Consider the following 57,671-nt stretch of genomic DNA (forward strand, 5'->3'; position numbering starts at 1 on the left):
GCGCACGGTCATCGTGGCAACGGCCGGCTTGAGCAATTGGCCTCATAGAACTTCAACGCCGTCGGCATCAACGCCTGCAAGGTCTGAATGCGATTGGCCGGGTCCGGATGGGTCGAAGCGAATTCCGGCGGACGCTGGCCGCCGCCGAGCTGCGACATCCGCTCCCACAGCGGCACCGCCTGGCGCGGGTCGTAGCAGGCCGCCGCGGCCAGCATCAAGCCGACCTTGTCGGCCTGGGTCTCGTGGTTGCGGCCGTAAGGCAGCACCAAACCGTACTGAGCACCGGCGCCGAGCGCGCCCATGATCATCTGCTGTTGCTGCGGGTCCATCCCGCCCACCGCCACGCCGGCGGCCATCTGCCCCATCTGCACCAGCTTCTGCTGGGCCATGCGCTGGGAACCGTGGCGCAACAAGGCGTGGGCGATTTCGTGCCCCATCACCACCGCCAGCGCGTCGTCGTTCTGAGTCACCGGCAACAGCCCGGTGTAGACCGCCATCTTGCCGCCGGGCAGGCAGAACGCGTTGGCCTCCTGCGAGTTGATGACCGCCACGCTCCACTTGAAGCTCTTGTAGTCCTCCGGCGCGGCCTGGTTGTTCTGCTGCGCCAGCGCCTGGGTCACCTGCGGCACTTTGTTGATCAGGCGCTGGGCGATTTCGCTGACGTCCTGGCTTTGCGGCGAGTTCGACGGCAGCAGCGCGCGTTGTGCGTTGGCGTCGTTGAGCACCTGCACGAACGCTTGTTCGCCCAGTTGCACTTCTTCGTCGGCGCTGGCGCCGTAATGGGCCTTTTCGCCGGTGTAGGGATCGACCTTGGCGCCGCCGAACCACGACACCGCGGCGTAGATGCCGAACCCGAGCAGGATCAGCCAGCGCAGCCCGCCCAAACTGAAACCGCGCCGTCCGCCCTGCGCCTGGTTGCCGAGGGGATCGATCCTCATCTGCACACTCCCAAATCCTGCCCGCGAGCGTCGACCGCCCTGTTTCGCGCCGTAGCCGCCCGCGCTTGCGCGCATGCCGCCACGATCGCCCTGCTGCTTCTACCCAGCCTGCAACGCCCCATCATGGGCCGCCTCGGGCCGAACTCAAATATCCCGCACCACCCGGAAGCCCAGCCGCCCGTTGGTGGTGTCGGCGCTGGTGCCCTGCCGCCACGCCGCGCGCGTCTGCGCCGGCGAGCTCGACCACGAACCGCCGCGGAACACCCGCGTGCGGCAGCCAGGATTGAACCAGGCCGCGCCATCGCGCGGCGCGCGGCGGTAGTTGTCGTGCCAGCAATCGGCCACCCACTCGCTGACATTGCCGCCCATGTCGTGAAGACCGAATGCATTGGCCGCGTAACTGCCGACCGGCGCCGGTCCCCAGGCGCCGTCGCCGTAGCCTTCGAAGGCGTTGCGCCAACGCCGGCCGCTGGGCGACTGGTCCAGGCTGCCGGTCAGATTGCCGACCTTCGCAGGCGGCGCGCCGTCGCCCCAGGGATAGCGGCCCTGGCTGCCGGCGCGCGATGCGTATTCGTACTCGGCCTCGCTGGGCAGGCGGTAGCGCTGGCCGGTGATCGTCGACAGCCATTCCGCGTACGCCGAGGCGTCCTTGGCGCTGACGTGCACCACCGGCAGATTGTCGGCGGCCGGGCGGCCGGCGTAATCGGAGCGCCAATCGACCCCGCCGCGCCGCACCAGATTGCCGCTGCGCTCGTCGTAGGCGATGGAATAACCGCGCCGACTGGCGCGCGCGCGGTGCTTGGTGGCGCTCATGAAACGGGCGAACTCGCCGACGGTGATCTCGTAGCGCGACACCGCCAGCCCGCGCTCGAAACGGATGCTGCGCAGCGGCCGTTCGGCGTCGCTGGAACCGGCCTCGGCGACGTCGGCGCCCATCCGGAACGCGCCGTGCGGAATCACCACCATCTGCGGCCCGCGCCCGCCCAGGTTCATCGCGTCGGTGAACACCTGGCCGGGACGGAACAGGCCGTAATGGGTGGCCAGTTCGATCCGCTCGCGCAGTTCGATCGCGGCCGGGTCGCCGGCCGGGGCGATCCGCAACAACGTCGCCAGATGCCCGCGCGCCTCATCGATGCCGCGGAACTTGGGCAAGGCGGCGATACCCTGATCGCGCAGGCCGCCGATCCGCGCCTGACGCTGCGCCGCGATCCGCCCCTGCGCATCGGCGGCAGTCTCCATCTTCGGCCGCACCAGCGCGGCCTTCGCCAGCCAGCGCTCGGCGCCGGCGTAGTCGTCGCGGTCGGCGGCGACTTCCGCGCGTCGGATCAGCGCGCTCTCGGCCGCGGCGATGCCCTGGCGCGCGCGCACATCGCCCGGCCGCAGTTCCAGCGCCTCGGCGAACCGCGCCAGCGCGCCGTCGCGCCCGTCCTCGCCGATGCGGCCGGCGTTGAGGTCTTCTTCGCCCAGGCGGTCGGCTTCCTGGGCCTGGTCGGCGCGGTCCACCCGCTCCAGATACGCCTCGACCTTGCGATGCTCCGGCGCCACCGCGCGCGCCACCGCCGCGGCCTCGTGCGCGGCGCGCAGCGACAGCGGATCGGCGTCGATGCCCTTGAGCGCCGCGTCGCCCTCGGCCAACAGCAGCGCGACGGCGCGGTCCAGGCCGGAGGCGACGGCGCGGTCGTTGGGCGCGAAATCGCGCAGGGCCAGATAGATCGGAATCGCCGAATCGGCGTTCGCGTACAGATCGCCGGCCTTGAGCGCCTCGGCGGCGCGCTTGCGCAGGGCCGCCGCGTTGTCCTCGCTCACCGCCACCGCCGGCGCGCGCCACGGCGGCACCGGCGAGACCGCCTGATCGGCGCTGACGGTCACGATCGGCTTGCGCGCGGCCGCGTCCTGCTGAGCGCCTTTGCCGGCGCGGTCGCCGCAACCGGCCAACAGCCCCAGGGCCACGATGCTGGTCCACATCAGTGCGCGCAAACGGCGACCTCTCCCGGATGGTGTGAGCGACGGGGCAGCATATCGCTTTGGGCGTTAACGCCGGGAATCGGCAAAAGCCCAAGGCGCGTAGCGACAGCCGAACGCCCCAGTTCCCTATTCCCCAATCCCTATCCCCCGCTCCTTTAAGCTATTGTCGCCCGCCCGGCCCTCAATCGGCCCGCAACCCGAATACACCGAAACATGCCCGCCTGGATCGATACCCCCGCCGCGCTGCTGGCGCACTTCGAGGTCAAACCCGCACGCATCGGGCTGGACACCGAGTTCATCCGCGAACGCACCTACTGGCCGCAACTGGCCCTGGTGCAGATCGCCATCGAGCGCGCAGGCGAGGATGAGCCGACGATTCTGCTGGTCGACCCGCTGCGCCCCGGCATCGCCGCCGCGCTCGCGCCGATCCTGGCCGACACCGCGATCCTCAAAGTGGTGCACAGCCCGAGCGAGGATCTGGTCGCGTTCAAGCACGCCTGCGGCCTGGTGCCCAAGCCGCTGTTCGATACCCAGCAGGCCGCGGCCCTGGCCGGCATCGGCAGCGGCCTGGGTTATCAGAAACTGGTCGAGCAACTGACCGGCGTGACCCTGGCCAAGGGCGAAACCCGCTCGGACTGGATGCGCCGCCCGCTGTCGCCGTCGCAACTGGAATACGCCGCCGACGACGTCCGCCACCTGTTCGCGATGCACGACGCGCTGACCGGCCTGCTCGAGCAACTCGGCCGCCGCCAATGGCTCGACGAAGACGCCGCGCGCACCGTGATCAACGCCGAAAACGAAGGCCCGGAGCGCTGGCCGCATTTGTCCATGCGCAGCGCCCAATTCCTCGACCTGCCCGCGCAGCGCCGGCTGGTGCGCCTGCTGCGCTGGCGCGACGCGTATGCGCGCGACAGCGACAAACCGCGCAGCTGGATCCTGGATAACGAGCTGGCCGTGGCCCTGGCCCGGCAAGCGCCGGCCGACCGCGAGGCACTGCAACGCCAGCTCGACGCCCACCCCAAAGCGCCGCGCAAACTCTCCGAACCGCTGTGGAACGCGCTGAGCACGCCGCTGGCCGACGAAGACCAGACCCCCGACGCCGGCATCGCCGAGACCCGCGACAAACAGCGCCTGCGCCAACTGCAGGACGCCGTCGCCGGCCGCAGCGCCGCACTCGGCCTGCCCGACGGCGTACTCGCCTCGCGCCGTTGGCTGGAAGCCCTGCTCGACCACGGCGAATGGCCCGACGCCCTGTCCGGCTGGCGCCGCGAAGCGCTGGAACCGGCCCTGGGGCCGTTGCTGGCCGCCCCGGGGCGCTGAGCGGCCCGCCCGAAAACAGCGATTTCGCGAGGCTTTGCGCAGATTTGGCGGCAGGACTAGCGCCGGCGATTGCGGCCCGCTAAACTTGCCGCGTCCAGATGTGGGGCCATAGCTCAGCTGGGAGAGCGCGTCGTTCGCAATGACGAGGTCGGGAGTTCGATCCTCCCTGGCTCCACCACTCTTAAAGAAACCAACGGGATTTTCTCGTTGGTTTTTTTATGTCCGATGCTTTTTCGGCATGACGCCGATCGCGCCTGCGAGTCAGGCCGCCGCCAAACTCGCAAACGCCCGCGCCACCGCCTCCGCCCCCGGATCGATCGCTCCACTGAGCGCATGCTCAGGCACATAAGACGCCCGCCCCGCCCCCGCGCGGGTCATGCTCGCGGTGCGATCGGCCCCGAGCCGTGCAGCGCGCGCCGACGCGGCGAGGCCTTCGCCAAGCACATCGACGGCCGGAATCAACGCATCGAGCATGGTTCGGTCGCCGCTGCGGGCGCCGCCGTAGTGCTGCATGCGCACGATGCCTTCGTTCAAGGCTTGCTGCCAATCGCGTCCGGCGGTGAGTGCGGTGCCGGTGGCGGTGAACAGGATCGACAGCAGCACGCCGCTGGAGCCGCCCATCGCGTGGGCGAGCAATGCGCCGAGTTCGTCGCACAGCCGCGCCGGTTCGCCGGTGCTCAGCGATTGGCGCTGCAGTTTCTCCAGCACCGCGCGGGCACCGGCGGCGAAGGTGCTGCCGGCGTCGCCGTCGCCGATGCGTGCGTCGAGTTCGTCTAGGGTTTTTTCGGAGTCGAGCAACACGTGCATCAGGCGTTCGATCGCCGCGGCATTGGCGGCGTCTTGCGCGCCGACCGGGCGGTCGACGGCGCTGGCGTTCATCGCCAGGATGCCGGGCGCGCGCGGTACGTACACGCCGGGCCAGGCCAGCGGTTCGACCGGCATCGACAATGCGCGCACGTAACCCGATTCGGCCGGCACCAGGGTCAGCGAGAAGCCGTGCATGTCCAGCGAGGTCATCAGCGCTGCGGGACGCACCATCAGTGCGATGCGTTCGCGGCCGATCCGGCACAGCACTTCGTCGGTCAACACTGCCAACTCTTGCGTCGAGCAGCCACCCAGGTCGTTGAGCATCACGATCCAGCGTTGGCTGCTGCCGTAGCGCTGCATGCCGCGTTCGAGCAGCGGGGTGAGCACTTGTTGCACGGCGTCGGCGGCGTTGATGGGTTCGATCCGGCGCGCGCCGGGTTCGTTGTGGATGCCCAGGCCGAGCTCGGCGCCGCGCGGTTCGGGAACGTGGCCGGGCAGCGTGCAGCTGGACAGCGACAAGCCGAGCGAGGACACGCGTTCGGCGAACACTTGGCAGCGGTCGGCCAGTTCGTCCAGGCCGACGCCCTGCCCGGCCAGGTAACCGGCGTACTTGTGCACCAGCACGGTTCCGGCGATGCCGCGCGGACGCGCGCTGTCGCCCAGGGCGATGTCGTCGGCGACGATGCACATGCGCACTTGCAGGCCTTCGCGCCGCGCTTGTTCGGCGGCCAGGCCGAAGTTGAGGCGGTCGCCGGTGTAGTTCTTGACGATCAGCAACGCGCCGCCGCTGCCGGTGCAGTGGCGGATGCCGGCGAGCACCGCGGCGACGCTGGGCGAGGCGAAAATTTCGCCGGAGATCGCTGCGCTGAGCATGCCGCGACCGACGAAGCCGGCATGCGCGGGTTCGTGCCCGGCGCCGCCGCCGGACAGCACGGCGACGCGGCTGCGGTCGAGTTCGGTGCGCACCAGGATGCGCAGCCCCGAGCGCGGATCGGCCATGTCCACCGCGGCGCTGGCGGCGGTGCTGTTGAGTATCTGGGTGACCACGTCGGCCGGGCGATTGAAGAAACGATCCATCGGATGGGGGACTCGCTTTAGATCGGGTGATGGCATGGTAGAGCAGCCGCGCGCGCGCTCCGCGGCGCCGGGCTGTCCGTTTTTGGCGGGAAAGTCGCGGGTTTCGGGTTCTGCGATCGAAAACAAAAAGCGGGCGCGACGACGCCAACCGCTCGTCGCCGCGCCCGCCCACCTCGACCGGTGTGAGCCGCTTGAATCGTTCCGATCAGCAGTCCGGAGCCACCCGCCCGTCGGACCCGGTGAAGGTGTAGACGTCGGGGATGAAACGGCCGGTGCCGATGCGGTTCCACAAGGTGCTGGTGCCGTAGGTTCCGGTCACCGACGTGCCGTTGGTCTGGCATTGGATGGTGACGCTGGCGCCGTCGGCGAGCGTTCCGACCACGTTATGGTTGGTGCCCGGGCCGGAACGCACGTTCAACGGCGTGCCGCTGGTGGCGACCGTGCCGGTCACGCCGCCGTTGCCGCCGCCCGGATTGAGCAGCTTGTAGTAACGCGACCAATCCCAGTTGATGCCCGGGTCGGTGTGGTCGTTGCCGCTGTAGTGCTGATGGCCTTTGACCTTGACGCTGGCCGGCAACACCTTGACCGTGCGCGTCGCCGGGCCCTGGAAGGCGGTGTTGCACTTGATCGCCGAGTACTTGGCGCAGAAGTGGCGGACGATGCCGGCCGAGGCGTTGTACATCGCGGTGGTGTACCACGAGGCGTTGTCGACGTAGCCCTCGTGTTCGATGCCGAGCGTGGTCTTGTTGTGCGAGAGCACGTGATGCGCCGCGCGGTTCTCGCGCACCATCTGGGTGATCTGGCCGTCGCTGCTGCGGACCAGATAATGGATGCTGACGTGATCGGGGTTGTTCTGGAACCACGAAATGCTGCCGGCGTAGGAGCCTTGCACGGTGTGGATGGTCGCCGAATCGTAGGAGGTGCGATCGGAGTGGTACGGCGAAGCGACCCAGCGCGCCGGTGCGTAATCCACCGCGGCCGCGGCGGCCGCCGCCTTCGAGGCGTCTTTGCTTTGCAGCGTCTGGGTTTCGGGATCGACGAAGTAATGATCGGTTTCGATGCGATCTTCATCGGCGTTCAAGCGCAGCAGCGGCGCACGCAGGCGGACCAGATCGGGCGCGTCGAACGCGCGTTCCCACGCGACCGCGCGCTCGGGCACGGCGATCCCGCTTTCGTTCACGCCGCGGTCCAGCGTCAGCAGCACGTCGAAGGCGAAGCTCAGACGGGCGTAGTCCTGCACCGCGCTCTTGGCCTGGGTTTGCGCATAACCGGCGTAGCGCTGCAGCGCCGGACGCAAGGCTTCGGCGTCGCCGGCCTTGCCGCCCGCGCGGCCGATCTCGCGATCGAGCAACGCCGCCGCGGCCAGAATATTGCTGGACGCGTCGTTCAAGATCCGCGACTCGGGCACGCCGAGCAGACGCGCGGCTTCGCCGACTTGATCGGCGAAACCTTCGCCGTGGTAGAGGCCCATCACGCCGTAGGCGCGCGGCATCTCGCGGTTGCCGGCGGCATCGGACGCGGCCGGACGCAGGTGCTGCCAACGGCTGGCCACGTAGGCCATCGATTCCAGGGTGCCGGCCGGGATGGACGGATAACGCGCATACGCCTGACGGAAATAGCTCGGGTAGTGAGCGCGTTCGACCCGCAGAGCGTTCTGCGCGGATTTCAGGCTCTGGGTGAGCGCCGGATCGGCGAGCACGTCGACGGCATTGGCGGGCTTGCCGGCCATCGCGGCCGGCGCGAGCGCCGCGGCCAGCGCGGCGGCGAGCAAGGTGGTGAGGTGTCGGTTCACGGGTGTCCTTGTGATGAAGGTTGATCGGGAGTTGACGCAGGCGGCGGCCGGTCGCGCCGGCCGTCGCATGCGCTGTGGAGCGTTGGCGGTACGACTCAGGTGCGTGTGTGCGCGCTCAGCAAGCCGGTGCGACCGCGGTATCGGAACCGGTCAAGGTGTAGGCGTCGGGGATGAAGCGCCCGCTGCCGATGCGGTTCCAGATCTTGCTGGTGCCGTAGGTGCCGCTGACCGAGCTGCCGGTGGTCTGGCATTGGATAGTCACGCTGGTGTTGTCGGCCAGGGTGTCGACCACCGAGTAGCTGGTGCCCGGACCGGAGCGCACGTTGAGCGGAGTGCCGTTGGTGTTGACCGTGCCGGTGATGCTGCCCGGGTTGGGCGTGCCGCTGGAATCGGAGCGATAAGCGTTGCGCATGCCGCCGGGGTTGTTGTTGCCGTTGAAGTAGTGATCGGTGATCCACTTCCAGTCGCGGCCTTCATTGGCGGCCCAGCGCTGGGTGCCCCACTGGCTCATGCCGCGGCCGTGGCCGAAGCAGGCCTTGCCCTTGCCGACCGAATCGCTGAGGCAGGGCCAGTTGTTGCGCGGCGAGCCGTTCTTGCCGTTGCCGCAGCTCAGGTCGTTGTTGCTGCACGACAGGTTGTCGCTGGTGTTGTCCCAGGCGTTGTTTTCCGAGGAGTACTCGCTGAAGGCGGCGGTGCGGCCGTCGCGGCTGAGGATCACGCCCTTGGTGGCCTTGGCCGCGGCGACGGTGGCGGAGAACGAATCGGTCTTGAACACCTGGCACGAGGTGGTGTTGCAGATGTCGTAGCGGCTGCTGATCGGATGGGCGACGAAGTAGGCGCCGTAAGTGCGGTAGGCGATCGCGCCGGCGGCCAGCGAATTGGCGTGCCAGCTCGAAATCCACTCATTGTCCAACCCCTTGCCGACATAGTCTTCCAGGCTGTACACCGACACGCCCGAGCAGGAACGGCCCGAGCAACTGGTGCCGACGCGGATGCTCGACGGCACCGCGACCGCGGCGGCCGACACGTTCGCGGCCATCGCCGTGCGGCCGGCCTTCATCGCCTGCCCTGCGTTGGCGGCATCCAACTGTTCCATCGCCGCTTCGCGGTCCAGCAGCGGGCGCTCTTTGGCCAGCGTTTGCACGTGGGTCAGGTTTTCTTCGACGCGGCCGCTGCCGGCTTGCAGATCGACGATGAAGTGGGCGCTGTCGTTGCTCATCGACACCCCGGACAGGCGGTGCGCGCGATAGCCCTTGCCTTCGATTTCGATGCTGGTGGTCGGCGCCGGCGCGTCGTCCTTCAAGGTGCTGGCGACGAACTTGCCGCGCACTTCGAAGTAACCGGCGCCGTCGGTGACCGCGCGTTCGCCCTGCGCGGTGCGCACCGAAATCCCCGCCAACGGCTTGCCGCTGCGCTGGTCGTAGACGTTGCCGCTGAACACCGTGCAGTCGCTGCATTCGGCGGCCTTGAGCGCGAGCAGATCGAGCTTCTCCGACTCGGTGCGCGGCGACAGCCACACCGTGGTCGGCAGGCCGATGGCGCCGTCGGAATCGACCCGGGTAATCAGCGATTCGTACCCCGGAACGCTGACCGACACCTGATACTGGCCCTTGGCCAGACCGGCGACGCGGCCGCCTTGCGAGGCCAGCGACAGCTTCTGGCGTTCGTCCGAGCGTCCCACCGGCGCCACGCTCAACTCGGCCTGCAGGTACTGGCCGGTGACGATGTCGCGGACGCGGATGTCGATCGCGGCTTGGGTCGCGGCGCTGCGCACGGCGATCTTGGCCGCGCCGCCCTTGTCGGCCGCCGCCAGCGTCTGGCCGGCGAAAGCGCTGCTCATCGCCAGCGCGCAGGCCAGCACGGACACGCCTGCCGCCGCGACGCGGTTGCGGCTGAAACCGTTGTTCGTGTTATCGGTACTGCTGTTCATTCCACTACCCCAGGTTGGCGGATTGATGTGCATTGATCCGGTGGCGTCGAACGCGGCGGTCATCGATGAATCGACGATCGCTGCGTTCGCGACGGGCATCGCCCGTGAGGCCTGTTTTAAGGCGCGGGCCTGTCGCGCACCTGTCGATGCGCGATCCCGGCCGGACGCGTGTGCGGTATCGCGACCGCGATCACTGCGCGGATGTGCGGTGCGCTGGGGACTGGCGATGCAGTGCGAAACGCGACGCGCGCGGCGTTGCTTAACTTCGCGGCGCGCGAACGCGCGCAGGCCGGGACATCGCCCGGCCTGCGCGTTACGGCTTGGTTGGCTTGCGCGAGGATCAGCGCAGCGGCAGAGCCACCGGCCGCAGCGGCGCGGCATCGCCGCCGCGGATCTTCAGCGGACCGCCGATGAAGGCGAACTCGTAGACCTTGTCGCGGGACAGCTCATCCAACGCGATCAGCTCGATGATCGGCACCCCGTGCTGGGCCAGCAGATACGTGTGCAACGGCACGTACTCGCCCTGGACTTCGGAAGGAAACGTCTCCAGGCTCAGGTTGTCGGCGCCGAGGATCATCGCGCCGCTGTCTTCGACCAGAAACCGCGCCGCGTCGATGCCCAGGCCCGGCGGCTTGGCGATGTAAGCCTCGGCCTGTTCGAACAACTTCATCCGGCCGGTGCGGATCAGCACGATGTCGCCGCGCTGCAGTTTCAGGTTCTGCCGTTTCAGGCTGTCCTGCAGGTCCTGGCGGCTGATGCGGTATTCGTCGGGCAGCATGTCCACGCCCTTCAGCGCGGCGACGTCGAGCATCACCCCGCGCGCGATCAGCGGCGGGAACTTCTCGATCCCGGTCTTGTTCCAGCCGCGGTCGCCCAGGTGCTTGTCGGCCTCGTATCCGTTCCAGATCTTGCCGCCGATACCGAAATGATTCAGCGCATCGATATGGGTGCCGGTGTGGCTGTACATCGAGAACGCGGTGCCGGTGTAGCTGGTGTGGGCGTTCATCGCCGCGCCGACGCCCATCGGGTCGTCGACCTGGGTGCCGCGCGGGGTGTGGGTCATCCAGAACTGATAGTGCGGATCGCCCGCGGCCTGCCAGCTCGGCATGCCGACGAAGTATTCGGTGGCCAGGTCGTAAACCCGGCCGCCGCTGACCCGGCTCAGCACCGCGGCGCGCGATTGCTCGGTGATCAGGTTCAGGCGGCCGATTTCGTCGCTCGCGCCCCACTGGCTGCGGCCGACCTCGGCCGAGACCGCGGGCAATGCGGCGGCCAAGGCCGAGGCCACCGCGACGGCGGCGAAAGTCTTGCGGATGTTCATGCGTATCTCCATTGCGGACGCGCGGCAGAACCGGCGTCGGGTGTGCGCTGCCGATGCGGCATCGATGCAGACAAGCATGCGAGTCGCGCCGCCGGGGAAACAGCGGGTCGCGGTGCAGGGACTATTCGCCCGGCGTCAGCAATCGCCGACCAGGGCCGGCGGCAAGGCCTCGGCGAGGAAATCTACGAACGCCCGCACCTTGGCCGGCAGATGCCGGCCGGTCGCGTACACCGCGTGGATGTGGCGCGGCGATTGGCGGTGATCGGGCAGCAGCTCGCGCAGTTCGCCGCTGGCGATGCGCGGCAGCGCCAGGAACGCCGGCAGGCTGCCCACGCCCAGGCCCTGGATCAGCATGTCGCGCAACAGCAGGCTGTTGTTGACCGTGGCCCGCGGCACCGGCAGCACGAACGCGCTGTCGCCGTCCTTGCCGCGCAAGGTCCATTGCCGCGGCGTATCGGCCAGGCTGTAGCCGAGCAGATCGTGCCCGCACAACTCCTGCGGCGTGGTCGGCTCGCCGCGACGGCGCAGATACTCCGGCGAGGCGCACAGCAACTGGCCCAGGCTGCCGAGCCTTCGCGCGATCAGGCTGGAATCCTCCAGCTCGGCGCGCAAGCGGATGGCGACGTCGAACCCCTCGGCGACCACGTCGATCACCCGGTCGTCGAGCGACAGATCCAGACGCAGTTGCGGATGGGCCAACAGAAACCGGCTCAGCAACGGCGACAGCACGGTCAGGCCGAACGACAGCGGCGCACTGACTCGCAACAGCCCGTCGACCCGCTCGGACTGGTCGCGCAGCCGCGATTCGAGCGCGTCGATCTCATCGATCAGCCGGCAGCATTCGGCGTAGTACCAGCGGCCGCTGTCGGTCAGGCTCATGCTGCGGGTGGTGCGCTGGAGCAAGACCGTACCCAGCCGCGCTTCGAGCTGGCGCATCTGCTTGCTCAGGCCGGCCGCCGACATGCGCAACTCCTCGGCGGCCTTGGCGAAGCTGCCCGATTCGACGATGCGGCGAAAGCTGCGCATCAGCGCGAGGGAATCCATGGGCGAAGCTGGCTGCGGAGGGGGCGTCATGATGAGGCAGTAGCAGCCGGCGAACCAGCCCGCCCACACCGCCACGCCTTCTCCGGCTGGACCGGTACTGCCGGCCGCTCTGCCAGCGCGGCGTCGAAGGCTCAGCGGTGGCGGTGCCTATCAGCCACCAACGGTAATCCCACATACACCTAGACCACGGTGGCTGGCCGAGTTCAATCAGGACGCACCGGTAACCACTACTAGCGATCAGAACGTGGCCGCCGGATCCCTGGACTTCTTGTTACCTGCGCTAGGACCAATCGGCATGGGAATCCCTCCAGCCATGCACACTCGTTTGAACGTTGAGATGTACCGTTTATTGACCGGGAGCTTGGCGACGACAGGCGCCCAAACGCCCAACTTCGGCGCCACCGACACCCAGTTATGTAGCGGATAACCGATTCTGCAGAATCTGTCGGGATTGTTGCTGTAAGGAACTTCCTCGTAGACGCCGCGTTGGCCAACTGCGGATGTCGGTGCGACCGCCAACAGAGCGAGCAAGCCGGATAGGGCAATAAATCGTTTCATAAACCACTCCTTGTTGGATGGCACCAGAGCCGGTCGAGATCGAAATCCACCCTATGATCGACACTGCCTTGAACCCGAAATACTGCCGGCCGCGCCGCGCTCACTCCTCGAATTCCGCCGGGCTACATTCAGAGAAGTACACATAGCAGTCCCGATCGCCAGCCTTTCGGCATGAATTCATGCCAATAGCAGTGGCACCATCGATCGTTGGCGCTGCCGAGGTGCTGAATGTGCTCGCCCCCGCGACGATCACTCCGCACTGATTGAAGTACACGAGCTCAACCTTGCACGAGACTCCACCTTTGTTCCGACACTGCGTCATGGCCGCTGACTTCGCAGCCCGCTCGCTTCGCATACCGCTCGACGCGCCCAAGCCGACTTTCAAGTCGATAGCGAAGGCTCCCCAACGCGTCTCCCATCGCCCGGACGGAGTGGAAGCGGCACCTTGCGATCCTCTGTAGTAAGGAGAATTCGATCGGTCGGGCGGAATGCAGGCAGGATTGCCGGCAGAAGGAATGCCCGCGGGGCAGCCCTGCCCCAAACAGGCCCCGGTTACGCCAAAGAGTAAGAAAATACACAGCGTTCTCATCACTTCCTACTCCTGAGCCGGCCCTTGTACGCCTGCCTTGGCTGGACCTGCCGACGGCAATTGACCATGGCTCGCCCGACTCAAAAGCCTGGTCTGATCCAAATGGGACGGCGCAGAGCTCGCCGCAGCAGGCGGAAGAGTTCCGGACTTAGCCGGATTTGCGACAGTTCCCTGCTGTTCGGCTGGCCGCGCATAACCGCCCGTTTGCGCCGCGTTTTGCGATGCTCCCCCTTCTGCGCCCCGTCCCACAGCCCCAAACGCCGAGTAAGCCCCGAACTGCCCCATCGCCCCCTGGAAGAACGACGCAGCCATCGGCGGAATGGTGATCAACAACACCGTAAGCACCATGCCTAGGCCGCCCTGCTGCATCGCCATGGTGGTGAGCCCCGGCGTGCCGACCGAGACACCGGGAATTTTCTCCAGCAACCAGGCCGCCGCGTACTGTCCGGCGAAGTTCGCCGCCACCGCGCCGACCATCTTCATCGAGACGGTCACCATGAAGCTAAGCACAGCCATCGAAAACATCGTGCCTATGCCGTAGTACAACCAGCGGCCGAACAAGGCCTTGGTCTGCTCGAACATAAGGCTCAGGATGAACAACGGCGCCAGACCGACGAACAGCGCCAACGCGACCTTGTACATCATCAACAAAGCGCCGCCGATCACCGCCGGCCCCGCCACTCCCAAACCGGCCATCATCAGGGCCTGATCTTTGTCCTCTTTGATGCTGGGGTTGTCGAGCAGAGGCAGCGCGTCGATCGCGGCCATCGCCAGTTGCATCTTGGTTAGGCTGTCGTCGATGCTCTTGGCGGGCGCCTCGTCTTTTCCCGTCACCATGTAATGGATGGCCTTAGGCATGGCATCGGTGATAAACGCATAGATATCGCCACCGCCGATAGTCATCGTCGAAGCCGCGATCAAGATGAAGGTGCCGCGCATCGAATTGACTACCAGCGCCATCATCGGCTCGCGCGACTGTCCGGTAACGATGCGAAACCCTTGCAACAGCACCCACAGCGTCATCAGCACCAGCGCCGCGGCCGCCACGAAAGCCGAAGTCCGATAGAGCATGAGCTCCCCCATCGCCAGGATCTCGTTATCCAGAAAATCGAAGATTTCCTGGAAAAACATCCACTGCCCTAGCTCTTGCAGGGGCCCGGCGACCTCGGGCATCCATCCACTCAACATATTGCGTCCTTAGCATGGACAACAAAGCGGCTCTACTCGATCCGACACAAGCGAAATTGCAATAGAGCGCAACCCTTCCGGAACAATCATCGCCTAAGCGGTTGCCTGGCAGTTTTCAACCGACGACGGCCGATTCAGCGTTACTTCCCATCCAGCGTATTGCCCGCGCAATCCATGCGCCGCATGAAGCACGCCCATGGCCTGCGTTCGGACTTGGCCGCTTTCAGCGCGACCTTCATAAGAGCGAAGCCGGCCAAATCTCTCACCAAACCCGCACCGATATCGCCCTTTTTTCCGCGCATTACTTCATTGCCGATCTGATCGCGAACGGCCGTGAGATACTCCATTCGCGCGGCATAAGCTTCCATGTAAAGGCGGTGCTGTCGGATATCGATATCCATACGCGCGATCAGCGCCAGCAGCTTATTGGTGTTGTCTTGCAACTTGCCTTGATCGTCCGCGCTCAGATTCGAACGTTCCTGCTCGATCTCATCGAGCCGTTGCTTCCGTTTGTCGAAGGTCTTATGCAGCGCCAGCGAATAGTTGTACCTCGCCATCTGGGTCTTGACGATTTCCTGACATATCTGCTGGAGCTGTAGACCTGCCTTCTTTTCAGCTTCCGGACATCGCTCATCGATGGCTTTGGCCACCACGCTTGGCTTGTCCTTCTGCAGTCGCTCGCCGGGCCCTTCTGCGGCCTCACCGCTGGATTTGGCCGATCCCATCGCCGACATTTTCTTCAAGCGGTCGTTGAGCGAGCCATCGTCTTCGCCGATGGAAGCGCGAATCACCCTGAGGTGATCGTTGGCCCGGTTGTCGTGCACCTCCCAGGCCGAACCCCTGGCGAACGCCTGGCCGCTGACGAGGCAGGTCGACAACAACACTCCACCTGCAGCGACCGCGCGAAAACGATTGGCGCGAAAACGGCTGATCAGAATCCCGTCCATCCCCGACTCCTTTTCGGACTTGACGCGTGCCTGGTCTATGGCTCAAGCAATCGGCGCTCATTCATCGCCGATCGGAAGATACGCAGATAACTCCTGCCGCATCTCGATCAGCGCCAGCGGATTGCGAAATTCCGGCTGACGGAAGGCAAGCTACCACCGCGCAATTCGAAACCACAATCAGGCAAGTGCAACTCACTGGATAAGTACACAGCGATAACACTTTAAATGCACGCAAAACTTAGCCATCCATACACAGATACGGCATTCGCCGAAAAATACTGGCGCGGCGCTGGCACTTCCAGGCATTCCTTTACGATTTTCTATCTCGGATATTTTTCAAATCGCGAACGCAACACCGCGCCTCAGAAGGAATCATCGACCGAATGCCGAATCATCCACCGAAATCCAGCGCGGCACTGACGGACACGAAGCAATCGCCTTCGCACTTGCGAAAGCGAACTGACGTCAAGGGAAGAAGAGAATCATTTGCGCATTGAAACGATCTATAGCCGATCGAACGCGAACCGACCGCCGCGCACGCAGGCCGTGCCAAGCGTTTCTAACGCCGCCCGAACCAGCCGCGACACGCAGATAGCGACGACCACCTTGGTGAAAACTACCGAGATCGACCGCACCTCTTCGCTCAGACCAGCGCAGGCAAAATCAGCACAGGACTCGATGGCATCGCTTCGGATACCGCCGGTTTGACCGCGGAGGTTGCGGCGAGATGCTTCTGCGCCCACGCCTGAAACATCAGCACGTTCCACAGATGCGTATGCCACTTGCGTTCGCCGGCGAGGAACTGGGTCCACAACCCGCGCACGACGCCGACGTCGAAATGGCCTTCGTGGCGCAGCCTCGACTCGTTCAACAAGGTTTCGGCCCATTCGCGCAACGGCCCGCGCAGCCAGCTCGCCACCGGCGCGCCGAAGCCGTTTTTCGGCCGATAGATCAGCGGCGCGGGCAGATAGCGTTCGAGCAGTTTCTTGAGGATGTACTTCTGTTCGCCGCGGCGGTGCTTGAGCGTCGTCGGCAACGACCAGGCGAATTCGATCACCGCCCGATCCAGCAACGGCGAGCGGGTTTCCAGGCCGCAGGCCATGCCGGCGCGGTCGATCTTGGTCAGGATGCCGTTGGGCAAATCCATCTGGAAATCCAGGAACAGAATCCGGTCGGCGCCCTCGCCCACCTGCAGGCGGCGCTGCGGATCGCCGAACGCGGTCAGCGGTTCGCGCGCGCCGAGCACGGCGGCGGCGGGGTCGCGCCAGCGCGAGACCCGCTGCAGGTAATTGTCTTCGACCTCGCGCGCACCCAGTTCGGCCCACAGCGCGGGCCAACCGCCGAGGCGCGAACGCTCGCCCAAGCTGCTGCCGCGCGCCTGCGCCAGACGCCGCAACGGCGCCGGCAAACGCGCGCTCCAGCGCGCGTTGCGCAGCGCGCGGCAATAAGCCGAATGGCCGAAGAACAATTCGTCGCCGCCGTCGCCGGTCATCGCCACCGGCGAGCGCCGGGCGACGATGCTGCTGGCGATCAGGGTCGGCACTTGCGAGGAATCGGCGAACGGTTCGCACCAGACTTCCGGCAAGCGTTCGATCATCGTCAGCGCTTCGTCGCCGCGCACCCGGTGTTCGGTGTGGCGCGTGCCCAGCGCGCGCGCGGCCTTGTGCGCCCACTGGCTTTCATCGTGGCGGACGTCGTCGAAACCGATCGCATAGGTATCCACCGGTACCGCGGTCTGCGCCTGCATCATCGCCGCCACCAGCGACGAATCGGTACCGCCCGACAGGAACGCGCCGACCGGCCGGGCGCCGCCCATGCGCGCGCTGACCGCTTGTTGCAGCAGGATCTCCAGTTGATCCACCGCCTCTTCCTGGCCGATGTCGCCGCGCAGCGCCACCGCCTCGGTCATGCGCTGGCGGGCGCACCAATAGGCCTGGGTGTCGCGGGCGGGATCGTGCCCGGCGCGGCCGGCGCGCATCGTCGCCGGAGTCATCCGCAACAAGGTGCCCGGCGCCAGTTTGAACACGCCCGGATGGATCGAATGCGGCGCGGGAATGTAGTCGTAACGCAGCAGCAGACTCAGCGCATGGCGGTCCACCGCTCTGTCGAAGTCGGGATGCCGGTGCAGGGCCTTGAGTTCGGACGCGTAAACGAAATCTTCGCCGGCCCAGCCGTAATACAGCGGCCGCTCGCCGACCCGGTCGCGCGCCAGCCACAGTTGCCGGTCGCGGCGGTCCCACAGGCTCAGCGCGAACGCGCCGTTGCAGCGGCTCAGGGTGCGTTGCAGGCCCCAGCGGCGGATCGCCGCGAGCACGACCGACGCGTCGCTGCCGCCATCGCTTTGCGGGTCGAGCACGGCCAGTTCGCGATGCAAGGACTCGCGGTTGTAGAGCGCGCCGTCCAGGCTGAGCAGGTAACGTCCGTCGGCCGACATCGCCGGCTGCGCGGCCTCGCTGTCGGCCGCGCGGCAATGGCTCAGGCCGACGCCGGCGGCGGCATCGCTCCAGACCGCGTGATCGCGGGCGCCGCGGTGCTGCAATGAGTGGATCATCGAACGCGCGCGATAGCGCAAGGCCTCGGCATCGCCGCCTTCGCGCGGACACCACACCCCGGCCAGGCCGCTCACAGCCGCGCTCCTGCGTTGGCGCGGATCGGGCTGCGGAAGGAATCGGTATTCACGTTCGACGCTCCTTGCGATGCGCTGCGGCCCGGCATGGCGGGCGATGGAACCGAGCGCGCGCCGCCGGAGCGCGGCGCGCGTCCGGTCGGACTTAGAAGCGGTAAGCCAGGCTCAAGGTGGCCTCGCCGGTCTTGATCTCGTCGGCGCCGGCCTTGCGGCGGAAGCCGTTGCTGGCCTTGGTCAGGCCGTCGATGTCCAGGCGCAGGGCGAAGTGGTCGTTGAAGTGGTAGTTCGCGCCGACGCCGAGTGCGGCGATGTTGACGTTCTCGCTGGCCTTGCTCAGACCGGGCGCGGCGCCCTTGACCGGGGTGAATTCGTTGCGCGAACGGCCGACCGAGAGCTTGCCGAACAGCTCGAAGCGCTCGCCGATCGGCACGATGCCGAGTGCGCTGAGTTGCAGCGACTTGGTGTCGAAGCTGCCGATGCTGCGGCGGCTGACGTCGCCGAGAAGATCGTGGTAGGAGCCTTCCAGGGCGAAGTAGCGGTTGAAGCGATAACCGCCGCCGAGCACGTAGCTGGTGCTGGACTTGTCTTCGCTGCGCTTCTGCCCGACCGGGACCATCGAGCGCTTGGCTTCCCATTGGGTGGTGGCCGCGCCGACGCCGCCGAACACATAGGCGCCGGCGCGATCGTCGGCGCCTTGCGCGTGAACGGCGGTGGACAGGGACAGTGCTAGCGCGGCGGCGCCGATCGCGAAAAGCGGGTATCGCATGGAAAAACTCCGTCGTTGGGGGACGGAGCCATGCTGTGCCAGCGGAAACGAGACGTCAGTTGCAGTCTCTAGGCGCGTAGGTAACGGCTTGCTACAGCCAGTAACCGTGTGTAACCGCGCACGCGGCGCGATGCGCTGTCGGCGGATGCGTCGGATGCTGGATCGAGCCCGAATACCCCTTGTTTTCAAGGCGATCGAGCGAAACGCACGCGCGAGGAACGAGCGCATCGGCGGTCGGCGCGGTTGGCCGCACCCTGCCGATAACGCATGAGAATCGAATCGGTTGACCGCCGCGTCGCGGCGGTCGCGCTCAGCCGAGCGGAAGTTCGATGCGGAAGCAGGCCCCGCCCAGGGCCGAATCGGTGACGCCGGCGCTGCCGCCGTGTTTTTCCGCGACCACCCGCACCAGGGCCAGTCCCAGGCCGAACCCTTCCGGATGTTTCTGCAGCTGAGTGAACGGCTGGAACACGTGCTCGCGCTCGGCCTCGGGTACGCCGCCGCCGTCGTCGTCCACGCGCAGCACGTGACGCTCGCCTTCCAGGGCGATGCTCACCGCCACCTGGCTGCGCGCGTGGCGCAAGGCGTTGGCGATCAGATTGCGCAGGGCCAGATCCAGGGCCTCGCGATTGGCCAGCACGGTGTCGACCGCGCTGCAGCCGAAACTCAAAAGGATCGGCCGATCGGGTTCGAAGCCGTCGGCCAGATCGGCGAACAGCGCGGCCACCGCGATCGGCGCGCGCTCGATCCCGACCATCCGCCCGATCCGCGCATACGCCACGCTGTGCGCGGCCAGATGTTCCAGTCGCTGGATATCGCTCTCCAGACCATCGCGCAATTGCGCGCGCTCGCCCTCCTCGGCCGAGCCCAGCATTTCCAGACCGAAGCGCATCCGCGCCAACGGCGTGCGGATCTCGTGCGCGACCGCCTGGGCCAGGATGCGCTGGCTTTCCAGCACCTGCTGCACTTGCCCGGCCATCTGGTTGAGCGCGTTGCCCAGCGGATTGACCAATTGCGTGGTGACCTCCGGCGCGCGTGCGTCCAGCTCGCCCGCGGTCAGCGCCTCGGCGGTATCGCGCAGCTTGCGCAGATCGCGCCAGAACCGGTAGACCAGGAAATACAGCGGCAAGGCGATGGCGATGAAGTACATCGCCACGATCACGATCGTGTCGAGCAGATCCAGATCGCGCCAGGGCACGCCCTGCACGGTGACATCGTCGAAATCGCCCAGCGCCACCGCCAGATCGGTGCCGGGCAGGCGCCGATAGGTATGCGCTTCGTCCTCGCTTTCCATCACCAGCTCGCCGCGCTGCAGGCGGCGCCACTCGGCGTCGGTCAGGCCCTCGCGCAGCGAGGCCATCGGCAGCAGGTCCAGCGGGTAGGCGAAATGCCCGCGCAGTTCGCGGGTCAGCTCGGGCCACTCATCGCGCGGCGCGCTCAGGTAGCGTTGCTCGATCAGCGCGTGGGTGCCGCGCATCTGCGCTTCGTAGTATTGGCGGCTGTTCTCGGAGGTGATGTACAGCCAGGCGGAGATGCCGCCGACGATGACCACCGCGTAGATCAGCACCACGATCAGGTAATAGCGCACGAACAGGCCGAAGTGGCCGGGCCGTTTCGAATAACCGGGCTTGGACCACGGCCATCGCGTTTTCAAGCGTTGCGCGAAGCCGGCGCGCGAACCGGGCGCGCTCACTCCCAGGCCGCCCGGTTGAACAAATAGCCTTTGCCGCGCACGGTCTTGATCCGCTCGGGTTCTTCGGCCAGATCGCCGAGCTTGCGGCGCAGGCGCGAGATGCGCGCGTCGATCGATCGGTCCAGGCCGTCGAAGTTGATCCCGCGCAGGCTCTGCAGCAGATCGTCGCGGCTGAGAATTTGGCCGGCGCGGTCGGCCAGCAGCATCAGCAGGTCGAACTCGGCGGTGGTCAGATCGATGCGCCGCTCGCGCAAGGTCGCCTCGCGGGTGTCGCGGTCGATCCGCAGTTGCCCGAAACGCAGTGCGTTGCCGCATTGGCGCGCACTGTCGCGGCGCAGATGCGCGCGCAGCCGCGCCAGCAGCACCCGCGGCTCGATCGGCTTGCCGATGTAATCGTCCGCGCCCAGTTCCAGGCCCAGCACCTGGTCGATGTCGTCGGTGCGCGCGGTCAGCATGCAGATCACCCCGCCGTAGCGCGAACGCACGCTGCGGCAGATTTCGAACCCGTCCTGGCCCGGCAGCGACAGATCCAGCAGCACCACCGCCGGGGCGTGTTCGAGAATCGCGCCGACCGCCTGCGCGCCGTCGGCCTCCACCGCCACCGAATACCCGTGTTTGCCCAGATAGTTGGCGACCAGCGTGCCCAGGCGTTCGTCGTCTTCGATGAGCAGGATGTCGGTCATGGGGCAAGGCAAGGGCGAAAACACGCGGGCGCGATGCCCGGACGCAATGCGCGCATCGCGGACGCGATGCAGCGGGCCCGGGCGGTGCCGGGCGCGAAAGCGGTCAAGTATTGCCCGGCGGCCCAAAGAATGAGGCTTGGCGGCGGCGCGCGCTTCAGCTGGAAGTCGGAGATCGTGCGGCCGCGGTTAAGTTTCCGCCGCGGGCCTGTGCGGGCGGCGCGGGCCGGATGCGCGCGCGGCAAGAAACCCGGGCAATAAAAAAACCCCGCGTTAGCGAGGTTTTTTTAAGGATCGTCGCCGTGGCGAAGACCTATGTAGTGGTGCCCAGGAGAGGACTCGAACCTCCACGGTTTTACCCGCTAGTACCTGAAACTAGTGCGTCTACCAATTCCGCCACCTGGGCCAATCGCTGCGGTTTCGATGAACCGTCGCCGCTGCGAGGACGCGTATGTTGCGTTGCGGCGCCGCCGCTGTCAACGGTTGCGTGACAACTATTTTCATCCGCCTGCGTCGGCAAGCCCTGCCCCGCTGCCGCCGCGGCGCCGGGCGGCGCGGCGGCGGATCACAGCGAGATGCCGCCCTTGGCGATGATCGGCCCGGTCGGAGCGCCGTGCGGGGCGCCGCCCGGCGGTTCCAGGGTGATCGCCAGGGTCGCACCGGCGGCGAGCTTGCCGAGCGCGTCGGCCGGAATTCCGACCGAATCGGCCCATTCGGTGGAAATCAGGCCGAGCGAACGCGGCGCTTCGCCCTTGGGAATCAGCCACAGCTCGGCGACCCGGCCCTGGGTGTCCTGCGGCGCCGGCACCGGCATCATCATGACCTTGCCGTGGTTCTGATCGACCGAGGCCAGCCAGCCGGTGGAACCGTCGTCGCGCGCCAACTGGGTGACCGGATAGGTCGGCTGGTGATCGACCTGGGTCGGCTGCGGCTGCACCGGCGGCTGTTGCACGACCGGGGGCGCGACCGGCGCCGGCTCCGGCGCGCGGCCGAACAGGAACGCAGCCACCGCCAGGGTCGCGGCCAGGGCGGTGGCCCCGCGCCAGAACCCAAGGTGATTCCATAGCCCGCGCGGCGCGGCGCCCTGCACCGGCGACCAGCCCAGGCGCGTGCGCAGACGCGGCCACAGATGCGCGGGCACCGCGACCGGGTCGATCTCGGCGATCAATTCGCCCAGCCGCCGCTCCCAGTCGGCGACCAAGCGCGCGAACGCCGGCTCGGTCTCCGCGCGCACTTCCGCCAGCCGGCGTTCGCGCCGGTCCAGCACCCCCAGCACGTACTCGCCCGCCTGCACATCGGCACTGGGCGGTTCGCCGTCGATATCGTGTTCGCGAATGTTCATCGGGTCCGCCTCACCGTTCCAGGCACGCGCGCAGTTGGATCAAGCCGCGGCGGATCCAGCTCTTGACGCTGCCCAGCGGCGAGCCGGTGCGCTGGGCCAGTTCTTCGTACGTAGAGCCGTCGAAGAACGCGGTGCGGATCAGGCTGCGCCTGCGCGCGTCGAGTTCGTCCAGGCATTGGCGCAGCCGCGCGTGCTCATCGGCGCTTTCCACTTGCGCCGAGGGCGTCGGCGCCAGGTCGGCGATGTCCTCGATCGCATCCAGCGGCGCGCGCTTGAGCGTGGGCAATGCGCGCAGGCGGTCGATCGCCTTGTTGCGCGCGATCATCGCAAGCCAGGTGATGGCGCTGGCGCGGCTGGCGTCGAATTGGCCGGCCTTGCGCCAGACGATGGCGTAGACCTCCTGCAACACGTCCTCGGCTTCCGCGCGCTCGGGCAGCAGGCGCAGGCAGACGCCGAACAAGCGCGCCGAGGTTTCGCGATACAGCCGCTCGAACGCGGCGGTGTCGCCGCGGCCGACCGCGCTGAGCAGGTCGCCGGTCGGATCGGCCGACTGCGAATAGCCCGACGACGTTGCCGCGCCTTCCCTGGGATGCGCCTCGCTCATGTACGCCTCGTTGGTGCGCGCCGCGCCGGCGCGTATGTGCAGGGATTCTAGCCGTGCTCCGAACCGATTCGGCAAACCCGCGCAAACCGGGTGGCCGAAGCGTGAGTCACGGCGCGGTTGCGGGCCTGGACTCGACACCGAGCGTTGCTGCTCCTGGTCCGCCGCGGCCCAGCGCCGATCGTTCGCCGGGCCCGCGGGCGCGAGACGGCTGGGGAGAGCGAAAGCGGAGAGAGGCAAGACAAAGCGCATCTGCGGTCGGCGTCGCGGCCGCGGTCCGGCCCACGCGTACTGATACGCGGGCGAGGCGGCGATGGATGCGCGGCCAGGCGCAGGCGACCCGCCGGCTTGATGCCGTCGCCAGCGCGGGCTAAGGTCGCCGGACATCCTGAATCGCGGGCGGCGCGGGCAACGCGTCGCCCGCTCTTGCTTTGGAGCTTCGCAATGAACGACCGCAACCTGCCCCACCTGTCCGGCCTGCCGCCCGCGCTGATCGTTTCGCGCCTGGATTGCGAGCGGCTAGAAGCGCTGTTGGACACCCCGCTCGCCGCCGCGACCGATCACCGCGGCCTGCGCCGCGAACTCGACCGCGCCGAGATTGTGGAACCGGCGCAGATGCCGGCCGATGTCATCACCATGAACTCGGTGATCCGCTTCGTCGACGAAAGCAGCGGCGAAGAACGCCAGGCCGCGCTGGTGTACCCGCGCGACGCCGACGGCAGCGCCGAACGGATTTCGATCCTGGCGCCGATCGGCACCGCCCTGCTCGGCTTGCGCGTGGGCGCGAGCATCGATTGGCCGCTGCCGGGCGGGCGCAGCGCAAGGTTGCGGGTGTTGGCGTTGGGGTATCAGCCTGAGGCTGCGGGCGATTTGCATCGCTGACGGGCGGCGGGGCGCGGTTGTTCGCGCCCGCCAAACATCGCGTCGAAACCCGCATTTCACCGTCATTCCGGCGAAAGCCGGAACCTACACCCCCGTCATTCCGGTGGTAGCCGGAACCTACACCCCTCGTCATTCCGGTGGTAGCCGGAACCTACACCCCTCGTCATTCCGGTGATAGCCGGAACCTACACCCCGTCATTCCGGCGAAAGCCGGAATCCATTTTGACGTTGCTGTTGCTGTTGCTGTTGCGACTCACGGTTAGAGCAAAATCCGGAGCAACGGCAAGATCAAAATGGATTCCGGCTTTCGCCGGAATGACGGGAGTGTGGGTTCCCGCTTTCGCCGGAATGACGGTGTTAAGGGGTCGCCGATACAACGCTTATCCGCACAGCATCATCGCGCTCACACCGCCGCGTTGCGCCCCGGCGCCAAATCGAACCCCACCGTAGTCGTACCGGCATCGCTATTGGCGAACACCTTGCCGCCATGCAGCGCCGCGATCGCCTTGACGATCGAAAGCCCCAGGCCATGGTGGCGTTCGCCGCGATGTTCGCGCGCCGCGTCCACCCGATAGAAACGGTCGAAAATCCGCGCCAGATGCTCGGCATCGACGCTGCTGCCCTGGTTGCGCACCGCCACGCTGACCGGGTTGCCGCAGTCGCCGCCCGCCTCGCCGGTTTCGCGCAACTCCACCACGATCTCCGATCCCGGCGTGGCGTATTGCACCGCGTTGTGCAGCAGGTTGGTCATCGCGCGCCGGAACAGCGAGGTGTCGATCCAGGCGTCGGCGGCACCGTCGATGCGCAGGCGCATGCCCGCCTCTTCCAGCAGGTACTCCAGGAACTCGCCGGTCTTGGCCACTTCCTGCGCCAACGGCACGCAGACCCGGTCCAGGGCGATATCGCCCTGGTCGGCGCGCGACAGGAACAGCATGTCGTTGACGATGCCGCGCATGCGCTCAAGCTCTTCCAGATTCGACTGCAGCACGTCCTCCAGCTGCGCCGCCTCGCGCGGCCGCGACAACGCGACCTGTGTTTGTCCCATCAGATTGGTCAGCGGCGTGCGCAGTTCATGGGCGACGTCGGCATTGAACGCGTCCAGCCGCACATACGCCGCTTCCAGGCGATCCAGCGCGCCATTGAACGAATCGGTAAGCCGGCCCAGTTCCGGCGGCAAGTCGGCCGGCTGCAGACGCTGGGAAAGGTTGCTCGGGCTCAGCGTGCCCGCCTGCCCGGACAAGCGCTGCAACGGACGCAGGCCGACCCGCGCGATCCAGTGCCCGAGCAAAGCGACCAGGGCCGTTCCCACCACGCCAAGCGCGAACAGCGCCAACGCGAACGAACGCAACGCCGCGGCGTAAGGCTGCGAATCGATACCGATCCACAACCGCACCGGCGGCCGTTCGCCGCGCGCGGGAATCCATTCTTCCAAGGTTCGATACGGCGCGTTGCTGTCGCTCAACCAGAGCCGGCCCATGCCGCGGTCACGCTTGCGCGGCGTCTCGATCTTGGGCGTGTGCGCGCCGATGCGGAAACCGGCGTCGTCGCTCCAGGCCCAGATCTTGGTGCTGCGGTCGCTGGAGGTCAGGTTCTCGACCTTGTCCTGGACCTTGTACCAACGCTCGCGCAAATCGCACATCGCCACGCTGCCGGCGACGTAACGCAGCTTGGTTTCCAGCTCCGCGCGCTGATAGCGCACGATCTGGGTTTCCAGCACCTTGTACAACGTGGTGCCGACCAGGGCGAACACCAGCAACGCGGCGATCGCGAACATCGCCGCCAGGCGCTGGGCGATGGACAACTCGCGCAATCGCTTCATGCGGCCCCCTGGTCGGGCGAATCGAAATCCTCGTCCTCGCGCGCTTCCAGCACATAGCCCATGCCGCGCACGGTGTGCAGCAGCTTGTTCTGGAACGGGCCGTCGATCTTGGCGCGCAGGCGCTTGATCGCGACCTCGACCACGTTGGTGTGGCTGTCGAAATTGATGTCCCAGACCTGCGCGGCAATCACCGTCTTGGACAGGATCTGGCCGCGCCGCTGGGCCAGCAACGCCAGCAGCGCGAACTCCTTGCCGGTCAGGTCCAAGCGATTGCCGTCGCGGAACGCGCGACGCGCGATCAGGTTGATCAACAAATCGCCGATCTGCAGTTCGGTCGGTTCCTGTTGCCGGCCGCGCCGCACCAGCGCCTGCAACCGCGCCAGCAGTTCGATGAAGGAGAACGGTTTGACCAGATAATCGTCGGCGCCCGCGCCCAGGCCGTGGACGCGGTCGTCGACGCGGTCGCGCGCGGTCAGCATGATCACCGGCGTCTGCTTGCGCGCGCGCAACTCGCGCAACACGCTGAAACCGTTCATGCCCGGCAGCATCACGTCCAGCACGATCACGTCGTAATCGAACTCGCGCGCCAGATGCAGGCCGGTCAGCCCTTCGCGCGCGACGTCGACCGCCCAGCCCTGTTCGGCCAGGCCATCGCGCAGATAGTCGGCGGTCTTGACTTCGTCCTCGACGATCAACAGTTTCATTGCGGGTTACGGGTCATCGCGGTGGCGGGTCTGACGGCATCCTACCTCTATGCCCCGCCGACGGCGGCATCGAGCGGGACCTCGCGGGCCGGGGCGCCCTCGCCCGCCGCGGCCTCGCGGCGGCGCTTGAGGAACATCCGGTCCAGGGCAAGGTAGATCACCGGCGTGCTGTACAGGGTCAGCAACTGGCTGATCAGCAAGCCGCCGACCACCGCCACGCCCAGCGGCTGGCGCAGCTCCGAGCCGGTGCCCAGGCCCAGCATCAGCGGGATCGCGCCGAGCAAGGCGGCGATGGTGGTCATCATGATCGGCCGGAACCGGGTCAGGCAGGCTTCGTGGATCGCCTCCAGCGGCCCCAGCCCGCGGTTGCGCTGGGCGTCGAGGGCGAAGTCGACCAGCAGGATGCCGTTCTTCTTGACGATGCCGATCAGCAGCACCAGTCCGATCAGCGCCATAATCGAGAAATCCAGCTTCCACAGCATCAGCATCAACACCGCGCCGATGCCGGCCGAGGGCAAGGTCGACAGGATCGTCAGCGGGTGCACGAAGCTCTCGTACAGCACGCCGAGGATGATGTAGACCGCCAGCAGCGCTGCGAAGATCAGCAGCGGCTGGGTCGCCAACGAATCCTGGAACGCCTGCGCCGAGCCCTGGAAACTGCCGCTGACGCCGGCCGGCATGCCGATCTCGGCCTGGGCGCGTTCGACCGCGTCGACCGCATCGCCCAGGGCCACGCCCGGGGCTAGATTGAAGGAGATGTTCACCGCCGGCGACAAGCCGTTATGGCTGATCGACAACGGGCCGTTGGCCGGCGGCTCGACCCGCGCCACCGCCGACAGCGGCACCATCTGCCCGGTCAGCGGCGAGCGCAGATGGAAGTAGCTCAGACTGTCGATGCTGCCGCGCATGCGCGGGTCGATTTCCAGAATCACCTTGTACTGGTTGGTCTGGGTCTGGAATTCGTTGATCTGGCGTTGGCCGTAAGCGTCGTACAGCACCTGGTCGATGTCCTGCGCGCTGAAGCCGAAACGCGCCGCGGCGGTGCGGTCGATCGCCAGACGCACCACGCTGGCGCCGATCTGCTGATCGTTGGAGACATCGCGCAGTTGCGGCAGCCCCGCCAGTTTCTGGGTCAGCCGGTCGGCCCACACCGACAGCTCGGCGCTGTCGGCATCGCGCAGCGCGTACAGGTACTGGGTGCGCGAGGGGCCGGCGCCGATGTTGATATCCTGGGCCGAACGCAGATAGATCGAAATCCCCGGCACTTGCGACAGCTTGCCGCGCATGCGGTCGATGAACTGCTCGGCCGACACGTCGCGGTCGCCGCGGTCCTTGAGCACGAACCAGAAGCGTCCGTTGGACATGGTCGAGCTGCCGGCGGTGGCGCCGACCGAATGGCCGTAGGCCTGGATCGCCGGATCGGATTCGGCGATCTTCGCCAGCTGTTTGTGCTTGGCCATCATTTCGTCGAACGACACGTCCTGCGCGGCCTCGGTGGTGCCGAACACGAACGCGGTGTCCTGCAACGGGAAGAAGCCCTTGGGGATATAGACGTAGGCGCCGATCGCGATCGCCAGGGTCACGCCGAACCCGGCCAGCATCAGCCGCTGGTGCGAGAGCGCCCAGCGCAGGCTGCGGTCGTAGCCGCGCAACAGCCTGCCGGGCTCGCCGGCGCCGTGGCTGGGCGCCGAGCGCATGAAGCGCGAGGCCAGCATCGGCGCCAGGGTCAGCGAGGCGACGATCGAAATCAGGATCGCCACGGTCACGGTCAGGGCGAACTCGGCGAACAAACGCCCGACCACGCCGCCCATGAACAACAGCGGGATGAACGCGGCGATCAGCGACAGGCCGATGGTGACCACGGTGAAGCCGATCTCGCTGGAGCCTTGCAAAGCCGCCTGCAGCATCGGCATGCCGGCTTCGCGGTGGCGGTGGATGTTTTCCACCACCACGATCGCGTCGTCGACCACGAACCCGACCGCGATCACCAACGCCACCAAGGTCAGATTATTGAGACTGAATCCGAGCACGTACATCGCCGCGAACGTCGCCACCAGCGCCACCACCAGCACCGCGCCGACGATCAGCGTCGCCGACAGCTGGCGCAGGAACAGCCCCATCACCGCCACCACCAGCAACACCGTCAACACCAGGGTCAGCTCGACCTCGTGCAGCGAGGCGCGGATGGTGCGGGTGCGGTCGTTGAACACTTCCACGTTCACGCTGGCCGGCAGATTGGCGCGCAGCTTGGGCAGCGCGTCCAGCACCGCGTCGGTGGTCTTGATGATGTTCGCGCCGGGCTGGCGGAACACGATCAGCATCAGGCCGTCCTTGCCGTTGGGATAGGCGCGGATGTAGTCGTTCTCGGCGCCGAAGCGGATATGCGCGACTTCGCCCAGACGCACCGGCGCGCCGTTGCGGTAGGTCACCACCAGGCGCTGGTAGTCCTCGGGCTTGAACAGTTGGTCGTTGGTTTCCAGCGAGGACATCCGCTGCGCGCCGACCACCGCGCCCTTGGCCTGGTTGACGCTGGTGCCTTGCGCGGCGGTGCGCAGATCGGCCAGGGTCAAACCGACCGCGGCCAGCCGCTCGGGTTCGGCCTGGATGCGGATCGCCGGCCGCTGCTGGCCGGCGATGAAGATTTCCGAGACGCCGTCGATCTGGCTGATGTTGCGCGCGAGCACGGTCTCGGCCAGATCGCTGAGCTCGGTCAGCGGCATCAGGTCCGATTGCACGCTCAGCACCATGATCGGGCTGTCGGCGGGATTGACCTTGTTCCAGGTCGGCTGACTGGGCATGTCGCGCGGCAAGCGGCCGGAGACATTGTTGATCGCCGCCTGCACTTCCTGCGCGGCGGTGTCGATGCTCTTGTCGAGCACGAACTGCAAGGTGATCGAGGTGGTGCCCAGCGCGCTGGTGGAGGTCATCTCGCTGATCCCGGGCACCGAGGTCAGCTGGGTTTCCAGCGGCGTGGCCACCGCCGAGGCCATGGTCTCCGGGCTCGCGCCGGGCAGGCTGGCGTTGATGCGGATGGTCGGGAATTCGGCCTGCGGCAGCGGCGCCACCGGCAATTGCGGCAACGCGAACACGCCCAGCAGCAGCACCGCCGCGGTCAACAGCGTGGTCGCCACCGGATGGCGGACGAACCAGCTGGAAATCGAGACCCGCCCGCTCACGGCGCGGCCGCCACGCGCGCGCCGGCGCTGGCTGCGGGCGTGGCGGTCGCGCCCGCGGCGACCGGCGCCACGGTCATCCCGGGCTTGAGTCGCGATTGACCGTCGCGCACCACTTTGTCGCCGGCCTGCAAACCCTGCACTACCGCGATCTTGTCGTTCTGGTACTTCACCGTTACCGGCACCAACGCGACCTTGTCGCCCGCGTCCAACCGATAGACGAAATTCTGATCCAGCCCGCGCTGCACCGCTTCGGAGGCGACCACGATCGCGTCGGGGCTCAGGCCGGTGCGCACGCGCACGCTGACCAATTGCCCGGGCCACAGCTTGTCCTGGGCGTTGGCGAACACCGCGCGCACCCGCACCGTGCCGGTGGCGTCGTCGATCTGGTTGTCGATCACCCGCAGCTCGCCATCGGCCAGCACCGAGCCCGCGTCGCGGTCCAGCGCCTGCACCTCGACCTTGCCGCGGCCCTGCGCCTCGCGCAGCCGCGGCAGTTGATCCTGCGGCAAGGTGAACACCACCGAGATCGGATCGACCTGCTGCACCGTCACCAGGCCTTCGGGATCGGTGGTGCGCACCACATTGCCCGGATCGACCCGGCGCAAACCGATGCGCCCGTCGATCGGCGAGACGATGCGGGTGTAGGACAACTGCACCCGGGTGCCGTCGATCGCCGCCTGATTGGCTTTGGCGGTGGCCTGCAGCTGCTGCACCGAGGCGGTTTGCTGATCGAGCATCTGCCGCGCGATCAACTGGCCGCCGGACAACTGCCGGAAGCGGTTGAGATCGGACTGGGCCGAACGCAGTTGCGCGTCGTCGCGGGCCAACTGCGCCTGCGCGCCGTTGAGGCTGGCGGCGATGGCGCGGTCGTCGATCCGCGCCAGCAACTGGCCGCGCTTGACCGTCTGGCCTTCGCGGAACAGCACATCGGTCAGCACACCATCGACCTGCGTTCGCAACAACGCGCTTTGCAACGAAGTCACCGTGCCGATGGTTTCCTGCCAATGCGGCACGTCGCGACGTTCGACCACGGTCAGATTGACCGGCACCGGCGGCGGCGCTTTCGGCGGCGCCGCGCCGCGGCTGCGGAACGCGCCCAGGGCGAATCCGGCGCCGACGATGGCAAGCAGCGCGAGCGCGGCATAAGCGCTCTTGCGAGCGCGCGACGACACAGCGTGTGCGGTTTCAGGCGGCATGTCCGGCATCCGTGGCAGGGGGAAGAGGTGGCGGCGCCCTTGGAGAAAACGCCGCCGATGGTCCACGAGGGGAGGACGCGGACCATGCGGCGACTCTAGGCCTGGGCCGCCTACGCCACGCTGTCGGTTGGCTGACAAATTCGTCAGCTGATGTCATATCGATGAGGATGACTTCCGGCAGGGGCGCGCGCCGCGGTGCGCGGCGGTGTCCGCGACGAAGAACCTCGTCTCGACGATTGCCGTTGCGGAAAAAAACGGCTGCGTTTTACTTCGGCGGCTTTTGGTTAAGATTCGCGCGAGCACGAACTCGGCAGCGGCTCGGCTGCCATTTCGATTGGGAATTCCACCACTACCGCGCGCAATGACCCAACCGCCCTCGCCCCCGCCGTGCAAAAGCTGGCAAGTCGACGCGATCCTGGTCGTCGATCCGGTATTTCATCCAGACGGGCACTTGCAAGCCTGGGCGATGCCGCCGGACACCACCTGGCGCGATCTGGCGCCGCTGCTGAGCGAACGCTACGACCGCATCGCCTTCAGCTCGTATCCGAAAGGCGCCTTCGACGGCGGCGGCATCATGCGCACCCTGGAACTCGACAGCTTCCAGCAAGCGCCGGAAACCGAGATCGGCGGCCAGTACTACGACCTGTGCGTGTGCGAGTTTTCCGCTTACACCGCTTACTTGCTCGGGCAGACCCGGTTCAACCACTGGCAATCGGACGACCCGGATTTGCGCTCGGACGATCTGTGCCTGCTCAAGGACGGCCGGATCGAACTGCTGGCCCAGCCCTGGCGTTCGATGCTGCGGTTCTTCGCGGTCGAACACGATCTGCTGCAGCGGGTCGAGGCCGCCAACCCGCGCTTCAAGGGATCGATGTTCGTGATCGAGAACGGGCGCTTCCGCGGCATCTGAAGCCGACGCAACCCGCGTCCGATTCTGGCCTTGGCCCGCAACCCGAACGTGCAGGTTTGACTTGTCGAACCTCGCCTGGATAGCATTTGCGCGAGCGCGTTCACAAGGAAAGACGCCATGAGCCCGAAGCCCACCTATACCGCCGAGAATCTGTATTCCGGCAGCGGCAAGACGGATTTGCCGCACGGCTACGACATCCGCCAGGACAATTTCCAGGACTGCTATTACATCGCCGTCCTGGGCGCGACCGCCGACCGCCAGCCGGATCGGATCAAGGACGCCATCCGCTACGACGCCGCCAAGGGCTCGTTCTTCGTCAGTCTGTACGAGGAGAAGGACGGCAAGCCGAGCAAGCGCGAGATCGAAGTCACCCAGGCCGACATCAAGGAAAACATCGCCCTGGGCGGCGGCGGCACCGCCGACAACACCGGCAAGAACACCCCGATCTGGCCGTCGGTGATGGAAGCGGCGTTCGCCAAGACCCGCGACAGCAATCCGGCCGACGGTTTGGCCGAGGGCTACAACGCCATCGGTGGCGGCTGGTCGCGCCAGGCGATGTACGCGCTGACCGGCGAGAAAGGCACCGACATCGGTTTGGCCGAAGCCAACACGCTCGGCAGCGACAAGGTGTTCGAGCGGGTCCGCGACGCGATCGGCGAAGGCCGCGCGGTAACGTTGTCCACCGATCCGGAGCCCGGCGCCAAGCAGGACGGGTTGAACGACAACCACGTCTACATGGTCAACCGCATCTACAAGGACGATGCCGGCAAGGTGATGGTGGAACTGCGCAATCCCTATGCCCGCAACGATTACGTCGGCGAGGGCCTGGACAAAAAGTCTGCGACCGTCGACGTCAAGCTCGACGATCTGCTCAGCACCGGCGGTTTCGAGGAAATCAACATCGGCCCCGCGCGCGCCGCCGGCAAGACCAAGGCCGCGACCGAATCGGGCAAGACCGGCAGCGCCAACTTCGACAAGCTGCTCGACAACCTGTCCGATCCGGCCAAGACCGGCGAGATGCTGCGCAAATTCGCCCAGTCGCCGGAGGCCGAAAGCTTCCGCCGCGACGGCAAGGAACAGTTCCAGCAGCGCGAGACGCAGGAGCGCAATGCCGCCGCGCCGGCGCAGCAGGAGCCCGCTCCCGCGCAGGAGCCGCCGGTGCGGGCGCGCGGGATGTGAGCCGGTGAGCGCTGTACAAGACATGCCGGAACTTGAGTTTCCGGCCTCGAACATCGCACGCCGCGGCGGACCGTCGGGCGTAGCGAAACCCCTAATGCAGTTGTTGGTGCTGGCAAGCCTGGGCCTCGCCGGCTGCGCCGCCACCCAGGAGTCTTCCATGAGCACCTCGCCACAGACCGCGGCCGCCGAGGCCTCCCTGATCGGACGCATCGACGCCTTGCGCGCCGCGCAACCCGCCGGCGATGCCGCGGCCGGCCAGGGCGCCGAACTGGCGAGTTGGCTCAAGCGCTATCTGAAGGACGAGTACGACGTGGTCGCCACCCGCTTGTTCGTGGTGCGCGGCCAGGACTTCCATTGGGGCACGCTGACCAGCTTCGTCGGCAACTCGGTCGAGCAGCCGCTGCAAGCCTGCCTCGACACCCCGGCCTGGCACGGCCCGGGACGCGATCTGGTGCAGCTGTGGCGCATACCCGGCCAGCCTTACAAGCGCATCGCCGTGGCGACCTTGAACGATGAGCGGGCCAAGGCGGGCGATCGCGTGGTCGGTTACTTCGAGTTGGAACGCCTGCCGAACTTGCGCGATGCCGCGGCGTTGCAAGCCGAAACGCAGCCGTGCCCGGCGACAACGGGCGGCGCGAACCGCTGAGTCGAACGCGCACGAAGCGCAGGCGCCGCGGTCCGGGCTAACGCGGGCTTGGCGCTCGCGCTCGCAATCGTTGAAAAGACCGCCTTACCTGGGCCGATAAGAGCAGAGTCGAAATGGATTCCGGCTTTCGCCGGAATGACGGCATCCAGGTTGCGCGGCTTGGTTTGCAAGTCGCGCGGTTTGTCAGCGCTTCTTGGCCGGCGCCACCAGTTGGATTTCGAACAGATCCGGCCACAGCTTGCCGGTCACGAACAAGCGATCGCTCTTGGCGTCGTAGGCGATGCCGTTGAGCACGTCGGCGTCGCGGCTGGAGCGGCCGTGCTTCTGCAGCAGGCCGCTCAGGTCGATCCAGCCCAGCACGTTGCCGGTCTTGGGATCGATCCGGGCGATCCGGTCGGTCTGCCAGATGTTGGCGTACAACTCGCCCTTGACCCATTCCAGCTCGTTGAGCTGATCCACCGCCCGGCCCTGATCGCTGACCCGGATGCGTGAGCGCTCCTTCAACGTGGCCGGATCGAGCAGGCGGATCTGCGCGCTGCCGTCGCTCATGTAGACGGTGTCGGCCGAATGGGTCAGGCCCCAGCCCTCGCCCTCGTAGCGGAAGGTGTCGGCCAGATCGAAACCGGGCAGATTCAGCACGAAGCCGGCGCCGTTGGTCCAGGTCAGCACCAGCAACTGCTGGCCGCGCAAGGTCATGCCCTCGCCGAACACCTCCTGCGGCAGGTCCAGCTTGTGCAACACCCGGCCGGTCTTGAGCTCGACCTTGCGCACCGAGGAGCGGCCGTTCAGGCCGGTGCTCTCGTACAGGAAGCCGTCCTTGTAGATCAGCCCCTGGGTGAAGGCCTGCGGATCGTGCGGGTAGGTGGCCACGACCCGGTAGGAGTACGTCGGCGCGTGGCTGCGCGCCGCCGCGGGCTGCTGCGAGCAGGCCGCGGCCAGCGCCACGCTCAGGGTCGCGACCGCCGCCGGCCGCATCAACAAGGGACTGATCGCCATGAAACCTCCCGGGTACCGACCGCCGAGGATACGCCAAAGCCTTGTCCTGCCTGCATCCACGGCCCGTCGCACCCTGTGAAACGCGTCCCCGGGTAGAATCCCGGGCTCAGCCCCACCCTGCCCCAAGGTTCCATGACTGATTCCGTACGTCCGGTGTTCCACGGCTTCGAACAGATCCCCCTGCGCGAGTACGCCGAGCGCGCCTACCTCGATTACTCGATGTATGTGGTCCTGGACCGCGCCCTGCCCTTCCTCGGCGACGGCCTCAAGCCGGTGCAGCGCCGCATCATCTACGCGATGAGCGAGCTCGGCCTCAACGCCGCCGCCAAGCCGAAGAAATCCGCCCGCACCGTGGGCGATGTGATCGGCAAGTTCCACCCGCACGGCGACAGCGCCTGCTACGAAGCGATGGTGCTGATGGCCCAGCCGTTCTCGTACCGCTATCCGCTGGTCGAGGGCCAGGGCAACTTCGGTTCCAGCGACGATCCCAAATCGTTCGCGGCGATGCGCTACACCGAATCCAAGCTGACCCCGATCGCCGAGGTGCTGCTGGGCGAACTCGCCCACGGCACGGTCGACTGGACGCCCAACTTCGACGGCACCCTGGAAGAGCCGACCTGGATGCCGGCGCGGCTGCCGCACCTGCTGCTCAACGGCACCACCGGCATCGCCGTGGGCATGGCCACCGACGTGCCGCCGCACAACCTCAACGAGATCGTCAGCGCCTGCGTGCGCCTGCTCGACGATCCCGACGCCACCACCCGCGACCTGTGCGAGCACGTGCTGGGGCCGGACTACCCGACCACCGCCGAGATCATCACCTCGCGCAGCGACCTGCTGCAGATGTACGAGACCGGCCTGGGCAGCGTGCGCGCCCGCGCCATCTTCGAGAAGGACGGCGCCAACATCGTGGTCACCGCGCTGCCGTACCAGGCCTCGCCGGGCAAGGTGATCGAACAGATCGCCACCCAGATGCGGGCCAAGAAGCTGCCGTGGCTGGAAGACATCCGCGACGAGTCCGACCACGCCAATCCGACCCGGATCGTGCTGGTGCCGCGCTCCAACCGGGTCGACATCGACCAGCTCATGGGCCATTTGTTCGCCACCACGGACATGGAGAAGAGCTACCGGGTCAACCTCAACATCATCGGCCTGGACGGCCGTCCGCAGGTCAAGGGTCTGAAGACCCTGCTCAGCGAATGGCTGACCTTCCGCACCGACACCGTCACCCGCCGCCTGACCCACCGCCTGGACAAGGTCGAGCGCCGCCTGCACCTGTTGCAGGGCTTGTTGATCGCCTTCCTCAACCTGGATGAGGTGATCCGGATCATCCGCACCGAGGATGAGCCGCGCGCGGTGTTGATGAAGCGCTTCGCCCTGAGCGAGGAGCAGACCGACTACATCATGGAAACCCGGCTGCGCCAGCTCGCGCGCCTGGAAGAAATGAAGATCCGCGGCGAGCAGGAGGAACTGGAGAAAGAACGCGACAACCTGATCGCCATCCTCGGCAGCAAGGCCAAGCTGAAGAAGCTGATCAAGGACGAACTGCTGGCCGACGCCAAGAAGTTCGGCGACGCGCGCCGTTCGCCGCTGGTCTCGCGCACCGCCGCGCAGGCGCTGTCGGAGACCGAACTGGTCGCCAGCGAGCCGATGACCGTGGTCATCAGCGAAAAGGGCTGGGTCCGCGCGGCCAAGGGTCACGAGATCGACGCGGCCACCTTGAGCTATCGCGACGGCGACGGCTTGCTCGGCGCCGCACGCGGGCGCAGCACCCAGCAGGTCGCGTTCCTGGACTCGACCGGGCGTTCGTATTCGACGCTGATTCACAGCCTGCCGTCGGCGCGAGGCAACGGCGAGCCGTTGACCGGGCGGTTCGCGCCTGCCGCGGGCGCTTCGTTCCAGGCGCTGGTGGCTGGCGACAACGACATGCGCTTCGTTCTGGCCAGTTCTCATGGCTATGGCTTCGTCACTCGCTTCGAAAACCTCACCGGCCGCAACAAGGCCGGCAAGGCGATGCTGTCGCTGACGCCGAACGCGAAGGTGCTGCAGCCCGCGCAAGTGGGCGACGTCGAGCAGGATCGGGTGGTGGCGGTGACCAACGTCGGTCATCTGCTTGCGTTCCCGGTGTCGGAATTGCCCGAGCTGGATAAGGGCAAGGGCAACAAGATCATCGACATTCCCAAGGCCAAGCTCGGCACCGAGCGGGTGGTGGCGGTGGCGGTGGTGGCGCCGGGGGCTACGCTCAGCATCCGCTCGGGTGCGCGGACGATGAGTTTGTCGTTCAAGGAGTTGGAGCCGTATCTGGGCGCTCGCGCTACGCGTGGTGGGTTGTTGCCGCGTGGGTGGCAGAAGGTGGAAGGGTTGGCGGTGGAGTGAGGCGCTTCGCGCTGGCTTGATTGTTGGTAGAGACGCCCTGCATTGCGGGGCGTTTCTTTTTGGGGGCATGGCGTTAAGAGCAAATCCCCCCTGCCCCCCTTTTTCAAAGGGGGGAACTGCACGAGTGGGTGGTGTGGCACCGCGCCCTCTGGGAATTCGCCCCCTTTGAAAAAGGGGGCTGGCGCCTGCGTTGCCCGCTTCAGGTAGATGCCGCTGCGCCGGGGGATTTGCCGCGGACGCCTTCGCAAAGAAGCGCCCTGGATTGCGGGGCGTTTCTTTGGGGCGTGGCGCTAAGAGCAAATCCCCCCTGCCCCCCTTTTTCAAAGGGGGGGACTGCACGGGTGGGTGGTGTGGCACCGCGCCCTTTGGGAATTCGCCCCCTTTGAAAAAGGGGGCTGGCGCCTGCGTTGCCCGCTTCAGGCAGATGCCGCTGCGCCGGGGGATTTGCTGCGGGCGCCTTCGCAAAGAAACGCCCTGCATTGCGGGGCGTTTCTTTTTGAGGGATGGCGTTAAGAGCAAATCCCCCCTGCCCCCCTTTTTCAAAGGGGGGAACAGCACGGGCGTAGGGTGAGGACACCGCCCTCGAAAATTCGCCCCCTTTGAAAAAGGGGGCTGGCGCCTGCGTTGCCTGTTCCAGAAAGATGCCGCTGCGCCGGGGGATTTGCTCCACCCGCCACGCAACCCACTCAACCCCCGACGTAAGCCGCCAAATGCTTCCCCGTCAACGTAGACCGCGCCTTCACCAACTGCGCCGGCGTCCCCTCGAACACCACCTTGCCGCCATCGTGCCCCGCGCCCGGCCCCAGATCGATGATCCAATCCGCATGCGCCATCACCGCCTGATGGTGCTCGACCACGATCACCGACTTGCCGGCGTCGACCAATCGATCCAGCAACCCCAACAACTGCTCCACATCGGCCAGATGCAAGCCCGCGGTCGGCTCATCGAGCACGTAAACGCCGCCCTTCTCCGCCATATGCGTGGCCAGCTTGAGCCGCTGCCGCTCGCCGCCCGACAGCGTCGTCAACGGCTGCCCCAAACTCAGATAGCCCAGCCCCACATCGGCCAGCCGCTGCAAAATCGCATGCGCCGCCGGCAATTGCGCCTTGCCTGAGGCGAAGAACGTCTCCGCCTCGGCCACCGACATCGCCAGCACCTGGCTGATGTCCTTGCCGCCGAACTTGTATTTCAACACCTCGGCCTGAAAGCGCTTGCCCTCGCACTCCTCGCACACGCTGGCCACGCCGGCCATCATCGCCAGATCGGTGTAGATCACCCCGGCGCCGTTGCAGGTCGGGCACGCGCCTTCGGAGTTGGCGCTGAACAACGCCGGCTTGACGTCGTTGGCCTTGGCGAAGGCCTTGCGGATGGGTTCGAGCAGATCGGTGTAGGTCGCCGGGTTGCTGCGCCGCGAGCCGCGGATCGCGCCCTGATCGACCGAAACCACGCCCGCGCCGGCCGGAATCGAGCCGTGCACCAACGAGCTCTTGCCCGAACCGGCGACGCCGGTCACCACCACCAACACCCCCAACGGAATGTCGACATCGACCTTGCGCAGATTGTGGGTGCTGGCGCCGCGGATCTTCAGCGCGCCGGTGGCCGCGCGGGTCTTCTTCTTGAGTTGGGCGCGGTCGTCGAGATGACGCCCGGTCAGCGTCGCGCTGGCGCGCAGGCCCTCGACGCTGCCTTCGAAACACACCGTGCCGCCGCCGCTGCCCGCGCCCGGGCCCAGATCGACCACGTGATCGGCGATCGCGATCGCCTCGGGCTTGTGCTCCACCACCAGCACCGTGTTGCCCTTGTCGCGCAGACGCAGCAGCAACTCGTTCATGCGCTGGATATCGTGCGGATGCAGGCCGATGGTCGGTTCGTCGAACACATAGGTCACATCCGTCAGCGAGGAACCCAACTGGCGGATCATCTTGGTCCGCTGCGCCTCGCCGCCCGACAAGGTGCCCGACGGCCGTTCCAGCGACAGATAGCCCAGGCCGATTTCGACGAAGGAATCCAGGGTGTGGCCGAGCTTTTCCAGCAACGGCGCCAACGCCGGCTCCTTGAGCCCGCGCACCCACGCGGCCAGGTCGCTGATCTGCATGGCACACGCGTCGGCGATGTTGATGCCCTTGATCTTCGACGAACGCGCCGCTTCGCTGAGCCGGGTGCCCTTGCACTCCGGGCACACGCTGAAGGTCACCGCCCGCTCGACGAACGCGCGGATGTGCGGCTGCATCGCGTCGACGTCCTTGGCCAGGAACGATTTCTGCACCTGCGGGATCAGGCCGGTGTAGGTCAGGTTGATGCCGTCGACCTTGATCTTGGTCGGTTCTTTGTAAAGCAGGTCGTGCAGTTCTTTCTTGCTGAACTTGCGGATCGGCTTGTCCGGATCGAAAAAGCCGCAGCCGTTGAAAATGCGCCCGTACCAGCCTTCCATGCTGAAACCGGGAATGGTCAGCGCGCCCTGATTGAGCGACTTGCTGTCGTCGTAGAACGCGCTCAGATCGAAATCGGACACCGAACCGCGGCCTTCGCAGCGCTGGCACATGCCGCCGGTGCGGGTGAAGGTCTCGCGCACGGTCTTGGTCTTGGCGCCGCGTTCGACCGTGATCGCGCCGGCCGCCTTGACCGAGGCGACGTTGAAGGCGAACGCGCTCGGCGGGCCGATATGCGGTTTGCCGAGCCGGCTGAACACGATCCGCAGCATCGCATTGGCGTCGGTCGCGGTGCCGACGGTGGAACGCGGGTCGCCGCCCATGCGTTCCTGGTCGACGATGATCGCGGTGGTCAACCCGTCCAGCACGTCCACGTCCGGCCGCGCCATCGAGGGCATGAAGCCTTGCACGAAGGCGCTGTAGGTCTCATTGATCAGCCGCTGCGATTCGGCGGCGATGGTGCCGAACACCAGCGAGCTCTTGCCCGAACCGGACACGCCGGTGAACACGGTCAAGCGCCGCTTGGGCAACTCGACGCTGACGTCCTTGAGGTTGTTGACCCGCGCGCCCTGCACGCGGATCAGGTCGTGACGGTCGGCGGGGCTCTGCCCGGGCGACTGCGGTTGGGTCCTCTTGGACTTGCTCATCGTCTCTCCAGCGCTGCGATGTGGTGGGTGGTGGCGCGAACGCAGCGGGGCGGGCGCGACGCCGCGCCCGTCCCGCTGCGCGAACGGCGGATCAGGCCCGTTGTTGCAGACGGATCAAATTGCCGGCCGGATCGCGCACCGCGCAATCGCGCACGCCGTAGGGCTGATCGGTCGGTTCCTGCACGACTTCGGCGCCGCGCGCCTGCAACTGGTCGAAACTGCCGTCGACGTCGGCGGTGGACAGCACGATGATGCCGTAGGTGCCCTTGGCCATCATCTCGGCGATGGTGCGCTGCTCGTCTTCGGTGATGCCCGGGCTGGCCTTGGGCGGATACAGCACGATGGACGGCGCGGCGGGCTGGCCGGCGGGTCCGACCGTGATCCAGCGCATGCCGCCGTAAGCGACGTCGTTGCGCACCTCGAATCCGAGAATGTCGCGGTAGAAGCCCAGCGACGCCTCGGCGTTGTCGTGCGGGAGGAAGCTGGCGTGAATGGCGATGTCCATGGCGATCGGTCCTGTTGAGTGGCGGTTGAGGGCGCTCAGTCTATGGGCGCCTCGCTGGCGGCCGCTTCTCGATTCCTGATCGGTCTGGAAATTTGTTTGGCCACGCACGACGGGATCCCCGCCGTCGCCTGCGCGGCCTGGCGTTGGTACACGCTCGGCGGCATGCCCACCAGTTCGGCGAAGCGGGTGCTGAAGGTGCCCAGCGATGAGCAGCCGACCGCGAAACACACCTCGGTCACGCTCAGCTGGCCGACCCGCAGCAAGGCCATCGCCCGCTCGATCCGCCGGGTCATCAGATACGAATACGGCGATTCGCCGAACGCGAGCTTGAACTGTCGGCTCAGATGCCCGGCCGACATGCCTGCGCCGCTGGCCAAGGCCTCCACATCCAGCGGCTGTGCGTACTCGCGGTCGATCCGGTCGCGGACGCGGCGAAGCCGCGCGAGATCGCGCAGATGCGTGTCCACGACGGGGCGGTTGGTCATCCGCGCGATCCTGCCATCGCGCCGGACAAGGCTCAAGCCCGGGCCGCGAAAATTCGCGCGCCCAACCGCGCGTGTATACGAAAAAACACAGCCCGGCGCCGAGCGCGCGCTGGCACTCGACCCCGGGCCGCGATGCCGGCCCCTGTCGATCAGGGATTTTTCGGCTCATACAGCGAGTTCTTGTCCAGAGTGATCGATGCGCACTCGGGCAAGCCGCCGCCGGGCATGGTCACCAGCGGATCGTATCGGAAGTACAGCAGCGAACCGGAGTCGATCGCCTTGATCACCTCCAGCAAGTGCGGCGCCGTGGTCCCGCACTGCGCATACTGGCCTTGCGCGTTGGCGGCCTCGCAACGGCCGGAGATCGTGGTGGAGCCGGCCGAGGTGGCGAGCTGGCAGCCGATTCTCTGCTTGGAGTCGGCGCTGTTGCGCGCGCCCGGCAACGATCCGCTGACCGAATAGGAACCGGCGGAATTGAGGATCGAAACCTCGCTGGGTACTTTCTGACCCGCCGGCGCATCGACCGAAATACATGCGATGCCGGCGACCATCAACGCTGCGACGTAAGCCAATTTCATATGCTGTCCTTAGGTGGGTTCGCTTCCTGTACCGCGAGCGATCGCGGCGTTCGACCGGGCTTCGAACAGGCGCCGTGCCCGATCGACACGCCCCGCGCCCCTGTCCGCTCCGGCCGATCTATTGTGCGCAGACTTCGTCGCACAGCTCGCGAACCAGGCAGGCTCTGCGCTCGAATATCCATCGCTCGCACGCGATGAAGCGAACCTGCGACTCACCGGGCACCGCCGCAACGACGCTTCGCCGAGCGCTGGCATCGGCCTTGCCGACTCTGCCCGAACGCTGTCGTTGAACCGGTCAGTTCCATTTGCGCCCACCAGCGCAAACGCCGCCGGGAGTAGCCTTCGCTCACGCCCTCAAGGCGCCGCGCGAATCGCGCACGACACCAACGGAGATGGATATGAATCGCGAACAAGCCGAACAAGTCGCAGCCCATCTGGCTGCGGGGATGCTGGCCAGCGGCCAGTACGCCATGACCGACGACACCGGCAACGATGCCGAATTCGTCGCTTCGCTCTACAACGCCATCGTCGACAAGCTGGCGGCGCCGCGCGCGGGCGGCGGCGGTTGAGCGCGCGCTGATCCGGGCGCGCGCGGCGCGAAGGGCTTCGATCCGAAGCCCTTCGGCCGGCAGTTCGGACGTTTAGTACGACGCGCCGGCCGGCCTCGGCCGGCGTTCGAACATCGGCACGGTCGCACCCTTCGCTTCGCTGCCGTCGGTTTTCCAGACCAGGGTTTCGGCCGGAAACTCTTCCTTGCGCGTCATCGCATCGACCTTGCCGGCGATCAGCTTGGCCGCGCCCTCCACTTCGGGATTCCAGGCGTAGACGCCGGCCGCGCCGTACCACACCGCGGGCGTAGCCGCGTCCAGACGGCGATCGGGACACATCGTGTAGTGGCGCTGCGCCAATACCCGCAGCGCGCCGACCGGTACCGCGCGCACGCCCGGCGTGGTGCGCTCTTTGGAATGGCCGGGACACACGCGCGCAGATTCGGCCAGGGCCGACTCGTAGACTTGCGCGTCGCTTTGCGCGTAGGCGCTGGGCGCCAGCAAGGCGATAGCCAATACGGCGGCGCGCTTGAGCCAGCGCGCGCAAGCGGGGACGACTCGGGTTCGATCGGATTGCATGCACTGCTCCTTGGTTCGATGCCTGGTTCGACGCAACGGCGGATCGGATTCCTGGAACCGTCGGGCCGCGATCGCGCTGCAAAGCGCCATGCAACGGGCCGGTTGCGTCGCGCGCAGCATAGCCAGCGCCGGCGCGCGGCTTGTGAGCGAATCGTTACGGGTAACGCCGCGCTCATTGCCTGCTCACCCGATCGCCACGGACACGCGAAACCGCAGCGCCAGCCGCGGCCCAAAGCGTTCGTGCGCGGTGGATTCGCCCCATCCGCGCACAAACGCAGCCCCCGGCCCCTGACTTCGGACACGCGGCCACGGGTACAATGGGCGGATGTCAGGCCCTGCCGGCCGCGCGGGAGCGCAAGCCCACCCAAACCCGCCAGCCGCCCAGAAAGAACCTGTAAGCCATTGATTTAAAACACGGCCCCGTAGCTCAGCTGGATAGAGCATCCCCCTCCTAAGGGGAAGGTCACACGTTCGAATCGTGTCGGGGTCGCCACACCCGTGCAATGCGCGTCCCGCGCGTTGCCGCCGCGCCCGCCGCGGCGCCGCTTTTCCCGTTACTGCCACGCCCCCCGGCGTGCCACCACTTGGAGCTTTCGGTATGACCCACCCCGTTCTCGCCGCCCTGGGACTTAAAGACAACGAGTCCGGCACCTATCTCGGCCACGGCGAATGGTCCAAGACCGCCGACGCCGGCGTGCTGGAACCCGTCAACCCCACCGACGGCGAAGTGCTGGCACGCGTGCAGGCGTCCTCGCAGAGCGATTACGACACCATCGTCGCCCGCGCCCAGGCCGCCTTCGCGGTGTGGCGCACCACCCCGGCGCCGCGCCGCGGCGAAGCGATCCGCCTGTGCAGCGACGCGCTGCGCAAGCACAAGGACGCGCTGGGTTCGCTGGTCGCGCTGGAAATGGGCAAGTCCAAGCCGGAAGGCGACGGCGAAGTGCAGGAGATGATCGACATCGGCGATTTCGCCGTCGGTCTGTCGCGTCAGCTGTACGGCCTGACCATGCACTCCGAACGTCCGGGCCACCGCATGTACGAGCAGTGGCACCCGCTCGGCATCGTCGGGGTGATTTCCGCGTTCAACTTCCCGGTCGCGGTGTGGGCCTGGAATTCGTTCATCGCGGCGATCTGCGGCGACATCACCATCTGGAAGCCCTCGCCCAAGACCCCGCTGTCGGCGATCGCTTCGATGAAGATCTGCAACGAAGCCCTGCGCGCCGGCGGCTTCCCGGACATCTTCTTCCTGTTCAACGATGCCGGCACTGAGCTGGCTTCGAACTTCGTCGACGACAAGCGCATCGGCCTGGTCAGCTTCACCGGTTCGACCAAGGTCGGCCGCCACGTCGGCGAGCGCGTCGCCCGCCGCATGGGCCGTTCGCTGCTGGAACTGGGCGGCAACAACGCGATCATCGTCGACGCTTCGGCCGATCTGAAGCTGGCGATTCCGGCGATCGTGTTCGGCGCGGTCGGCACCGCCGGTCAGCGCTGCACCACCACCCGCCGTTTGTTCGTGCACGAGTCGATCCATGACGACGTGCTGGCCAAGCTGATCACCGCCTACAAGCAGGTCGAGAAGAAGATCGGCGATCCGACCGACCCGGCCAATCTGATGGGCCCGCTCAACAGCCAGGACGGCGTGCAGGCGTATCTGGACGCCATCGCCAAGGCCAAGGCCAGCGGCGGCAAGATCGAAACCGGCGGCGAGCGCATCGAGCGCAAGGGCAACTTCGTGTTGCCGGCCATCGTCACCGGCCTGAGCAACGACGCCGAAGTGGTGCAGACCGAAACCTTCGCGCCGATCCTGTACGTGATGAAGTTCAAGACCCTGGACGAGGCCGTCGCGCTGCAGAACGACGTGCCGCAGGGCCTGTCGTCGTCGATCTTCACCGCCAACCTCAAGGCCGCCGAGGCGTTCTTGTCGGCCGCCGGTTCCGACTGCGGCATCGCCAACGTCAACATCGGCACCTCCGGCGCCGAAATCGGCGGCGCGTTCGGCGGCGAGAAGGAAACCGGCGGCGGCCGCGAGTCCGGCTCCGACGCATGGCGCGCCTACATGCGCCGTCAGACCAACACGATCAACTACTCCGATTCGCTGCCGCTGGCGCAGGGCATCAAGTTCGATCTGTAAGCCAGTACGACGCGGCGGACGATGGATAGCTTCGATCCGCCGCAAGGTCCGTTGCCGCCGGGGTTTCCCCTGGCGGCGATGGATTCCCGCGGACACCCTGTCGTCGAAGGCAGCCGCGTGCGGATACCGGCGATGCCGCAGTGGGTGATCCATGATCTGCCCGAGGACGAGATCGTCCGGCTGCGCGCATTCGAAGGCCGCGTGCTGCCGGTGCTGAAAATCGATGGCTTCGGCTATCTGTGGTTCGGCGAACGCAATCCGTGGTTTTGCTTGATGCCAACCGAAGTAACGCTCGAAAGCGAATCCATCCGAGCGGGCAAAGATACGGACGACTGATCTAGCGCAGCTTCAACGCCTGCACCGGCGCCACCCGGCCGACGGATTTCACATGGATGCGCAAGCCATCGATGAGGGAACATGAAGATCGGCATCCATAAAAGCGACCCGCCGATGCCGCAGCGCGAGGACGCGCTGTTCGTAATCGAAGGCGTGCTTGATCGCTTGCTGATCGAAGACGACCCGGATCGGCTGCTGTCGCGCATCGCACAGCCACCCGACGACGACAACGGCCCTGCCCGCCCCGACGCCGCCATCGCCCAAGCCGCAAGCGACATCGAACGCGCGCTGTATTTCGCCGAAGACATGCAGTACTTCGTCGGCCTGATCGACGGCCAACCCATTTGCGGCGAATTCGCCGGCGCCGACAAGCTCAAGCCGGGCCACCGCGTGAAAGCCGCGGTTTCGCGCAGCGGCCAGGCGCTGCGCGCGCACGCGATCCTCGATCCGCAACAAGGCTGGTTGTGGGTCCACCATCCGCGCGGCAGCGCCGCCGACGCGAAGGCCGAGCGCAGACTCGCGCTGTGGCTGTTTGTTGCTTGCTACCTCGGCATGGCCGTGTTCTTCGCGCTGGCGTCCTGGTCGTCGGGCCCTGGACCACACAGTCCGGCGCAAATCCAGCTGTGGATCCTGATCGGCAACGCGGCCGTATTCGGCGCCATGGCCTTGTCGGCCAATTACCGGATGGACCGGCCCGCACAGCCCAATAATCGGTTGCTCGGCCTGCTCGGCTTTGTCGATCCGCGCCGGGTCGATCTGAGCCGATATCCCATCGGCGATGTGGAAATGCGCAAGCGCATGGCCTTCATCCGCGCCAACAAACAAGCGCTGCGCACGGGCCGGACGCTGCTGACCGACACCCCGGAACTGCTGCGCGAATCCAGCGACCGCCACCGCAACGTCTACGACTACCGGCAAGCGATCGCCGACGGCAAGGCGACGGTAAAACGCTAAGCCGATTCGCGCAGGAAGCGTTGGCGAACGCAGCAAAACCACCGATCCAAACACGCCTATCCGAGCGCCCGGCGCGCTGCGCCTGAGCCGGTGGTCGCAGACCGCGGCAGCGCCGCTTGACCCTCCGCGACCCGCGTGTCTAGCGTGATTTCGCCAGATGGACTGGCGACACATGAGGGAAGTCTTGTGAACACACGGAACCGTAGCATCCGCCTGCGCCTGGGCGCGCTCGCCCTGGCCGCGTTCGGCTTCGCCGCCACGCTCAGCGCCACCGCCGCCGCGCCGGGCTGCGATCACTGCCTGGGCGAGTATCAAGCCTGCCGCTCGGCCGGCGGCGATTACGACACCTGCGTCAACGCGTTCTGGTCCTGCGAGATCGCCGGCGGCTGCGCGATCAGTCTGCCGCCGGATTTCTGAGCCCGGCTCGCGCGCTCATCGCGGTGAAAACCGAAGCCCGCGACCGCCAGGCCGCGGGCTTCGTCGTGTCGGCGCCGGCGGACGAATCGCCGCGCATCGGCGCATTCGCCGGCGCGGGCAGGTATCCTGCGGCCGAAACCATTCATGGAAGGCCGCTATGCAAACCCCCGTCCGCCAGACCAATGTCCTGGCCATCCTCAGCCTGATCTCCGGCATCCTCGGCTGGACCCTGCTGCCGCTGGTGGGCAGCATCGCCGCGATCGTCACCGGCCACATGGCCCGCGGCCAGATCCGCCGCGAGCGCGAGCGCTTCGATGGCGACGGCCTGGCCATCGCCGGCCTGATCCTGGGCTGGGCCTCGGTGATCCTGGGCATCCTGACCCTCGTGGTGGTGATCGTGTTCTTCGGCGGCCTGGCCGCGATCCTGGCGTTCGCCGGCAACCACTGAGCCCGGCCGCAAGGCCGTATCGCCGCGCAAGTTGTGAACGCGCTCGCATTCGGCCGGCGCATGCCCACGGCGGCGGCACACCGCAACAACCACCGATACAGCGGGCGTTTTGCCGTTTACCCCGCTCCCGCCGCCGGCCCCGCGCCGGCGGCGGCGTTTGCGCGGTCCCTCCGCTTGGCCGCGACGCTCGCCTGCGGCACGCCGCTTAGGCGATAATCTCGCCAACGACCGCTTCGGCCCCCACCGACCACGTGTACAGTCTCGCCCGACCCTTTTTGTTCGGCCTGGATGCCGAGCGAGCCCACGGCCTTGGTCTGACCGCGCTGGAAACGGCTTATCGCAGCGGCCTCAACCCGCTGATGTCGCGCCAGCCCAAGCCGCTGCCGACCAAAGTCCTGGGCCTGAGCTTCCCCAATCCGGTCGGCCTGGCCGCCGGCCTGGACAAGAACGGCGCCCACATCGACGCCCTGCTCGCCCTGGGCTTCGGCTTCATCGAGATCGGCACCGTCACCCCCAAGCCGCAGGCCGGCAATCCCAAGCCGCGCATGTTCCGGCTGCCCGAGCAACAGGCGGTGATCAATCGCCTGGGCTTCAACAACGAAGGCGTCGACGCGCTGGTGCGCAACGTGTCCAAGGCGCGCCGCAATCGCGGCCTGCTCGGCATCAACATCGGCAAGAACAAGGACACCCCCAACGAGAGCGCGGAGAACGATTATCTCTACTGCCTCGAACGGGTGTATCCGCTGGCCGACTACATCACCGTCAACATCTCCTCGCCCAACACCGCGGGCCTGCGCGAGTTGCAGGAAGAGCAATCGCTGCGCCGCCTGGTCGGCACCTTACGCGAGGCGCAGGAGAAGTTCGCCGCGCGCGAAGGCAAGCGCGTGCCGATGCTGGTCAAGATCGCGCCGGACCTGTCCGACGACGACATCGAAGCCGCCGGCCGGGTGCTGGGCGAGCTGCAGGTCGACGGGGTCATCGCCACCAACACCACCATCGCCCGCGAAGGCGTGGAAGCCAGCCCGTTCGCCGGCGAAGCCGGCGGCCTGTCCGGCGGCCCGCTGATGAGCCAGTCGACCACGGTGCTGCGCAAGATGCGCACCCGCCTGCCCGAAAGCATCCCGATGATCGGCGTCGGCGGCATCCTCACCGGCGCCGACGCGGTCACCAAGATGGCCGCCGGCGCGAGTCTGGTGCAGTGCTATTCCGGCCTGGTCTACCGCGGGCCGGCATTGGTGCACGAATGCGTCGAAGCGATCCGCCGCCGCAAGGAAGCGCCCAGCCGCGGCCATGTGCCGCCGACGATCTGAGCGCACCGCCATCTCTCCACTTCCCGCCCGGCCGGTCTGTCGCGCATGAACCCCAACATCCGCATCGTGCGCGATGCCAGCCTGCGCGAGCGCAACACCTTCGGCGTCGCCGCGCGCGCGCCCTGGCTGGTGTCGGTGGACAACGCCGCCGATCTGCCCGAAGCGCTGCAGGCCGCGCCGTTGCGCGACGGCCTGGCGCTGGCCCTGGGCGGCGGCAGCAATCTGTTGTTCGCCGGCGATCCAGGCGGCGCAGTGCTGGAACTCAGCGGCCGCGACGTGCGGGTGCTGGAACAAGACGGCGACCGCGCGATCCTGCGCGCCGACGCCGGCGTGCAGTGGCATGGTCTGGTCATGCAGTCGCTGGCGCTGGGCTACGCGGGCCTGGAGAATCTGGCGCTGATTCCGGGCACCGCCGGCGCCTGCCCGATCCAGAACATCGGCGCCTACGGCGTGGAAGTGCGCGACTTCATCCACGCGGTGGAAGCCTTCGAACCCGCCAGCGGCCAATGGCATCGTTTCGATAACGCCGCCTGCGCCTTCGCCTACCGCGACAGCCGCTTCAAGCAAGCGCCCGACCGTTATCTGATTACCGCAGTCGAATTCGCCTTGTCGCGCACGCCTTCGCTCAAGCTCGATTACGCCGGCATCGGCGAAGAACTCGCGGCGATGGGCGTGGACGCGCCGAGCGCGCAGAACGTCGCCGAGGCGGTGATCGCGATCCGCAGCCGCAAGCTGCCCGACCCGGCGGTGCTCGGCAACGCCGGCAGCTTCTTCAAGAACCCCATCGTCCCCGCGACACAAGCCGAGGCGCTGTTGGCCGATCATCCGGCGATGCCGGTGTTCCGCGGCGCCGACGCCGACACCCGCAAACTCTCCGCCGCCTGGCTGATCGACGCCTGCGGCTGGAAAGGCCACCGCGACGGCGGCGCCGGCGTGTCGGCCGCGCACGCGCTGGTGCTGGTCAATCACGGCGGCGCCACCGGTCTGCAACTGCTGGACCTGGCCCGCCGCATCGCCGATTCGGTGCGCGCGCGCTTCGGCGTGGCGATCGAACCCGAACCGCGGATCGTCGGCGCGCGCTGGTGAACGCACAGGCGCCGTCGAATCCCTTACGCGCCGCGGGCCTGATGCTGGCCAGCACCCTGTGCTTCGGGGTGATGGCGATTTCGATCCGGCTGGCCTCGCAATCGCTGCACACCTTCGAGGTCGCGTTCTTCCGCAACCTGTTCGGCATGCTCGCGGTGCTGCCGCTGCTGCTGGGCGCGCAACGCGCTGAGCTGCGCACCAAACAACTGCCGAAGTATTTCGTGCGTTGCCTGATCGGGATCTGCTCGATGCTCGCCGGCTTCTGGGCGATCGGGCACCTGCCGCTGGCGCAGGCGATTTCGCTGACCTACTCCACCCCGATCTTCGTCACCATCGCCGCGGTGCTGTTTCTGGGCGAACAAGTGCGCGCGCGCCGCTGGCTGGCGGTCGCGGCCGGATTCATCGGGGTGTTGGTGATCGTGCGGCCGGGTTCGGCCGAGTTCTCCATCGACTCGCTGGCGGCGCTGTTGGCCGCGGTGCTGGGCGGGGTGATCTCGATCCAGATCAAACAGCTGTCGAAGATCGATTCGGCCAACACCATCGTGCTGTACACCTATTCGTTCTGGGTGCCGATGTCGTTGATCCCGGCGCTGTTCGTCTGGCAATGGCCGCACGGCATCACCTGGGTGTGGATCGTCGCCGCGGGCATTTTCGGCACCGGCGGGCAAGTGCTGTGGACGCATGCGCTCAAGCTCGGCGAAGTGTCGGCGCTGACCCCGATCAGCTTCACCCAGCTGCCGCTGGTGGCCATCGCCGGCTGGCTGTGGTTCGGCGAATCGCTGGACCGCTACACCGTGATCGGCGCGGCGATCATCCTCGGCTCCAACGCCTACATCGCCCATCGCGAAGCGCTGTTGGCGCGGCGGCGCGCGTCGGCCGCCGCGACCGCGGGCGCGGTGCCCGGCGAGTAAGCGCCAGCGCGGTTTCAGGCGCGATCACACAAGCCGCAAGACCTGCGACACGTTCGCGCATTCGTCGATGTCAGTCACATGCTGCAGCGCAAGAATCGGCGCGCGCGCGGCCGTTTTCCGTGACCGGTAACGGGGCAATAGCGGTCACTGGCGAACGCATTCGCGGTCAATGTGCCCCCACGGCGCCAAACATGCGCAATCGCGATTGACCGGTAACGCCCCCGGGGCTATCCAGACGCTGCAGTACGGAGGGGAACCCGGCCGCGCGCACGCCCTAGCACGCGCCGGAGCGCGTTTGCCTCCTCCCTTCATGACGATCCAAGGAGAGAGACATCATGGCACTGAGCCGTCATCTGGCCGTCGTCCTTGTGGGCGGCGCGGTCGCGCTGTCCAGCCTGCCCTCGCAGGCCGAGCAAGGCGACTACGGTTTCTTCGAAACGATCCGCAACCTGTTCTCGCCGCCCAAGGCCGACAACAAGGTCCAGCCCGCGCAACGCGTCGGCAATTTTCCGCTGCTGAGCCGCGACGCCGCCCGCGCCGACGGTTTCGACCCGGCCGCCTATTACCAGTGGCAGACCGTGCAACTGCCGGCGGAAACCGGCGCGATCTGCGGCAACGGTTCGCCGTACAAAATCTTCGTCAACCGCGTGCCCAACACCACCAACACCATCATCTACATGGAAGGCGGCGGCGCGTGTTGGGACTACGCCAGCTGCACCGGCGCCACCGGCGTGCGCGGCGCGCGCAATCCCAACGGCGTGCCCGACGACTACATGAAGCTGCTCAATCCCGGCGCCAGCCTGGTCAGCCCGTTCGTGACCCGGGTGAGCCCGTTCGATGCGGTCAAGACCCAGGGCTGGAACATGGTCTACGTGCCCTACTGCACGGGCGATATCTACAGCGGCGACAAGATCGCGCAATACGCCGATCCGACCGGGCAGAAGCCGCCGCTGGTGTGGCACCACAACGGACTGCGCAACACCCGTGCGATCACTGCCTGGCTCAAGGACAACCTGCCGCGTCCGGGCCAGATGCTCAGCACCGGCTGCAGCGCCGGCGGCGCCGGCAGCCTGATTTCCTACGACTCGGTGCGCAGCGACCTGGCCCCGACCAGCGCCTATCTGATCGACGACTCCGGCCCGATCTTCCCGACCCCGCGCAACGGCAATCCGGCCGAATACCCCTCGCAGCCGCTGATGAACAAGATCCGCGACGTGTGGGGCCTGGACGCGCCGAACGGCCCGCTGGCGTTCCTGGCTTCGGGCTTGCCGCAAATCGATCTGAACGAGTTGGGTTCGATCTACCCGGCCCTGGCCAACAAGCACCGTAACGACCGCCTCGGCCAGACCCACTTCTGGCAGGATCTGAATTACTCGTCGTATTCCTACGAGCGCTTCCACGACGACATCCTCCAGGCGCCGAACCAAGCGGCCAAGGAAGCGTTGATCCACGCCAAGTGGGGCAGCGACACCACCCGTCTGGCCGCGCGCTTGAACACGCTGGACAACTTCGGCGGCTACTTCCCGCAATACCGCGCCTTGAACGAAAGCCACTGCACCACGATCGTCGATTTCAAGAACGGCGACGTGCAGGCGCAGAACCTGGAGCTGAAGCACTTCATCGACAGCGTCCTGGACGGCAACGGCAAGGTGCTCGACGCCAGCGAGCAGAGCGACGCGGCCGACAAGGCCAAGCCGTTCAATCTGCTGTATTGGCTGGTCGATCAGCTGTTGGCTTGATCGGCGGCGCCGGCATGAAACGCCATACCGCCATGCTCGGCCTGGCCCTGACCGTCGCGGCGTTCGCCGCGGCGGTCAGCCTGGGCTGGCTGCCGATCTACCCCGCCCGCGCCGATAGCGCGCCCACACCGCTTGCGGTCGCCGCGGTGGCCAACGCCAGCCAGGGCACGCCGCTGCAAAATCTGCTGTCGACACCGCAGGCGCGCAGCTACCAACAGCGTCAACAGTTCCAGCAAGACGCGCGCGTCTTCTTCCGCGATGCCGCCAAGCTGGGCCCGGTGGACCGCGAACGCCGCGCGCAGGCGTTGCAAGGCCAGATCGACGCTTACGAACAAGCACGCGAGCTGTCCGCGGGCGAAAGCCTGATGCTGCGGATCGGCCTGATCCAGGCCACCGAATCCGACCCGGCGCGGCAGAAAGCGCTGGTGCAACAACTGGCGCAACGCTACCGCGGCGATGCCGACCGGCTCGAACAACGTTGGGCCGAGCAACAACGCAACGACCCGCGCTTTCAGAGCTACAAGCAACGCGAACGCATCGTCGTCGATGAGGTGATGGCGATGGCCCAGATTCCGGGCGGGCTGTCGCGCAACGAGTACCTGCGGCAACGCCTGCAAGCCGAGCGCGAACGGGCGTATCGCTGACCGGCGCGCTTGCGGCGGCGCCCGCCGCAAGCGCCTGGGCGCCCTCGCCCCGGGCCGGCCCGGATACCGGCCGGTCGCCCACACGTTCGATGGCCGACCGGCCATCGGCCGCGTCCAGGCCCAACTCCCGCGCGCGGAGCACGCATCCGCAAGCCGGTCAACACGCCGCTTGTACGGATTGCGCAAGCATCGATACCGGTCACGGCGCGACCGCGACCGACTGCCTGCGCGCGTTCCCACGCCTGCAATGTCGCTTGGCTACACTCGGATCGAACTTGGCGCCGCGCTTACGCGGCCGCCCCGACCGAGGAACCCGATGCAGGTGAAGACCAACGATTACGTCGAGCTCAAGAGCGAGATCCTCGACGGCATGCGCAGCTACATGGAAGACCTCGCCCAGGACGGCGCCGACGCGGGTTACAACACCGGCGACGTCGACCAGTGCGAGCGCATCATCGATCGTTTTCTCGACGCCATCGCCGAGGCGATAGAGAACGGCGATCGTGCCGCCGCGCGCGCCAGCGTCCGCCATGCGGTGCTCGCGCTCAACGCGCTCAACGCGCACTGCGGCTACAACCTGATCGAAACCGACCAGCGCGAAGGCCTGTGCGAACTGATCCAGGGCGCCGCCAGCGAGGCCGGCGCGGTCGCGGGCGAGGAAGACATCACCGAAGCCTGGCGCGAGTGGTGACGCCGCCGGGTCGCGGCGGCTGAGCTAGGGCTCGGCGCGGCCGCCGTCGCGATCGCGCGGGTAACGCTTGCTGAGCGCGAACGCCGGCAACCACGCCTCGCGGCGGATCGTCCACAGCTCGTAGGTCGGCGCGAACTGGTCGATCGCGTCCAGGGATCCCAGATTCACTTCGACTTCGTCGGCGCTGCGCCCGAACACCGAGGAGCCGCAGCGCGGGCAGAAAAACCGCCCGCGGTAGTCGCGGGTTTCGCCTTCGATGGTCACCGCCGCTTCGGGGAAGATCGCCGAGGCGTGGAACAAGGCGCCATGGTGTTTGCGGCAATCCAGGCAATGGCACACTCCGACCCGATACGGCTCGCCCGTCGCCACGATCCGCACCTGACCGCACAGACAACCGCCGGTGAATCGTTGCATGCCGCGCCTCCTTCGAACCCAGTCGGACATCGTCGCGACCCACGGTAACGCCTTTTCGCACTCGGCGATGCGCGCCAACGCGCGTTTGCGCCCACCCAAACCGGCGCACAAAAAAAACCGGGCCCGCGAACGGGCCCGGCGTGTTTCATCGATCCGACCGCTAAACGATCAGCGCGGAGTAACCGTCAAGGCCACCCGCAACGCGACCTTCGGCCGAACCGGATCGTCGCTGGTCACGCAGACATAGCCCACGTGCGAACCCGCGGCCAGGCCGGCGGTGTTGATCCGCACCCGATTGGCCAGTTCGCTGTTGCCGCGCACCCGGCCGAACGCGCGTTGCGGCGCGCCGATCCACGGCGCCCCGCAGGCGGTCTGGCCTTGAACGTCGAAGGCCAATCCGGCGAAGCCCGCGCCCGCGCCCCAGGCGCCCGAACCGCTGGGATCGATGGCGATGGAACGGAACTGGTTGTCGCCGGTGTTGGAGGCGTACCAGACCCAACGGTTGGCGAAGCTGGTGCGCGCGTTGACCACCAGCCAGTAACGGCCCGCCGGCAACTGCACGTTCTGTCCGGCCGCGACCAGATCCAGGGTGATGTTGGCGCCTGCCACGGTTACGCCGGCCGCATTGGGCGCGGCCGTGTAACTCCACACCGCGGTTCCGGCCAGCGGGTGGCCGCTGGGATTGCCGGACGTATCGGCGTACACGCTCCAGGTCAGGCTGCTGGCCACGCTGGCCAAGGCCGCCCCGCTGGACACGAAACCCTGCGAGAACAGCTTGGACAACTGAGTGTTGCCGGTGACAGCGAAGTCGTCGGCGGAGAACTGCGCCAGCAGGCCGCCGGCCGAAGCCGGATCGGTGTAGACGGTGCTGCGGAAACCGCTGCTGACGCCATCGGCCGTCGAATGGCTGAGGGTGATCGCGGCGGTGCCGGTGTTGTCGACTTCGAACTCCAGCGGCGATGCGCTGCGGCTGGCGATGCGGAAATCGGCGAAACCGCTGCGGCCGGCGGGCAAGCTGACCGCGATCTGCTCCGGAGCGAGCGCGATCTGCGGCGGCGGCACCGCGACGGCGATCGGCAGGTGCAACTGCGGCGTGTTCTGGCCGAGCAAGGGCTTGAGCTCCAACTGGCCGTGATGCCAGGCACCGTCCATCGCATACGACGGCGTCAGCACGAACACCTTGACCTTGCTGGTCTGGCCCGGCGCCGACAACACCAGCGGCGGGAACGCGATGCCCTGCACGCCCTTGACCTGCGCCACATACAGCTCGAGCTTGCCTTGCGCGTGACGGAACTTGCGCTCGAAGCTGCACGAGCTGTAGCAACTGCTGGACGCCATGCTGGCCAGATTCAACGCCGACACGTCGCCGCCCTGGGCCGGATCGGCCGCGAGGAAGTTGGCCGTGGTCTCGTTGAGCACCAGGCCCGAACGCACCGCCTGATCGACCTGGATGCGGCCGGCGCCCATCGCGAACGCATCGGCCGGAGTGACTTCGTCTTCCTTGAACACCTTGGTGGTGGAGGTCATCATCAGCGCCGACTTGATCTCGGCCGAGGTCCACGCCGGCTGAGCCTGACGCAGCAGCGCGGCGGCGCCGGCCTGATGCGGCGAGGCCATCGAGGTGCCGCTGAGCAAGCCGACCACGTTCTCGCTGCCGGTCACGGTGGTGCCGGAAATCACCGCCAACACATTGACGCCGGGCGCGGTGACGTCGGGCTTGATCAGATCCAGACCGACCGCCGGGCCGCGCGAACTGAAGCCGGCGAGCACGTCGGGCGTGTTCGGAATCGGCGTGGCCGGGAAGTTGATCCCGCCGGTGGCGGTGTTGCCGTTGCCGGCGGCGAAATCGCGGATCGCATCGCTGTCGGTCTGCGCGGCCATGAACGCGGGAATGGTCGTGCCCGGCACGCTCGGCGTAGTCAGCGCCGGCTGGTTGTTGGCGATCAACACCGCCACCGCGCCGGCGTTCTTGGCGTTGTTGACCTTGTCGGTGAAGTTGCAGGTGCCGCGGCGGACTACCGCGATCGCGTTCTGGAACGTGTTGGCCGGGAACGCGGCGCAACCGTCGTTGGCGGTGTCGATGCCGGCGCTCACCCGTACCGGCGTGGTCGGCGGCAGGGTCGCGGTGAACGGCGCGCCGGACGAGCCTTCGGTCAACTGCACCGCCTGCAACGCCGGCGGCACCGCGCCGGGGCCGGTGATCTGCAACAGATAGGCGAAGGTGCCGCGGCCGTGATTGGCCGCCGCGGTGGTCGAGGTCCACGGCTGACGATGGCCGGTGGTGTTCGGGCCCGGGCCGCTGTTGCCGGCCGAGGTGGCGATGAAGATGCCCGCGTCGGACGCGTTGAGGAACGCCAGCGACACCGCCTCGCCCCACGGCGAACCGCCGCCGCCGATCGAGTAATTGATCACGTCCACGCCGTCGGCGATGGCCTGATCGATCGCCGCCACCGCCGAGGTGTTCGGGCACGAGCCCTGATTGGTGGCGATGTTGGTGTAGCAGATGTCGTAGGCGATGATGTTGGCGTGCGGAGCGACGCCGGAGATGCGGATGTCGCGTCCCTTGAAGTTGGCGGTCCAGGCGTTGCCGGCGGTGGTCGAGGCGGTGTGGCTGCCGTGGCTGTTGGTGTCGCCGAAACCGGGTTCTTCGCGAATGCCCGGCACGCCGCAGGTGTTGCCCGGCGCGCCGCAGACGAAGTCCCAGCCGCCGATCAGCTTGTCGTTGCAGCGGCCTTCGTCGACGCCGCCGGGCGCGCAGGTGCCGATGTAGTTGCCGCTGCCGTTCGGATTGACGTGGTGATAACCGGTGTCGTCGACCGCGGCGAAGGCCGGGCTGCCGAAATTGATGCCGGTATCGAGAATGCCGACCACCACGCCTTCGCCGCGGAAGTTGGTGGGGTTGGCGTTCCACAGCGACGGCGCGCCGATCAGCTGCGGGCCGACGTCGGTGTCGAGCGCGTACTCGCGGTATTCCTCGACCAATTCCACGCCAGGCAATTTGGCCACGCGCGCGGCCTCGTTCTGGGTCATCTGGGTGACCACGCCGTTGACCGCGTGATGCATGCGCCGCTCGATCTGCAGCGGACGGCCGAGCAATGAGCGGATGCCGCTTTCGTGATCGCGCTGGGCGCGGTCGAGGTACTGCACGTAGCCGCGCGCTTGCGCGCTGCGCACATCGACGCGGCTGCTGCCGCCTGCGCCCTTGGCCAGCGCCGCGTTGGCGTTCTGCGCGCCTTGCAGGCGCTGCGGCGCCGGCAGGCCGGCGATGTCGCCGTGATAAGCGCTCACCGGCGCTTCCTTGTACAGCACGATGTAGCGGCTGCTGCGGGTCTCCAGCCCGCTGTCGTTGCGTTGCGGCGACGGCGCGCCGCCGATGGTGCCGGCATCGGCCGGGCTGTCGCCGCTGAGACCGCGTACCGCGGCTCCGGCGAGCGCCGCCAGCCCGACCAGGCTGATGGCGATCGTCAATCGATTGACTACGTTGGGCATCGAGTGGTCCTCCACGTGGTTCTTTCGCGAAGACACCGCCGCACGCCCGCCCCCTTGCCAGGCACGTCGCGGTCCTAGTTGGGGAGAGAGATCGGCGCAGTCGACGTCGTCCGTGTGCCGAGCCAGCAAAGCGGCTCGACCGACCGTCCCTCCCGCAACGCCCGCGCGCATTCGTATGCGCCGGACCGAACTTCCCACCCACCCGGAACACTGCGCGAGGCGGCGAAGTTACGACGTGACCATACGCACATTTCCGATGCGGTT

47 protein-coding genes and 3 tRNA genes are annotated in these 57,671 nt (G+C 67.1%); 20 read left to right on the forward strand and 30 right to left on the reverse strand.

Annotated elements, in window-relative coordinates; all coding sequences use genetic code 11:
• Positions 1–8 precede the first annotated feature (8 nt).
• Positions 9–938, reverse strand: a complete 930-nt coding sequence (locus V7787_RS27995; RefSeq protein ID WP_336090636.1) for a M48 family metallopeptidase — start codon at positions 936–938, stop codon at positions 9–11.
• A 144-nt stretch (positions 939–1,082) separates the two neighbouring features.
• Complete coding sequence (locus V7787_RS28000; protein WP_442965336.1) at positions 1,083–2,903, reverse strand: SUMF1/EgtB/PvdO family nonheme iron enzyme; 1,821 nt, start codon at positions 2,901–2,903, stop codon at positions 1,083–1,085.
• A gap of 213 nt (positions 2,904–3,116) precedes the next feature.
• Here V7787_RS28000 and rnd point away from each other — a divergent pair, with 213 nt between their 5' ends.
• Together rnd and V7787_RS28010 are read left to right on the forward strand one after the other, a co-directional pair.
• A complete protein-coding gene (gene rnd / locus V7787_RS28005) occupies positions 3,117–4,223 on the forward strand; it encodes a ribonuclease D (protein WP_336090639.1) in 1,107 nt (368 codons plus the stop codon).
• A gap of 102 nt (positions 4,224–4,325) precedes the next feature.
• A tRNA-Ala gene (locus V7787_RS28010) sits at positions 4,326–4,401 on the forward strand.
• A gap of 83 nt (positions 4,402–4,484) precedes the next feature.
• On the opposite strand, the gene V7787_RS28015 is transcribed toward V7787_RS28010, so the two are convergent.
• The 16 genes from V7787_RS28015 to V7787_RS28085 all read right to left on the reverse strand — a co-directional run bounded on the left by V7787_RS28015 (position 4,485) and on the right by V7787_RS28085 (position 23,184).
• Complete coding sequence (locus V7787_RS28015; RefSeq protein WP_336090640.1) at positions 4,485–6,107, reverse strand: dihydroxyacetone kinase subunit DhaK; 1,623 nt, start codon at positions 6,105–6,107, stop codon at positions 4,485–4,487.
• A gap of 205 nt (positions 6,108–6,312) precedes the next feature.
• Positions 6,313–7,899: an N-acetylmuramoyl-L-alanine amidase gene (locus V7787_RS28020; RefSeq protein WP_336090643.1), complete on the reverse strand. Its 1,587-nt coding sequence runs from the start codon at positions 7,897–7,899 to the stop codon at positions 6,313–6,315.
• Between the two features lie 115 nt (positions 7,900–8,014).
• Positions 8,015–9,829: a SpoIID/LytB domain-containing protein gene (locus tag V7787_RS28025; RefSeq protein ID WP_336090644.1), complete on the reverse strand. Its 1,815-nt coding sequence runs from the start codon at positions 9,827–9,829 to the stop codon at positions 8,015–8,017.
• A gap of 340 nt (positions 9,830–10,169) precedes the next feature.
• Positions 10,170–11,150 carry a cyclase family protein gene (locus V7787_RS28030; RefSeq protein ID WP_336090645.1) on the reverse strand — a complete coding sequence of 327 codons (981 nt, stop codon included), beginning with the start codon at positions 11,148–11,150 and terminating at the stop codon, positions 10,170–10,172.
• 135 nt (positions 11,151–11,285) lie between these two features.
• A complete protein-coding gene (locus V7787_RS28035) occupies positions 11,286–12,194 on the reverse strand; it encodes a LysR family transcriptional regulator (RefSeq protein WP_336090647.1) in 909 nt (302 codons plus the stop codon).
• Between the two features lie 237 nt (positions 12,195–12,431).
• Complete coding sequence (locus tag V7787_RS28040) at positions 12,432–12,752, reverse strand: hypothetical protein (RefSeq protein ID WP_336090649.1); 321 nt, start codon at positions 12,750–12,752, stop codon at positions 12,432–12,434.
• A 100-nt stretch (positions 12,753–12,852) separates the two neighbouring features.
• Positions 12,853–13,341 carry a DUF4189 domain-containing protein gene (locus V7787_RS53165; protein WP_442965335.1) on the reverse strand — a complete coding sequence of 163 codons (489 nt, stop codon included), beginning with the start codon at positions 13,339–13,341 and terminating at the stop codon, positions 12,853–12,855.
• A 6-nt stretch (positions 13,342–13,347) separates the two neighbouring features.
• Positions 13,348–14,514 carry a type IV secretion system protein gene (locus V7787_RS28045; protein ID WP_336090651.1) on the reverse strand — a complete coding sequence of 389 codons (1,167 nt, stop codon included), beginning with the start codon at positions 14,512–14,514 and terminating at the stop codon, positions 13,348–13,350.
• Between the two features lie 155 nt (positions 14,515–14,669).
• The gene (locus tag V7787_RS28050; protein ID WP_336090652.1) at positions 14,670–15,476 is read right to left on the reverse strand and encodes a hypothetical protein; all 807 of its coding nucleotides are present in this window, start codon (positions 15,474–15,476) and stop codon (positions 14,670–14,672) included.
• Between the two features lie 643 nt (positions 15,477–16,119).
• The gene (asnB, locus tag V7787_RS28055; protein WP_336090654.1) at positions 16,120–18,102 is read right to left on the reverse strand and encodes an asparagine synthase (glutamine-hydrolyzing); all 1,983 of its coding nucleotides are present in this window, start codon (positions 18,100–18,102) and stop codon (positions 16,120–16,122) included.
• Positions 18,103–18,247: 145 nt separating this feature from the next.
• Positions 18,248–18,868 carry a porin family protein gene (locus tag V7787_RS28060; protein ID WP_336090655.1) on the reverse strand — a complete coding sequence of 207 codons (621 nt, stop codon included), beginning with the start codon at positions 18,866–18,868 and terminating at the stop codon, positions 18,248–18,250.
• A 310-nt stretch (positions 18,869–19,178) separates the two neighbouring features.
• Positions 19,179–20,558, reverse strand: coding sequence for an ATP-binding protein (locus tag V7787_RS28065; RefSeq protein ID WP_336090656.1), 1,380 nt, complete (start codon positions 20,556–20,558; stop codon positions 19,179–19,181).
• The gene (locus V7787_RS28070; RefSeq protein ID WP_336090657.1) at positions 20,555–21,241 is read right to left on the reverse strand and encodes a winged helix-turn-helix domain-containing protein; all 687 of its coding nucleotides are present in this window, start codon (positions 21,239–21,241) and stop codon (positions 20,555–20,557) included. The genes V7787_RS28065 and V7787_RS28070 overlap by 4 nt, the downstream gene beginning before the upstream one ends.
• 318 nt (positions 21,242–21,559) lie before the next feature.
• Positions 21,560–21,644 (reverse strand) — tRNA-Leu (locus V7787_RS28075).
• A gap of 159 nt (positions 21,645–21,803) precedes the next feature.
• Entirely contained in the window at positions 21,804–22,580 is a 777-nt protein-coding gene (locus V7787_RS28080) for an anti-sigma factor (RefSeq protein WP_336090658.1), read from the reverse strand.
• Between the two features lie 10 nt (positions 22,581–22,590).
• Positions 22,591–23,184 (reverse strand): sigma-70 family RNA polymerase sigma factor, encoded by a 594-nt coding sequence (locus tag V7787_RS28085; protein WP_336090659.1) that lies wholly within the window; start codon positions 23,182–23,184, stop codon positions 22,591–22,593.
• A gap of 441 nt (positions 23,185–23,625) precedes the next feature.
• Here V7787_RS28085 and rnk point away from each other — a divergent pair, with 441 nt between their 5' ends.
• On the forward strand, positions 23,626–24,063 hold the full coding sequence (gene rnk / locus V7787_RS28090; protein WP_336090661.1) for a nucleoside diphosphate kinase regulator: 438 nt from the start codon (positions 23,626–23,628) through the stop codon (positions 24,061–24,063).
• A 403-nt stretch (positions 24,064–24,466) separates the two neighbouring features.
• On the opposite strand, the gene V7787_RS28095 is transcribed toward rnk, so the two are convergent.
• Genes V7787_RS28095 through V7787_RS28110 form a run of 4 tightly spaced genes read right to left on the reverse strand, consistent with a single transcriptional unit; the run spans position 24,467 to position 30,958 of the window.
• Positions 24,467–25,882, reverse strand: coding sequence for a heavy metal sensor histidine kinase (locus V7787_RS28095; protein WP_336090663.1), 1,416 nt, complete (start codon positions 25,880–25,882; stop codon positions 24,467–24,469).
• Positions 25,879–26,586: a heavy metal response regulator transcription factor gene (locus V7787_RS28100; RefSeq protein ID WP_336090665.1), complete on the reverse strand. Its 708-nt coding sequence runs from the start codon at positions 26,584–26,586 to the stop codon at positions 25,879–25,881. Before V7787_RS28100 ends, V7787_RS28095 begins: the two co-directional genes overlap by 4 nt.
• Before the next feature lie 47 nt (positions 26,587–26,633).
• Entirely contained in the window at positions 26,634–29,762 is a 3,129-nt protein-coding gene (locus V7787_RS28105) for a multidrug efflux RND transporter permease subunit (protein WP_336090666.1), read from the reverse strand.
• The gene (locus V7787_RS28110) at positions 29,759–30,958 is read right to left on the reverse strand and encodes an efflux RND transporter periplasmic adaptor subunit (RefSeq protein ID WP_336090668.1); all 1,200 of its coding nucleotides are present in this window, start codon (positions 30,956–30,958) and stop codon (positions 29,759–29,761) included. The genes V7787_RS28105 and V7787_RS28110 overlap by 4 nt, the downstream gene beginning before the upstream one ends.
• 361 nt (positions 30,959–31,319) lie before the next feature.
• Here V7787_RS28110 and V7787_RS28115 point away from each other — a divergent pair, with 361 nt between their 5' ends.
• The 3 genes from V7787_RS28115 to V7787_RS28125 all read left to right on the forward strand — a co-directional run bounded on the left by V7787_RS28115 (position 31,320) and on the right by V7787_RS28125 (position 33,693).
• Positions 31,320–31,868 (forward strand): hypothetical protein, encoded by a 549-nt coding sequence (locus tag V7787_RS28115; RefSeq protein WP_336090670.1) that lies wholly within the window; start codon positions 31,320–31,322, stop codon positions 31,866–31,868.
• A 117-nt stretch (positions 31,869–31,985) separates the two neighbouring features.
• The gene (locus V7787_RS28120; RefSeq protein WP_336090672.1) at positions 31,986–33,047 is read left to right on the forward strand and encodes a C2 family cysteine protease; all 1,062 of its coding nucleotides are present in this window, start codon (positions 31,986–31,988) and stop codon (positions 33,045–33,047) included.
• 157 nt (positions 33,048–33,204) lie between these two features.
• Complete coding sequence (locus tag V7787_RS28125; protein WP_336090673.1) at positions 33,205–33,693, forward strand: hypothetical protein; 489 nt, start codon at positions 33,205–33,207, stop codon at positions 33,691–33,693.
• 183 nt (positions 33,694–33,876) lie between these two features.
• Here V7787_RS28125 and V7787_RS28130 read toward each other — a convergent pair whose 3' ends face one another.
• Entirely contained in the window at positions 33,877–34,689 is an 813-nt protein-coding gene (locus V7787_RS28130) for a glutaminyl-peptide cyclotransferase (RefSeq protein WP_336090675.1), read from the reverse strand.
• A gap of 132 nt (positions 34,690–34,821) precedes the next feature.
• On the opposite strand from V7787_RS28130, the gene parC reads away from it, so the two are divergent.
• The gene (gene parC, locus V7787_RS28135) at positions 34,822–37,065 is read left to right on the forward strand and encodes a DNA topoisomerase IV subunit A (protein WP_336090676.1); all 2,244 of its coding nucleotides are present in this window, start codon (positions 34,822–34,824) and stop codon (positions 37,063–37,065) included.
• A gap of 686 nt (positions 37,066–37,751) precedes the next feature.
• On the opposite strand, the gene V7787_RS28140 is transcribed toward parC, so the two are convergent.
• The 4 genes from V7787_RS28140 to V7787_RS28155 form a co-directional block, all read right to left on the reverse strand.
• Positions 37,752–40,142, reverse strand: coding sequence for an excinuclease ABC subunit UvrA (locus V7787_RS28140; protein WP_336090678.1), 2,391 nt, complete (start codon positions 40,140–40,142; stop codon positions 37,752–37,754).
• Between the two features lie 91 nt (positions 40,143–40,233).
• Positions 40,234–40,647: a VOC family protein gene (locus V7787_RS28145; RefSeq protein ID WP_336090679.1), complete on the reverse strand. Its 414-nt coding sequence runs from the start codon at positions 40,645–40,647 to the stop codon at positions 40,234–40,236.
• Between the two features lie 35 nt (positions 40,648–40,682).
• Positions 40,683–41,132 carry a helix-turn-helix transcriptional regulator gene (locus tag V7787_RS28150; protein WP_336090681.1) on the reverse strand — a complete coding sequence of 150 codons (450 nt, stop codon included), beginning with the start codon at positions 41,130–41,132 and terminating at the stop codon, positions 40,683–40,685.
• A 149-nt stretch (positions 41,133–41,281) separates the two neighbouring features.
• Positions 41,282–41,710, reverse strand: coding sequence for a hypothetical protein (locus tag V7787_RS28155; protein WP_336090682.1), 429 nt, complete (start codon positions 41,708–41,710; stop codon positions 41,282–41,284).
• Positions 41,711–42,108: 398 nt separating this feature from the next.
• On the opposite strand from V7787_RS28155, the gene V7787_RS28160 reads away from it, so the two are divergent.
• The gene (locus V7787_RS28160; RefSeq protein ID WP_336090684.1) at positions 42,109–42,279 is read left to right on the forward strand and encodes a hypothetical protein; all 171 of its coding nucleotides are present in this window, start codon (positions 42,109–42,111) and stop codon (positions 42,277–42,279) included.
• Positions 42,280–42,351: 72 nt separating this feature from the next.
• Here V7787_RS28160 and V7787_RS28165 read toward each other — a convergent pair whose 3' ends face one another.
• Entirely contained in the window at positions 42,352–42,837 is a 486-nt protein-coding gene (locus V7787_RS28165) for a hypothetical protein (protein WP_336090685.1), read from the reverse strand.
• Between the two features lie 416 nt (positions 42,838–43,253).
• On the opposite strand from V7787_RS28165, the gene V7787_RS28170 reads away from it, so the two are divergent.
• The 12 genes from V7787_RS28170 (at position 43,254) to V7787_RS28225 (ending at position 53,504) form a co-directional block, all read left to right on the forward strand.
• Positions 43,254–43,330, forward strand: a tRNA-Arg gene (locus V7787_RS28170).
• Positions 43,331–43,435: 105 nt separating this feature from the next.
• Positions 43,436–44,968 (forward strand): L-piperidine-6-carboxylate dehydrogenase, encoded by a 1,533-nt coding sequence (amaB, locus tag V7787_RS28175; protein ID WP_336090687.1) that lies wholly within the window; start codon positions 43,436–43,438, stop codon positions 44,966–44,968.
• A gap of 21 nt (positions 44,969–44,989) precedes the next feature.
• Positions 44,990–45,304: a hypothetical protein gene (locus tag V7787_RS28180; protein ID WP_336090689.1), complete on the forward strand. Its 315-nt coding sequence runs from the start codon at positions 44,990–44,992 to the stop codon at positions 45,302–45,304.
• 81 nt (positions 45,305–45,385) lie between these two features.
• The gene (locus tag V7787_RS28185; protein ID WP_336090690.1) at positions 45,386–46,258 is read left to right on the forward strand and encodes a hypothetical protein; all 873 of its coding nucleotides are present in this window, start codon (positions 45,386–45,388) and stop codon (positions 46,256–46,258) included.
• 186 nt (positions 46,259–46,444) lie between these two features.
• Complete coding sequence (locus tag V7787_RS28190; RefSeq protein WP_336090691.1) at positions 46,445–46,675, forward strand: hypothetical protein; 231 nt, start codon at positions 46,445–46,447, stop codon at positions 46,673–46,675.
• 157 nt (positions 46,676–46,832) lie between these two features.
• A complete protein-coding gene (locus V7787_RS28195) occupies positions 46,833–47,123 on the forward strand; it encodes a DUF4190 domain-containing protein (protein ID WP_336090693.1) in 291 nt (96 codons plus the stop codon).
• Between the two features lie 251 nt (positions 47,124–47,374).
• Positions 47,375–48,433: a quinone-dependent dihydroorotate dehydrogenase gene (locus V7787_RS28200; RefSeq protein ID WP_336090694.1), complete on the forward strand. Its 1,059-nt coding sequence runs from the start codon at positions 47,375–47,377 to the stop codon at positions 48,431–48,433.
• Between the two features lie 45 nt (positions 48,434–48,478).
• Complete coding sequence (gene murB / locus V7787_RS28205; RefSeq protein WP_336090696.1) at positions 48,479–49,519, forward strand: UDP-N-acetylmuramate dehydrogenase; 1,041 nt, start codon at positions 48,479–48,481, stop codon at positions 49,517–49,519.
• Positions 49,516–50,430, forward strand: a complete 915-nt coding sequence (locus V7787_RS28210; RefSeq protein WP_336090697.1) for a DMT family transporter — start codon at positions 49,516–49,518, stop codon at positions 50,428–50,430. Before murB ends, V7787_RS28210 begins: the two co-directional genes overlap by 4 nt.
• Before the next feature lie 335 nt (positions 50,431–50,765).
• A complete protein-coding gene (locus V7787_RS28215; RefSeq protein WP_336090698.1) occupies positions 50,766–52,169 on the forward strand; it encodes a pectin acetylesterase-family hydrolase in 1,404 nt (467 codons plus the stop codon).
• A 14-nt stretch (positions 52,170–52,183) separates the two neighbouring features.
• Positions 52,184–52,813, forward strand: a complete 630-nt coding sequence (locus V7787_RS28220) for a hypothetical protein (protein ID WP_336090700.1) — start codon at positions 52,184–52,186, stop codon at positions 52,811–52,813.
• Positions 52,814–53,129: 316 nt separating this feature from the next.
• Positions 53,130–53,504, forward strand: a complete 375-nt coding sequence (locus tag V7787_RS28225) for a hypothetical protein (RefSeq protein WP_336090701.1) — start codon at positions 53,130–53,132, stop codon at positions 53,502–53,504.
• 24 nt (positions 53,505–53,528) lie between these two features.
• Here the strand turns inward: V7787_RS28225 and V7787_RS28230 are convergent, their stop codons facing one another.
• Positions 53,529–53,918 carry a GFA family protein gene (locus tag V7787_RS28230; RefSeq protein ID WP_336090702.1) on the reverse strand — a complete coding sequence of 130 codons (390 nt, stop codon included), beginning with the start codon at positions 53,916–53,918 and terminating at the stop codon, positions 53,529–53,531.
• A gap of 168 nt (positions 53,919–54,086) precedes the next feature.
• Positions 54,087–57,407 carry a S8 family serine peptidase gene (locus V7787_RS28235; protein ID WP_336090704.1) on the reverse strand — a complete coding sequence of 1,107 codons (3,321 nt, stop codon included), beginning with the start codon at positions 57,405–57,407 and terminating at the stop codon, positions 54,087–54,089.
• Between the last annotated feature and the right edge of the window lie 264 nt (positions 57,408–57,671).

Source organism: Pseudomonas sp. CGJS7, assembly GCF_036961695.1.

Coding starts and splice junctions, on each gene's coding strand:
- V7787_RS27995 (WP_336090636.1), bottom strand. CDS start 938: ATGAGGATCGATCCCCTCGGCAACCAGGCGCAGGGCGGACGGCGCGGT.
- V7787_RS28000 (WP_442965336.1), bottom strand. CDS start 2,903: ATGTGGACCAGCATCGTGGCCCTGGGGCTGTTGGCCGGTTGCGGCGAC.
- rnd (WP_336090639.1), top strand. CDS start 3,117: ATGCCCGCCTGGATCGATACCCCCGCCGCGCTGCTGGCGCACTTCGAG.
- V7787_RS28015 (WP_336090640.1), bottom strand. CDS start 6,107: ATGGATCGTTTCTTCAATCGCCCGGCCGACGTGGTCACCCAGATACTC.
- V7787_RS28025 (WP_336090644.1), bottom strand. CDS start 9,829: ATGAACAGCAGTACCGATAACACGAACAACGGTTTCAGCCGCAACCGC.
- V7787_RS28030 (WP_336090645.1), bottom strand. CDS start 11,150: ATGAACATCCGCAAGACTTTCGCCGCCGTCGCGGTGGCCTCGGCCTTG.
- V7787_RS28035 (WP_336090647.1), bottom strand. CDS start 12,194: ATGGATTCCCTCGCGCTGATGCGCAGCTTTCGCCGCATCGTCGAATCG.
- V7787_RS28040 (WP_336090649.1), bottom strand. CDS start 12,752: ATGAAACGATTTATTGCCCTATCCGGCTTGCTCGCTCTGTTGGCGGTC.
- V7787_RS53165 (WP_442965335.1), bottom strand. CDS start 13,341: ATGAGAACGCTGTGTATTTTCTTACTCTTTGGCGTAACCGGGGCCTGT.
- V7787_RS28045 (WP_336090651.1), bottom strand. CDS start 14,514: ATGCCCGAGGTCGCCGGGCCCCTGCAAGAGCTAGGGCAGTGGATGTTT.
- V7787_RS28050 (WP_336090652.1), bottom strand. CDS start 15,476: ATGGACGGGATTCTGATCAGCCGTTTTCGCGCCAATCGTTTTCGCGCG.
- V7787_RS28060 (WP_336090655.1), bottom strand. CDS start 18,868: ATGCGATACCCGCTTTTCGCGATCGGCGCCGCCGCGCTAGCACTGTCC.
- V7787_RS28070 (WP_336090657.1), bottom strand. CDS start 21,241: ATGACCGACATCCTGCTCATCGAAGACGACGAACGCCTGGGCACGCTG.
- V7787_RS28080 (WP_336090658.1), bottom strand. CDS start 22,580: ATGAACATTCGCGAACACGATATCGACGGCGAACCGCCCAGTGCCGAT.
- V7787_RS28085 (WP_336090659.1), bottom strand. CDS start 23,184: ATGAGCGAGGCGCATCCCAGGGAAGGCGCGGCAACGTCGTCGGGCTAT.
- rnk (WP_336090661.1), top strand. CDS start 23,626: ATGAACGACCGCAACCTGCCCCACCTGTCCGGCCTGCCGCCCGCGCTG.
- V7787_RS28095 (WP_336090663.1), bottom strand. CDS start 25,882: ATGAAGCGATTGCGCGAGTTGTCCATCGCCCAGCGCCTGGCGGCGATG.
- V7787_RS28100 (WP_336090665.1), bottom strand. CDS start 26,586: ATGAAACTGTTGATCGTCGAGGACGAAGTCAAGACCGCCGACTATCTG.
- V7787_RS28110 (WP_336090668.1), bottom strand. CDS start 30,958: ATGCCGCCTGAAACCGCACACGCTGTGTCGTCGCGCGCTCGCAAGAGC.
- V7787_RS28115 (WP_336090670.1), top strand. CDS start 31,320: ATGACCCAACCGCCCTCGCCCCCGCCGTGCAAAAGCTGGCAAGTCGAC.
- V7787_RS28120 (WP_336090672.1), top strand. CDS start 31,986: ATGAGCCCGAAGCCCACCTATACCGCCGAGAATCTGTATTCCGGCAGC.
- V7787_RS28125 (WP_336090673.1), top strand. CDS start 33,205: ATGAGCACCTCGCCACAGACCGCGGCCGCCGAGGCCTCCCTGATCGGA.
- V7787_RS28130 (WP_336090675.1), bottom strand. CDS start 34,689: ATGGCGATCAGTCCCTTGTTGATGCGGCCGGCGGCGGTCGCGACCCTG.
- parC (WP_336090676.1), top strand. CDS start 34,822: ATGACTGATTCCGTACGTCCGGTGTTCCACGGCTTCGAACAGATCCCC.
- V7787_RS28140 (WP_336090678.1), bottom strand. CDS start 40,142: ATGAGCAAGTCCAAGAGGACCCAACCGCAGTCGCCCGGGCAGAGCCCC.
- V7787_RS28145 (WP_336090679.1), bottom strand. CDS start 40,647: ATGGACATCGCCATTCACGCCAGCTTCCTCCCGCACGACAACGCCGAG.
- V7787_RS28150 (WP_336090681.1), bottom strand. CDS start 41,132: ATGACCAACCGCCCCGTCGTGGACACGCATCTGCGCGATCTCGCGCGG.
- V7787_RS28155 (WP_336090682.1), bottom strand. CDS start 41,710: ATGAAATTGGCTTACGTCGCAGCGTTGATGGTCGCCGGCATCGCATGT.
- V7787_RS28160 (WP_336090684.1), top strand. CDS start 42,109: ATGAATCGCGAACAAGCCGAACAAGTCGCAGCCCATCTGGCTGCGGGG.
- V7787_RS28165 (WP_336090685.1), bottom strand. CDS start 42,837: ATGCAATCCGATCGAACCCGAGTCGTCCCCGCTTGCGCGCGCTGGCTC.
- amaB (WP_336090687.1), top strand. CDS start 43,436: ATGACCCACCCCGTTCTCGCCGCCCTGGGACTTAAAGACAACGAGTCC.
- V7787_RS28180 (WP_336090689.1), top strand. CDS start 44,990: ATGGATAGCTTCGATCCGCCGCAAGGTCCGTTGCCGCCGGGGTTTCCC.
- V7787_RS28185 (WP_336090690.1), top strand. CDS start 45,386: ATGAAGATCGGCATCCATAAAAGCGACCCGCCGATGCCGCAGCGCGAG.
- V7787_RS28195 (WP_336090693.1), top strand. CDS start 46,833: ATGCAAACCCCCGTCCGCCAGACCAATGTCCTGGCCATCCTCAGCCTG.
- murB (WP_336090696.1), top strand. CDS start 48,479: ATGAACCCCAACATCCGCATCGTGCGCGATGCCAGCCTGCGCGAGCGC.
- V7787_RS28215 (WP_336090698.1), top strand. CDS start 50,766: ATGGCACTGAGCCGTCATCTGGCCGTCGTCCTTGTGGGCGGCGCGGTC.
- V7787_RS28220 (WP_336090700.1), top strand. CDS start 52,184: ATGAAACGCCATACCGCCATGCTCGGCCTGGCCCTGACCGTCGCGGCG.
- V7787_RS28225 (WP_336090701.1), top strand. CDS start 53,130: ATGCAGGTGAAGACCAACGATTACGTCGAGCTCAAGAGCGAGATCCTC.
- V7787_RS28230 (WP_336090702.1), bottom strand. CDS start 53,918: ATGCAACGATTCACCGGCGGTTGTCTGTGCGGTCAGGTGCGGATCGTG.
- V7787_RS28235 (WP_336090704.1), bottom strand. CDS start 57,407: ATGCCCAACGTAGTCAATCGATTGACGATCGCCATCAGCCTGGTCGGG.